The organism is Priestia megaterium (genome assembly GCF_046599315.1).
GTDB lineage: Bacteria > Bacillota > Bacilli > Bacillales > Bacillaceae_H > Priestia > Priestia megaterium_F.
The window spans coordinates 5,001-62,671 of the sequence record NZ_JBKIKC010000003.1 but is presented as its reverse complement, the minus strand read 5'-3'; the positions used below and the strand labels follow the sequence as shown (position 1 = coordinate 62,671).

Genomic DNA, 57,671 nt, shown 5'->3' with positions numbered 1-57,671 from the left:
CGGTAAAAATTCACGGGCCGCCCGCTGATGAATAATCAGCTTTTCAGCTGAGTTACACACCGCTGGACGAGATGTCTTTGCATTAATGACAATATCGGTCGCCATATCACAATCATATTCTTCATCAACGTAAATGTGGCAGTTCCCCGTGCCTGTCTCGATAACGGGAACCGTGGCATTTTTCACCACTGCTTCAATTAAACCAGCACCGCCTCGAGGAATTAATACATCGATATATTCATTTAGTTTCATTAACTCCAGTGCTGTTTCTCTTGATGTATCTTCAATAAGCTGTACGCTGTGCTCAGGCAACCCTGCACTTGCCGCAGCTTGAGACAACACGGAAACGATCGCTTGATTTGAATAAAAAGCCTCGCTGCCTCCGCGCAAAATAACCGCATTTCCTGCTTTTAAGCATAAACCGGCTGCATCACATGTAACGTTTGGACGCGCTTCGTAAATAATTCCTATAACACCAATAGGTACACGCTGCTGCCCAATTTGTAAGCCATTTGGTCGTTTGTTCATAGACAAGACTTCTCCTACTGGATCAGCAAGTGCAGCTACTTGGCGCAGTCCGTCTGCCATTCCATGAATCCGGTCTTCATTTAAAGATAGACGATCTAACATCGCTTTTGATGTACCTTTTTGAACCGCTTTTTCTACGTCTAATTCATTTGCTTTTAAAATCGCTTCTTGTTGATCCAATAAAGCAGCCGCCATTTTATAAAGCGCTTGCCGCTTTTGTTCGCTCGTTACATTTCCTAAGAAATAAGAGGCTTCTTTTGCGTACTTTCCTTTAAGCTGTAATTCACTCATTTCAATACTCCTTCAGCTTGTTTTAAGAATAACGTTCCAATTTCTTGGCCTTCAATAATATCGCGCAAAATACTTGGCTCTTTACCATTTGCTAGAATTAAGCTCACGCCTGCATTCGTAGCCGTTTTAGCAGCGGTAAGCTTTGTGACCATTCCGCCTGTTCCAACGTCAGTTCCGCTATCTCCAGCAAAATTCTCAAGTTCCGGTGTAATGCCATCTATTACTTTCATTAATTTAGAGTTAGGGTTTTTTGTGGGATCTGAATCAAAGAAACCGTCAATATCAGATAAAATAACGAGTAAATCCGCATGAATCAAAACTGAAACAATAGCAGATAAATTATCATTATCGCCAAAACGCACGATGTTTTCAATCTCATCGATGGCCACTGTATCATTTTCATTCACAATAGGAATGACTCTATCTTCAATTAATTTTTCAAACGTGTTCACAACGTTATTGCGTACATGTTCATCCTCAATTACATCTTTCGTTAAAAGAACTTGACCAACAATGTGGCTGTACTCACCAAAAAATTTACTATAAATATGCATAAGCTCACATTGGCCGACAGAGGCTGCCGCTTGTTTTTCACGAATAGAAGTTGGCTTTTCTTTTAACTTTAGTTTTTTCACTCCCACTTGAACAGCACCTGATGTAACAAGTACAACTTCTTTTCCTGCGTTCATTAAATCTGATAACACACGCGCTAGTTTTTCAATGCGTGCTAAGTTAATATCTCCATTATCATAGGTCAAAGTAGATGTCCCTACTTTGACTACAATACGCTTACTATTTTGTAACTCTTGACGATAGTTCACTCTTTTCATCTCCCTAACTAAAAACACCTAAATGCGTACTAATTTTTTTTAAAATTATAGCAGAGATTATGTGAAAAGTCTTATAGTTTTTCAAGGAGAATTTGAACTTTCTAATTTTTTAAATAATTAAGGGAAAAATTGGTGATAAAAGCGCTTTCTTCTTTTATAATGAAAGTTGTAAGGGGAACACACAATTACATAACGTTGTGTAGTAGTACAAACATCAGACAACTAAGGGATAGGGGGATTTGTAATGAATGCGGTTACGATTGTTATTGGATCTATCTGTATTTTAATGATTGCGTATCGGCTATATGGAACATTCATGGCTGTTAAAGTCTTGAAACTAAACGATGCGCAAAAAACGCCAGCACATGAGCTTGAAGATGGAAAAGATTATGTGCCAACCAACCGATGGGTAACATTTGGTCATCATTTTGCAGCTATTGCAGCTGCGGGTCCGCTTGTTGGGCCTATTTTAGCAGCTCAGTTCGGCTATTTGCCCGGACTACTCTGGCTTTTAATAGGAGCTGTAATCGGAGGAGCCGTTCACGATGCAGTTGTGTTATTTGCATCTATGCGCCAGAAAGGCCAGTCGCTTTCAGAAGTGGCTAAAAAAGAGCTGGGTCCTATCGCTGGTTTTTGTACAGGCTTAGCCATGCTCTTTATCATTACCATCACCATGGCTGGTCTATCTATGGTCGTGTTACACGCACTTGAGAAAAACCCTTGGGGCACATTCGCTGTTGGAATTACGATTCCGATTGCGATGGGGGTAGGTATTTACCACAAAAAAACCGGTAATTTAAAAGCGGCTTCTACCGTCGGCTTCATTTTAATTTTAATTGCCGTATTTAGCGGTCCTTATATTCAAGGAACTGCTCTAGGGGATTTTTTAACACTAGATATTAAAACACTTTCAATTATTCTTCCCGTTTATGCATTTTTTGCAGCGGCCTTGCCCGTTTGGCTTCTTTTAGCACCTCGAGATTACTTAAGCAGCTTTATGAAAATTGGTGTCTTTATCGCGCTGATTGTAGGCGTGTTTTTCGTAAACCCAGCAATTCCATTTCCTGCAGTTACTGAATTTATTCACGGAGGCGGCCCTATTTTGGCGGGACCTGTATGGCCGTTCATTTCCATTACGATCGCCTGCGGGGCTATTTCCGGATTCCATGCATTTGTTGGTTCAGGAACTACACCTAAGATGCTCGACCGTTGGAGTGATATTAAAGTTGTAGGCTTCGGCGCTATGTTAGTCGAATGTTTAGTAGGAATTATGGCATTAATTGCCGCAACAGCTTTACATCCTGGAGACTATTTTGCAATCAACTCTACACCTGAAGTGTTCAAAACACTCGGCATGAACGTGACAGCTCTTCCTCAGCTTAGTCAAGAGATAGGCCTAAACTTAGAAGGCCGTACAGGCGGCGCTGTTACACTGGCTGTAGGAATGACGTATATCTTCACGGAAATTCCTTGGTTCAGCCACCTATCTTCCTATTTTTTTCAATTTGTCATTATGTTTGAAGCAGTGTTTATTTTAACTGCTATCGACGCTGGTACACGTGTTTCCCGCTATTTAATTCAAGACTTTTTCGGTGAATTTTATAAGCCGTTGAAGCGAGTTGACTGGCTTCCCGGGTCAATTTTTGCAAGTGCCCTGGCCTGTTTTATGTGGGGGTACTTATTGTTCTCGGGGGACATTGGCTCTGTTTGGGCGCTGTTCGGCGTATCGAATCAGTTAATGGCATCCATTGGTTTAATTATTGGAGCAACCGTTATTCTTAAAATTGCAGATAAACGCTCCTATATGCTTACTTGCCTTATTCCACTAGCCTACCTTTACGTAACGGTTAACTATGCGGGTTATTGGATGGTTAAGAATGTGTATTTAAATGAAGCTGCGGCAGGTTACAGCATATTAAATGCAACTCTTTCTATCATCATGCTTATACTCGGTCTCATTATTATGATTGCTGCGATTCAAAAATGGACACAGCTTTGGCGCACGCCTCAGGCTGAGCTAGCAGCGAAAGCAAACTTATCACAAAATATATAAAACCAACACGCTTGCTTATATAAGCAAGCGTGTTTTTGATGTAGTAATAGCCGGTTAAAATAATTGTACATCAGGCATTTTTATTATTAAACTAAATATACTATACAGAAAATTTCAAAAATAGTTCGTACACTTCACATGTATATCCACCGTTGACTACATCTCAAAATTAACGAGTTAAATTATAATAATTATAAAATAGTATTGATTTTTTATTTGAAAATGTTATTATTATTTCTAACATAATAAAATTTAAATAAGAGGTGGTTCTAAGATGACAACAAACAAGAATAACCTAACAACTAGTTGGGGAGCTCCGGTTGGAGATAATCAAAATTCGATGACCGCTGGTTCACGCGGCCCTACTTTAATTCAAGATGTTCACCTTTTAGAAAAATTAGCCCATTTTAACCGAGAGCGTGTTCCTGAACGTGTAGTACACGCAAAAGGCGCCGGTGCCCACGGTTATTTCGAAGTCACAAACAATGTTTCTGCCTATACAAAAGCAGCTTTCCTTTCTGAAGTAGGAAAACGTACACCTCTATTTGTTCGCTTTTCAACAGTAGCTGGTGAAAACGGCTCAGCAGATACTGTTCGCGACCCTCGTGGATTTGCTGTTAAATTTTATACAGAAGAAGGAAACTACGACTTAGTCGGAAATAATACACCTGTATTTTTCATCCGAGATGCGATTAAATTTCCTGACTTTATTCATACCCAAAAACGCGATCCACGCACGCATTTAAAAAATCCGACGGCCGTTTGGGATTTCTGGTCCCTGTCTCCTGAATCTTTGCATCAAGTTTCTATTTTGATGTCTGACCGCGGTATCCCAGCAACTTTGCGCCATATGCATGGATTTGGCAGCCACACATTTAAGTGGGTTAATGCTGAAGGAGATGGCGTTTGGGTGAAGTATCACTTTAAAACAGAGCAAGGCGTGAAAAACCTCTCTCCAGACGTAGCCGCAAAGCTAGCTGGTGAAAATCCAGATTATCATACTGAAGATTTATTTAATGCTATTGAAAAAGGCGATTTCCCTTCATGGAAGCTGTACGTTCAGATTATGCCATTAGAAGATGCTGATACGTATCGCTTTGATCCGTTTGATGTCACAAAGGTTTGGTCACAAAAAGATTATCCGCTAATTGAAGTGGGTCGCATGGTCTTGGATCGCAATCCAGAAAATTATTTTGCAGAAGTGGAGCAAGCTACATTCTCACCTGGAACGCTTGTACCGGGAATTGACGTATCACCCGATAAAATGCTACAAGGTCGACTATTCGCATACAGCGATGCACATCGCTATCGCGTTGGCGCTAATCATCAAGCGCTACCGATTAATCGCCCGCGTAGCGAAGTAAATAACTATCAGCGTGACGGTCAAATGCGCTTTGATGATAACGGCGGCCGCTCTGTTTACTATGAGCCAAACAGCTTTGGCGGCCCGACAGAATCTCATAAAAACAAACAAGCGGCATACCCTGTTTCAGGCGTTGCTGATAGTGTCGCATATGATCGTAACGATCATTACACGCAAGCAGGTGATTTATACCGCCTTCTAAGCGAAGACGAGCGTACACGCCTAGTTGCAAACATCGTTGAAGCTATGAAGCCTGTAGAAAAAGAAGAAATTAAACTGCGTCAGATTCAACACTTCTACAAAGCCGATCCAGAGTATGGAAAACGCATTGCCGATGGCTTAGGATTATCTGTTCCGCAGCAAGTAAAATAAATTTATTTGTTTTTCAAATGAAAATACAGAGTTATTTTTCTCATTATATATTCTCGTTTATTCTCAATTAGTTTAACATTTTATCAACAAATAAGTATCCATATTTTATGGATACTTATTTAAATTCTTGTAAAAAGAGGAAGGGATGAAGAAATGACTGGACAAGAAATAAGATGCACTCAGTGCCATAGAGAAATAAAAATACTAAAACATAGTATGCTTTGCGGTTGCGGAATAAAATTAAGAACACTAAAAAAAGAGAAGCAACCAGCATAATGAGATTGCTTCTCTTTTTTAGTAGGTATCCGCATTTATATTCCCTTAAATTAGAGCGTAATCGTTACTTTAAATAAATCTCCGTCAATTTTAATATTTAATTCTCCTCCATGTAAATCAATAATAGACTTAGCAATAGCTAACCCAAGTCCGGAGCCTTCAGTTTGTCTTGAGGTGTCCCCTCTTTTAAAACGTTCAAACAGCTCATCTGCCTGCTCGTTTAATTCATATTTACTTACATTTTTGAACGTTAATTTCACTTGGTCATTTATTTCTTGAACAGAAATATAGACGCGCGTTTGCTCAAGTGAATATTTCAATATATTCCCTATCAAGTTGTCAAATACTCTCCATAATTTTTGACCGTCTACCGTAGCAAATATAGGATTTTCGAAAGATTGAATACGAAATTGCAAAGTCGAATCTTTAATGGCTTCATCATATTCCGCCAAAGCCTGGTGAAGAAGCTGGTTAATATCAATTTTGTCTTTATGCAATTCTACATTTCCACTCGCCATTTTTGAGACTTCAAATAAATCATCAATAAGTGTCTGCAAACGTTTGGATTTCCGGTCAATAATTTCAACGTAAGCGTTTTGTTCGTCGGAAGTAAGATCTTGCGACTTCAGCAATGCTGTATATGTCATAATAGACGTCAATGGTGTTCTCAAATCATGACTAACGTTTGTAATTAACTCTGTCTTTAAGCGTTCACTTTTAACTTGAACATGCTGAGATTTTTGAATTTGCTGCTGAATATGATTTACATTTATGGCTGCTTGAGTCAAAGCTGATTTTCCTTTGATAGGTAACGGCTCTTTCCACTCAGCTGTGGCAATTTGATCAATTGAAATAATAATTTTATTCAAATAATCAATTCGTATCATAAGTAGTATCAAGGTAATCACTCCTACAACACCGCCAACAACTAAGTACAATGAGGCCAATTCTGGTATAAAGCTTGAGGAACTGATCAATAGAGCCGCAACAGCAAACACCGCAAAAACTAACAGCAGTACTACAATCACTATATGCATGCCTATATGCCTAATAATAAAAATAGATTGAAGAAAATAAATTACTTGATAAACACATGTTCTTTTATACTCTTCTTCTATATAATCTATTGTGCACATACGCTGAAGCAGCAGAAATACTTGAAATGCCCATAGGCAAATAGCTATAGATATTGCTATCATGAAAAAGAAGAACGTAGCAACATGCTTATATGATTCTAATAAAGAAGCTGGATAGCTGTTCAGAACTAGACTTAATGTAAAAAATGAGTACAAAAGAAAAACAATTATACAAATATCTAAAGGTACTTTTTTATAAATCCTCTGTACTGCAGTTTGTCTTGTTATTTCTTTTAAACATTCGGTTATTGTTTTTTTATAAATAAAGTAAACTATTAACAGAGCTATTATCCCTGACGATGCATACACGAGAAATGCTACATTTTGATAATGATAATAGTTATACTCATCAAACAAAGGACTAATGAAGGCTTCTTTTTCAGGAACAGCAATTATACCCGTAAACTCCTGCTTTAAATACCGGGTTGGAATCTCTAAGTCTGTCTCACTGCTTAATGATAAATTTTCGTATTCGTCTTGTTGAAATACAAGAGGTGATTGAGCGGAATAGTCATGTTTATATAATATATTTTTCTTTTTTACTAATTGATTAACATCTTCTTTACTTGCATTTTGGATGTTGGTATATACTTTGTTTGTGTCTGTATTTTTTAGGTAATAGATGATATCTTTTTTATATTGAGATAATGTTTTTTGCCCATCGAAAGCTTCATCATAAACTTTTTTTATTTGGTTTTCTTTGTTTTTTGCTATTTCCTCTCGAACAAATTGATCATCTTGAAACTTTTTTTGAATGTTTTTAATTTCTATATCCTGCTGCTTTACATAGGCATCTTCAACCTTCTTGCTCTTTGCTTGCTTAGCGTCTTCTATTTTTTCTTTATATTTATCATGTACATTTTGTACTTGTTCTGTTAAGGTTCCTTCTGCATATCGATACGACTCGATTTCTTCTTCTGTTATCGTATTTGCATTAACGGTATTCTTATTTTTGGATGTCAATTCTAAAAGGTAAAGATCATTTGTAAAACGATCTATTTCTTTTTGAAAGTCTCCTGATTTTACATAGGTGCTCTTTTGTAAATAATTCACTTTCAATAAATTATTTACGTTACTAATAGAAGAAATGGTTGCTCCTAAACCAAATAAAAACAAGATAATCCCTATAGCTGAAATAATGTTATTTTTCCATTTTATATCCAATTCCCCACACAACCTTCAAATATCTCGGATTTTTTGGTTCAAACTCAATTTTTTCTCTTATTTTTCTAATGTGCACCGCTACTGTATTTTCTGCGTTGTAGCCTGGTTCATTCCATACGCGTTCATAAATATCATGTATGGAAAAAACTCTGCCTGCATTTTTCATTAATAACTCTACAATTTTATACTCAATGGGAGTCAGCTTAATGAACTCCCCATCAAGAGTAACGGACTTAGCCTCAATATCAAGTACAAGACCTCGGATATCAATCGTTTTTGTTTCTTCATATGTACCTAATGTCACATATCTTCTTAACTGTGATTTAACCCTTGCTATCAGTTCTAATGGATTAAAAGGTTTTATCACATAATCATCTGCTCCTACTTGCAGACCGAGCACTTTATCGGCATCTTCGCTTTTCGCACTCAGCATAATAATCGGGATATTTTTTTGTTCGCGGATTTTAAACGTCGTTGAAATGCCATCTTGCCTTGGCATCATAATATCAAGAATAATTAAGTGAACTTTTTCTTTATTTAGTATCTCTATGGCTTCGATTCCATCTTTGGCCGTAAAGACTTTAATACCTTCATTTTTTAAATAAATAGCAATACCATTACGGATTTCTTGCTCATCGTCTACAACTAAAACCATATATTCGTTCATTGATTTCTCACGCTCCTTTCAAAAGTATATCATGGGTCATTTCGTCTATGGGTTTTATTGTAAACTGTATTTCTTAAGAAAAAAGAAGAGAAAATCTTAAGATTTTCTTAAGCTTCATATGTTGAAAAAGGTTTAAAGAATAGGGATAACAGGAACGTTAAAAGAAAAAATATAATCAAATTCTCATTTGATTCTAAAGAACTATCTGTGAGCGATTATATCTTTTTATTTAAAAGGAGGATGATTTAACTTGGAACGGAATCATACAATTATGCAATTTTTCGAATGGCATGTGCCAGCTGATGGCGAGCATTGGAAACGCCTCAAAGAGCTCGCTCCTCAACTAAAAGAACAAGGAATTGATTCCGTATGGATTCCCCCGGTTACAAAAGGTGTTTCATCAGAGGATAATGGCTATGGCGTTTACGACTTATATGATCTTGGAGAGTTTAATCAAAAGGGAACTGTTCGTACAAAGTATGGAACCAAGCAAGAGCTTCATGAAGCCATTGAGGCCTGTCATAATCATGGGATTAATGTCTATGTGGATATTGTGATGAATCATAAAGCAGCAGCGGATGAAAAAGAAACGTTCCACGTCATTGAAGTAGACCCTATGAACCGGACAGAAGAGATTTCTGAACCTTTTGAAATTGAAGGATGGACAAAGTTTACGTTTGAAGGGCGCGGCGATCAATATTCTTCTTTTAAATGGAACTTTAATCATTTTAATGGCACTGATTATGATGATAAAAACGGAAAAGAAGGTGTTTTTCGTATTGTCGGAGAAAACAAAAGCTGGAACGAAAATGTCGATCAAGAGTTTGGCAACTACGATTATTTAATGTTTGCGAATATTGACTATGATCACCCTGAAGTTCGGGAAGAAATGATTAAATGGGGAAAATGGTTAGCGGATACCCTGCAGTGCGACGGTTACCGATTAGACGCCATTAAACATATTAACCATGATTTTATTAAAGAGTTTGCTCACGAATTGTCCTCTTCTCAAGAAAAGCCATTTTATTTTGTGGGAGAGTTTTGGAATCCAGAGTTAACAGCCTGCCAGGAATTCCTAGACGTGATTGATTATCAAATTGATTTATTTGACGTATCACTGCATTATAAATTGCATGAAGCCTCTCAGCAAGGAAGAGAGTTTGATTTAACCACAATTTTTGATGATACCTTAGTCAAGACACACCCTTTGAATGTTGTCACATTTGTAGATAATCATGACTCTCAGCCAAATGAATCTTTAGAATCGTGGGTAGAAGATTGGTTCAAACAAAGTGCGTACGCTTTAATTTTACTTCGTGAAGACGGCTATCCTTGTGTGTTTTACGGAGACTATTTCGGGATAGGAGGAGAGCATCCCATTGAGGGAAAAGAAGAAGATATTTCTTCTCTCTTATATGTACGCTATGACAAAGCATACGGGCAGCAAGACGATTATTTTGATCACCCCAATACCATTGGATGGGTAAGGCATGGTGTAGAAGAATTTGAGAAGTCTGGATGCGCTGTGGTGATTTCAAACGGCGAAGATGGTGAAAAGAGAATGTTCGTCGGCGAACACCGACGTGGACAAACTTGGATTGACTTCACAAATAATAGAGAAGATCAAGTTGTGATTGAAGAAGACGGCTACGGCCAGTTTCCTGTAAATGGCGGCTCCGTATCCGTTTGGGCTGAAGCATAAAAAAAACAGTGGCCTGCGCCACTGTTTTTTTACCATAGACCTAGCAGTTTCCACCACAATCCGCCAATTCCAATCCAAATAATAATATGAATAATTGAAATTAAAAAGCCGAGCGACCACCACTTTTGCTGTGTTACATATCCACTACCGAAGAACACCGGTGCCGGTCCACTGCCGTAGTGGGTTAAACAGCCAAATAAATTGCTAAAGAACGCTAAAATTAATGCTGACAGTAACGGAGGCGCACCAGCAGCCACGATAACAGATAAAAATGCTGCGTACATAGCGCTGACATGAGCCGTGTTACTTGCAAAAAAGTAGTGAGAATAAAAATACGCAACAGCTAGTACAATCAATGCCGTTATCCAAGACATATGACTAACAGTTCCTTTCATCAAATCACTGAACCAAGGGATCATGCCTAAATCATTTAAGAAGGTTGCCATCATAACCAAAACGGCAAACCAGACTAATGTATCCCACGCTCCCTGTTCTTTTTTGATGTCCGACCAGCTTAATACTTGCGTTAAAAGTAGCGTACATAGACCAATAAAAGCAGTTGTTGTTGCATTAATATTTAAATTAGCCCCAAAAATCCACAGCACAAGAAGAAGTAAAAATACACCAATCATGTACCATTCTTCTTTCTTTAATGGACCCATCTCATTTAATTTTTTAACTGCAATTTCAGATGCTTCCGGTGTTTCTTTTAGTTCCGGCGGATACAGCCTATAAATAACAAGCGGAATAACAATTAAACTAATAATCCCAGGTACAATTGCAGCCGCTGCCCAGCCAACCCATGAAATAGTTTTTCCTGTAATTTGTTCTGTCATTTTAACAGCAAGAGGATTGGCCGCCATCGCCGTTACGAACATAGCTGATGTAATCATATCACCTTGAAACGATACTTTTGTTAAGAAAGCACCGACTCTGCGCTCCGTACCGTCTCCAGTTCTTGACCCATATGTTTCAGATAAAGAGCGGATGATTGGAAGAATAATCCCTCCAGCTCGTGCTGTATTAGACGGCATTGCAGGTGATAAAAGCAAATCACTTACGATAAGAGAATACGATAGCCCCAACGTCTTTTTACCGAACAAGCGCACAAAGATATAGGCAACCCTTGTCCCTAGCCCAGTCTTAATAAAACCTCTAGAAATAAAGAACGCAATAACGATTAACCAAATCGTCGTATTTTGAAAACCGCTGAGCGATTGTTCAAGTGTTAATGTATTAGTTAATACAATAATGGTTAAAGATAAAATAGCCACACTGCCTAATGGCAATGGTTTAATGATAAGCCCTACGATAGTAGCCACAAAAATAGCAAATAAGTGCCAAGCCTTCACATCAAGTCCGGACGGAGGTGTAATAAACCATAAAATAAGTCCGATTGCCAGACAAATTAATAAAGGAATAAATTTCACTTCGCCAGCAGGCTTTTTTGTTGTTTCAGCCATAATCTTTCTCCTTTCATGTTTTTAAATAATGATAGTAGTATGCTCTTTCCAATCTGTACACAATACGTGTCCCATTTAAAATAAAATGATTGTAAAAATACGTTTCATAAGGATGATATTGTAAAAATGTGAAGTGTTGAGCATATTCCTTTATTATTTTATCATACATATTGATAATATTTATCTCTTACCCTCATTTTATTCCCTTCAAAATAGCTTGTAAGCATTATTTTAATATAATAAATAGGCTGCATGAGTTCATCATGCAGCCTTGCATTTAGCGATTTACCTTTTGAATAAACACGACTTTAAGATAATTACCTGACTTAAATTCTTTTATTGTTTTAAAATCAGCTGGAAGAGAAAACTGCTCCATCATTTTGTAACGTTCCCCTTTTTCGCTAAAAGCTTTTTCGATAAATGAATGGAACTTTTTCATATCAAAATTACTCGCGTTCGTAGATGCCACAATGACACCATTTGGCTTTGTAAGAGCAATGGCTTCTTTTAATAAATCCTTGTAGTCTTTTGCTGCGCTAAACGTATGCTTTTTCGACTTAGCAAAGCTTGGCGGATCTAGCACCACAAGATCGAACGTCATGTTCTTCTTGACCGCATATTTAAAATACTTGAAAACATCTTCTACAATAATGTCTTGTGCCTCATGATCAATTCCATTTACACTAAATTGCTCAATTGTTTTTGCCAAGCTGCGATTGGCTAAATCGACACTTGTTGTTTTAGTCGCTCCTCCAAGAGCGGCCGCCACTGAAAATGCGCCCGTATACGAAAACATATTTAAGACGGTCTTTCCTTTTGCATATTTGCCTCGAATGGTTTTACGAACGTCTCGCTGATCTAGGAAGATCCCAACCATCGCTCCATCATTTAAGTAAATGGCAAAACGAATACCATTTTCTTTTACAATTAAAGGAAATTCCCCTTTATCTCCTGTTACAAAATCATCTTCTTCAATGTACTGCCCTTTTACATTAAACCGTTTCTTTTGGTACAGACCCTTAAAGTTAGGCGCAGATTTTAAGGCTTCAATGACATATTCTTTGAATTGATAAATTCCTTCACTATACCAACTCATGACATAATACCCGTCATAATAATCAATAATTAAGCCACCGATTCCGTCACCTTCACTATTAAATACGCGAAAAGCAGTTGTGTCTTCAGACGTATAAAAATCATGGCGAGATGCAATAGCCTGCTGAATTTTTCGTGCAAAAAACACCGCATCAATTTTCTCACTTTTTTTCTTCGTCAGAATCCATCCGTAGCCTTTATTTTGTTTTCCATAATATCCTTTGGCTAAAAATTGATTCTTCGGAGTTACTAAGTCAATAATAACGCCTTCTTCTTGTAGTTTATGACCATCAACAAGCGCATCTTTTTCAATGAGCGGATAACCTTTGTTCACTTTTTTAATAAAAGCTTCTTTGGCTATAACTTGTACTTCTTTTCTCATGTGTACACCCTATCTATTTAATTTAGTTCATTCTAGTTCTATCCATTTCACAAGAATAATCTACATTTATCTTAACATAGATACCCGGCAACATTTCTAGTTGCAAATAGAAAAGCAGAGGGTGCCTTGAAGCATCCTCTGCTTGAGATGAATGAAAAATAAAATGTATGAAAGTTATGAGCACTCTTGTCCCGTATAAGCATCGAACTTAAGCGTCTGCTGCTTGCTTCCGCTCACTAAGGTTACTACATATACAGTAATTGAGTTTTCTGTTGTAAGTTCAACGTGCTCTACTTTTCCTTCTTGATGTTTTAAAGCAAGAACTTTTACAGCCTTTTCAGTTAATGGCTGAAGTTTATCTTGTTTTACATGTGTGATTTTACCTGAAACCGCATCGATTGTGACTGTATACTCTGTATTATCTTTGATTACTTTTACTGTAAAAATCGCTGCGATTCGGTCGTATTCTACCATTCTCACGTTACCTGCATATGTAGCCAATGCAAGATCTTTTGCATCTTGTCTCGTTAATAGCTTCACTGCTTGCTGAGAAGTATTAACTATTTTTCCTGTAAAAGCATCTAACGTTACTGTATATCGAGTGCTGTCTTTAAGAATCACTGCAACATACTGATTAGCGGCTTCTTTAAACTCAAGACTATATACATAACCATCGTATTGTTTAACAGCTGCTTCTTTTATTTTTTGCTCTGACATTGGTTGCAACTCTTTTTTATTCTCATGAATGACTTTCCCCGTTAGACCATCCACTGTTAGCGTATATTCTACTTTTCCATCTACTAAAACAACCGTATATTCACGTGTTTCTTTGTTAAATGTAATAGATTGAATAGCACCTTTATACTGCTTAGAAACAGATTCTTTCACTTGATCTTGTATCCATAACTTCACTTCTTGTTTCTTCACTACTTTTCCAATGCTTGCACTTACTTCTACGATTCTTTGCTCAAGGTTGTTCGTTACAATTGTAATTACATAGACACTCGATTCCTGCTTAAATTCCGTAGATGTAACTGTCCCTTTGCAATCTTGCAGAGCAATACCTTTTGCCTGCGCTTGAGAGATACTCACATGTTCAATTGTTTCTGCTTTTGTTGTCTTCATTTCTGCAGCGTGACTCGTTGTAATGGAGCTAAATGCAATTGCAGTTCCTAAAGCAGATGTAGACAATACTTTTGCCCATTTAATCATCCTCAAATTTCCTCCTCTTTCACCATTAGACTTTCCATCTAATTTATGGTGTTTTATCTAGTACGTCGTTCATTATGCAAAAGATTTCTGAGAATAAGACGAATAGAAGCTTAAAGTTAGCTGAAGATATAAGAATAGCTACTATTTTTCAGCTTGCTTTCAGCTATTATTCAGTGCTGTTTCAGGTAAAGAAGCATAATAGAAAGTAGAGGAGCAAAGGAGTTTTCACCATGATGGAACAACTAAAAGGAATTAAAGTTTTACTTATAGATGACGAACCAACCATTTTACAGTTTTTATCTTTAGGTTTAACAAATGAAGGATTTGATATTAAGGCTGCACAAGACGGGATTGAAGGAATTAATATAGCCAAAGAATTTAAACCTCATATCGCTATTGTAGATATTATGCTTCCAGGAATGGATGGATTTGAAGTATGTCGTTTGTTAAAAAAAATGGGAAATATAGCCGTCATCATGCTAACAGCAAAAGATCAAGTAGACGATCGAGTAAAGGGGCTGACTATTGGAGCGGATGATTATATGGTCAAACCCTTCAGTTTTGAAGAACTTCTTGCACGCATTCAAGCTAGAATCCGCAATCAATTTCCCAACTTATTAGACGAGGTGGCAATTGGTCCATTTAAAATTGATGACCGCCGAAAAGAAATTAAATACCTTAATCACGTACTTGATTTATCTCCTACTGAATATGCATTGTTAAAATTCTTGGTTATTAATCATGGACTTGTATTAAGTAAATCCACCATTTTAGATCGGGTGTGGGGATATGATTTTGGAGGGGAAGAAAATATTGTAGAAGTATACATTCGATCACTGAGAGAAAAATTACAGGACCACAGCCGAACCGTTATTCGAACGCTTCGCGGTGTAGGTTATCGGATTGATATTTCATGAAGCACAAACGTTTCTTTCGGTTGAACTCACTTCGTCTTCAGCTTTTATTCAGAAGTTTGCTCATTATTTTGAGCTTACTGATGCTAATAGGCGTTTTTCAATACGTGTTCATGAAGCAATTTATCTACACAAACAAAATTAGAAGCATTGAGGATCAAATCCATTTAATTCCTGATGATGTCTGGAAACATGATATTGAAACAAGCCAGGATGTAAAACAATCAAGACCTATGGTTTATTTCCCGGGTGTTAATATTACCTTTATTAATCAAAAGATAGCATTTTTACGGCTGGCTAAGGATCCACATCATTCTTACTTTCCTAAGCTTTCGGCATCTACATACAAGCAAGTAATGAAAAATATCAAACAGCCGGACAACACCATGAGCATCATAAAAAAAATCGATGGTCATCAAGAGCAAGTCATTGTTTTAAAACCCATTGTCTTTGACGGAGAAATACAGGGAGTTATTCAAATTAATACTCCTACAGAATCACTAAGAGACTTGTTAATCAGACAAATGGTAATCTTTTTAATGCTTTCACTTACTGCAATGACCATTGCTTTTTTTGTTTTTTCTTCTGTTTTAAAGCAGACGTTAATTCCTTTGTTTACTATTACTAAAAAAGTGGAGCATATTAATGCTGGAAGCTTACATGACCGCTTGCCCATTAATCAAGGACAAATCGAAATGGACCGCCTTTCTCTTTCTATTAACGAAATGCTTGAGCGTCTTGAAGAAGCATTTAAGGCAGAAACAGAAGCCAAAGAACAAATGCGGCGTTTTGTTGCGGATGCTTCGCATGAACTGCGAACGCCACTTACATCTATTCACGGCTTTTTAGAAGTTTTATTAAGAGGAGCCAGCAGTAATCCTGAGCAGTTATATAATGCGTTAAAAAGCATGTATGGAGAATCCAAAAGACTGCGCAAACTTATTCAGGATCTTCTGCTTCTTGCCCAGCTTGATCAACTTCCGCCGTTTCAAAAAGAAAGCTGTTTTCTAGATGAATTAATTTTAGATATGAAACCTCAACTAGTGCTATTAGCGGGAAACAGAAAAGTTTTATTCGACTTCCCAAGCCGTTTACCCTCGGAAGTTAACAAAGACCAATTTAAACAAGTCATTTTAAACTTGTTCTCTAATGCGGTGCAGCATACAAATTCAAATACAGGAGTTATTCAAGTGATAGGAAAAATCAATGAGAAAGAACTTTCGTTAATAATACAAGATAACGGTCACGGAATTCCTCAAGAGCATATTCCTCATTTATTTGAACGATTTTACAAAGCTGATGCTTCACGCTCTCGAGCATATGGAGGAGCAGGTTTAGGCTTGGCCATCAGTTTGTCTATTATAGAGCTGCATGGAGGAAAAATACGTGTAGAAAGCAAATTGAATGTAGGAACCGCTTTTGAAATCGTATTGCCCATAATTTAAAAAAGACGATTGCTTCACAGCAATCGTCTTTTTTATGAAATCAGCATACTTTTCCTGTTTGAGGGCTGATTTTTACAGTACGTTTTACATTGTCTGTTCCTTTGATAACAAACGTGTATGCTTGTTCACTGAATGAAACTGATTGAATCATTCCTTTGTGCTGTTGAAGAGCAACTTTTTTAGCTTGTTCTTGCGTAAACTTTACCGCTTCGACTTTGATTACTTTTCCTGTTTTAGCATTTACTTTCACATGGTGATCTTTGTTATCTTTTCCGTGAATTAAAAATGTGTATACATCATTTGCATATGAACTAGATTGAATCGTTCCGCTACAATTTTTTAATGCGATCGTTTGGACTTGTGCTTTTGTAAATGCAGCCCTTTGAATTTGAATCACTTTTCCACTTTGTGCGTTTACTTTCACGTGATGATCGCGGCTATCTTTTCCATGAATTAAGAACGTATACACTCCATCATTGAAGCCTACTGACTTAACTGTTCCTCCACATTTTTTCAACGCTACTGCTTGTGCCTTACTTCGAGAAAAAGATAGTTTTTCAACCTTTACCACTTTTCCGCTGTGGGCATTTACTTTTACATGATGATCTTGATTATCTTGTCCGTGAATTAAAAACGTATAGGCGTTATTTTCAAAAGAAACAGATTGAACCGTTCCTCCACAGTTCTTTAATGCAATTGCTTTTGCCTGAGCCTGTGTATATGTTGCCGCTTCGGTATGAGCCGACGCTTTTGTTGAAGTAATGTGCTGGCCGTCTGAAGCAAATGCACTTGTCATTGAACCAAGAGCGATAGCTGTTCCAATTGTGGCACCTCCCACGGCTTTTGCTACTACTGCTTTTCCCGCTAATACTTTTCCAATCATGATTATACCTCCGCGTAATTTCTAATGTATTTACAGCATGAGCTAAAGGTTTTAGCAGCGGTCATTATCAAAATAGCGCTATTGGAGTAACGTTTTTTTTCTGCTAAAATACCTTTCACTTTTGCTGTACAAGCCTAAGCGCATCTTGCCGCCTTTAGCTATGTGTTTATTGTATGAGCGGAACATGAATTCACTATGAAGCCCAGCTGAATGCTACCTGAATACACTCTGAAAGGTAGCTGAATAACTTCATATAGACTTATAATATAAAAATAAAAAAACTACCGCGCACCCCTTCGGTTCCGGCGGGAGCAGAAGCAACAGGACTTCGTGCAGTAGAAAACATTAAAAACTCTCGCTACGTACTAAGTAACTATCAATACCCAGGTGAGGACATCAGTGTCAAAAATATTAAGGCTGTTAATAAAGAGAAACTGACTAACGAAATGAAAGAAAGCATTGGCATTCAAGAAACAGGTGGTGTCGGATATATTTCTGGGCTGTCTTCTAAGGATGGCGCTCCTTATAAAAAACATTAATACTTAATGAAACCACGTCTGTTATGCAGTGACAGACGTGGTTTTTGTATCGTAAAAGTTATTTATAAAACCTTTTATCGTAACCATAATTATGGTGAATACTTTATAATATCCTTAAAGAAAGGGCCTAGCCCCAAACGCGTTAACATATTTATTCGTAGTTATCCGGTAGACCTCTTCAGGCTCGCTTTTAATTGCTTATTCTCCACTAACACTAGATATAGAGTTCGTTTTAATAAGTATTTCCAGCTAAACAAAATGTCTCGTTCCCTTGCACTTTTTGTTCCATACCATTAAAGTATATATTGGTTGAATTTTATACTAGCATTCAACCTGATAAAAGAAATTACACTTTTTAATTTTGGGAATATGTTTTCCCTAAAAGAAAGGGTTTAGATATAAGATGAAAGATAATTTTTGGCATGAGTTGCCGCGTCCGTTTTTTATTTTGGCACCGATGGAAGCTGTGACGGATGTCGTTTTTCGCCATGTTGTGACCGAAGCAGCACGACCTGACGTATTTTTTACAGAGTTTACGAATACAGAAAGCTACTGCCACCCAAAAGGACAAGATAGCGTAAAGGGACGTTTGACGTTTACAGAAGATGAACAGCCAATCGTTGCGCATATTTGGGGAGACAAGCCTGAATACTTCCGTCAAATGAGTATTGGCATGGCCGAAATGGGCTTTGGCGGCATTGATATTAATATGGGCTGTCCTGTACAGAACGTTGCAGGAAACGGAAAAGGTTCTGGTCTGATTCGCCGCCCAGATACCGCCGCAGAAATCATCCAGGCAGCCAAAGCTGGGGGACTTCCAGTAAGCGTAAAGACTCGTCTTGGCTATACGCAAGTTGACGAATGGTACGACTGGCTGAAGCACATTCTAGAACAGGATATCGTGAACCTTTCTATTCACCTTCGTACGAAAAAAGAAATGAGCGATGTTGATGCGCATTGGGAGCTGATTCCAGAGATCAAGAAGCTTCGTGACGAAATTGCGCCTCATACACTTCTAACAATTAACGGTGACATTCCTGACCGCCAGAAAGGTCTTGAGCTTGCTGAAAAGTATGGCGTTGATGGAATCATGATTGGACGCGGAATTTTCCATAATCCTTTTGCGTTTGAAAAAGAAAAGAAAGAGCACACGAGTGAAGAGCTATTAGAACTTCTTCGCCTGCAGCTAGACCTTCATGACAAGTATTCTGAAGAACTAGAACCGCGCCCTTTCAAACCGCTTCGACGCTTTTTCAAAATTTACGTTCGCGGATTCCGCGGTGCAAGTGAATTGAGAAATCTACTTATGAGCACAGAAACGACTGACGAAGTACGTGCGTTGCTTGATGAGTTTAAAGACCGAGCTGGAGTGAAAGAAGACGAAGGTTTTTCTGTTTCTTAAATAAAGTCTGGTTTGCTTAAACCGAATTGTTCTAACATTTTACCGGAGAGGAGAACCTTTTGTTCTTTTCTCTCTTTTTTATAGAGATGTGCTATTTATCCACATATGATAAAAGCTGAGACAGAAGGTTTTGCATTTCCTTCTGTCTCAGCTTTTAATAAAAAATATCCACACACTCTATTTATGATAAGGTTCATTTCGAATAATACGAAAAGCTCGGTAAATCTGCTCTACTAATACTAGGCGCATAAGCTGATGAGGAAACGTCATCTTTGAAAAAGAAAGAGCCGCGTTTGAACGTTTCATTACCTCGTTGCTCAAACCAAGCGATCCACCAATAACAAACGCTACTTTACTTTTTCCATAGGTAGCTAACAAATCGATTTCTTTTGCCAGTTCCTCTGAAGATTTTTGTTTTCCGTTAATAGCTAATGCGATAACGTAAGTATCATCGGAGATTTTGGCTAGGATGCGTTCTCCTTCTTTTTGTTTCACTTGTTCCATTTCAGATTCACTTAAGTTTTCTGGCGCTTTTTCATCTGCAAGCTCAATAATCTCTACTTTTGCATAGCTTGATAAACGCTTTAAATATTCTTCAATACCTTGTTTTAAGTATTTTTCTTTTAACTTCCCAATGGTTATAATAGAGATATTCACAGGCTATTCTCCTCTCCTTCATCTCTTATCCACAGATATTATCCACATATCCACATGTTATATCCACATTTTGGACAAGAATGTTAGTTCCCTACTACATATACAGCCTCATTGTCGCAATATTCACAGCTTTTTTTGTCTGTGGAATTTTCTATTTTTTCAAAAACAGGCGCTAGCTCAATTTCATCTACCATTACATCCAGCGCTAGTTCTGTGTGTTCTAAACAGCAATATATCTTCATGTATTTATCTTCCTTTCTCTATTCTTTTCATTAAAAAACCACAGGAGTTTATCCCCTGTGGATAACTTTTCTTTTACTTCATTTGACGCGTTAGTCTTACTTCTGTGGATTTCTTTTTACCATCACGATAGAACGTTACATTCATTTTATCGCCAATTTCTTTTTCAATATAGAGGTGTTTGCGAAGTGTCGCAATATCCCTCACTTTGCTGTGATCTAACTCAACAATCACATCATACTCCTTCAACCCGGCTTTAGCGGCTGGCGAACCTGGCTCGACTTTTAGAACAGCGACTCCGTTTACTACATCATGCGGTAATTTAAGGGTTTCTTTTAAATGATACCCTGAGATCTCACTTAATGACAGTGTACTAACTCCAAGATACGGACGTCTGACTTCTCCATATCGTTCTAAGTCATTAATAATGGGTCTAGCCATATTAATTGGAATCGCGAGACCGATACCTTCTACTGCTTCCTGAGCAATTTTCATCGAATTAATACCGATTAATTCACCATCAATATTAACAAGAGCACCCCCGCTATTACCAGGATTAATGGCTGCATCTGTTTGAATAACTTCTGACTGCCAATCAGGGTTTCCATCGCCATTCAAATCTTGAGGAATGACACGGTTAACACCTGAGACAACTCCTTGTGTAACCGATCCAGAAAATTGAAGGCCTAGTGGGTTTCCGATGGCAATCACTGGTTCACCGGCTTTAAGCTTATCAGAATTCCCGAAGGTAGCCACTTTTGTCACGTGGCCTGCATCGATTTCAAGAACTGCTAAGTCCATTAAATCATCGCTGCCAAGAATTTTGGCCGACACTCTTGTACCATTGCTGAAGCTCACTTCAATTTCGTTAGCCCCTTTAATGACATGATAGTTTGTCACAATATAAGCTTTATTACCTTGCTTTTTGTAAATAACACCTGATCCCGTCCCGGCATCAGTTCGTTCATCATTCCAAAAACTTTCGGAGTTTTGGATGTTTACAACTCCTACAACTGCTGCATTGGCTTCAGAAACAGCTTTTGTGACGGCCGTAGTGACATCAAGAGACACTGACTTTTGTATGGTAGATCCTGTTTGTTCGTCTCCATTTTCATCTGTCATCCATCCGTCTGGCAAAATCCCGTTTCTCACCAAGGCTGGCATAAAAAGCAGTACAATAAGTGCACCTATAATAGCTCCAATCAGAGCAGAAGCGAAATATCCTCTGCGGCGTTTAGGCGGCCGGCTATTTGGCTCTTGGCCTTCCTCATAATGTTCCACACTATCACCGAACCCTTCATTTATCATCGTGAATGTCTGTCTTCACGTACTAAATGAAGTTATTTTTCGCTTCCTTTCTAGAGACTATACATAAACAATCTCAGTTGGCCTCTTTGGATCTGTATCACATAGGAGAATATTGTCCTCTACATTGATATCCTTTTGTTGTAACACTTGGGCAACCGACATGCGGGCAATTTCCTTCATGTTATTGTCTTGACTTAAATGGGCTAAGTAAATACGTTTGGTTTGATCTCCAATCACATCTGCCATAGCAAGCGCCGCATCTTCATTTGATACATGTCCCACGTCGCTTAGAATGCGTCTTTTAATGCTCCAAGGATATCGTCCCATTCTTAGCATTTCAACATCATGATTGCTTTCAAATACGTACATATCGCTATTTTTAATCGTACCTTTCATACGGTCACTTACATATCCGGTATCCGTAATAAGGGTTAATTTTTTAGACCCTTGATGAAAGACATAAAACATAGGCTCTGCAGCATCATGCGACACGCCAAAAGATTCCACTTCCAATTGACCAAACGATTTCGTTTGGCCAATTTCAAAGTGAAACTTCTGTTCCGTATCAATGTTGCCGATCAAGCCATCCATTGCGTTCCACGTTTTTTCATTTGCGAAAATAGGGAGCTTATATTTACGTGCCAGAACACCTAGTCCTTTAATATGGTCACTATGTTCGTGAGTCACCAAAATTCCTGATAAATCCGGGATATTGCGATTTACTTGTTGAAAGAGAGCTTCCATTTGTTTTCCGCTCAGCCCTGCATCAACTAGTAAGGAATGGTCTCCATCACTTACTAAAATCGCATTTCCTGTGCTCCCACTCGCTAGCACGCTGAAATGCAGGCTCATTTATCTCACTCCAAATACTTATTTATTTCCTTTTTTAATAATCTGCCCTTCAAAGGCATTTACAAAATAACTCGTATCTTCATTTACAACAATATGCCAAGTTGGTGCTAAAACTTGAGAATTTAATAGCGGCAGATCAAATGTGTAGTATCCAAACTTTACGTCTGTCACTTTATCATTCTTTTTTAACTCCTCTTTCAAAAACAAATTTTCCAGTGCTTTTAAAGGAGATAAAACGTCCTGCTCATCATCCAACGTTTTCACAGAACCTAGCATCGTTTGTTCATATGAAACAATTTCGCCTTTATCGTTTAAATGAGCAATGATCATGCCGTTTTCATTATCATAGATTTTGTGCTTCTTATATTGCTGAAAGAATGTAACTGTTTTTTTTTCTTTATTAACATCCCATAGCTCATAATCCTCACCAGAGAACACATATCGTTTTAGAAATTGATTTAGCTTTGCTTTTGTATTTTTTTCAGGAACTGAAAAAGGTTTGTCTAATACGCTTCGAATTGTTTTTTCCTCAAGAAGCGTTGCCTTTTGTTCTTTCAGCTTTTTTAAATCTTCATCTTTAAACAGTTTGCTTTTAGCATTTAACGATGAAGCTTCCTTCACATCTGTAGGTAAATGGTCATATTCAATGCCTTCACTCGTTAATTGTTCTTCAACGCTTGACTCCACAAATAGAGAGTACTGATCTTCTTGATGAGTTTTAAAAATTTGATAACCTAAGTAAATATTAAGAATCAAGAAAGTGAAAATAAAAATGGTTTTTGTTCTATTCCAATCCATCGTTATCGCCTCCTTCAGTCTGCGGTGCGATTCGATACCATTTGCTATTATAATAATAGAACCAAGAAGGAACAAGTTTGACAGAATTAGAATTAAACTCAACCGTCTTTTCACCGGTTTTTGGTTGCTGTGACACTTCTTCTAGCTGATAGCCTATTGAAATATCTTTTAACAGATTTGGGTCAAAGTTTTGATGTTTTTCAATTAATTGAATAACTTTTTGAGATGACTGCAGCTTTTCTACACTAGAATCCTGTACTCTTACAAAACGATAAAGAGGGCGACGGTAATTTAAAATCTCCGCATTTCCCCATCTCTGATATATCTCAGTCATTCCTTGATTGCTGTAAACTGGATAGTTATCTTTATAATAACGATAACTAATTTCTTTTGTAACACGATTCCAGCTGTTGAATCGATAATTAGATTCTGTCCAGCCGCCGTGATCATTAACAAAGCTAAAGCTGCGATTTATTAAATTATAATCTTCCATGACCTCGTTTGTGGAATTTACCAGATTCACATATTCCATCACGTCTGTCTTCGTATTGACATTAATCACTTTTGTACCTTCGGTGTAGACATCCCGGTTTGTAGACGTTTCTTTGCGTGCATAGTCTGGATTGTTAAAAAGCGCTTCTTTATATTTTTCAATATCTAAATGCCTCATACTCGTATAGTAGACTTCACTATTCATCGTGATATTGTTTTCTGGAAGAAATATATACCGATTTTTGTTTTCTTTATATACAAGGCTCGGGGCATAAGTACGTTTCATTTTATCTTCTAATTCTTTAATATCATCTTTGGCCAAATTCTTGACAGTAACCGAATAAATCTTTTTCTGTTCATAATTCACAAGGTATACGCTCACGAAAAAGGAAGGTGTACGCTTAATCTTAATGAGTACACGGTCAAATGCTTGATTAGGCAAAGACGTTTGAGAGAACGAAAAAAGCTGTTGAAATGTTTTCAAAGGAAGCGCGTCTGGATATAACACTTCAATAGAGTTACTTCCATGGACATAGTCTAAAAATCCATCAGGCGAAATAGCATCCGAAACGTCCGTCACATTTGAAAATTTCCACTTTTTCATTTCATCTACCCATCTGCTGACATCATCTTCATCGTGAGACATATAGTGATTATCATTTCGATGATAGAGAACTTCTGTTGGCAGAATATGATCTTCTATTCTACTCTTAGAACTCACTTCAACTTCCTGCAAATGTTGATCTTTTGAAATGACTTTATAAGAAGGCTGATACGTCCATATATGGTACGTCATAATTAAACTGGAAGCGACGAGAACAACTAAGATGGCCGTTTTGATATGTTCATATCTCATTCCCATTCGTCATCATTCTCACTTTCAATCGGAAGAGTAAAGTAAATCGTCGTTCCTTTTCCTTCCTGACTATCTGCCCAAATACGTCCCTCATGTGCTTCAATAATTTCCTTGGCAATAGCAAGCCCTAATCCTGTTCCACCTAATTTACGTGTCCGTGCTTTATCTACACGATAGAAGCGTTCAAAAATTTTAGCTAAATTTGATTTTGGAATTCCCATACCTTGGTCTTTAATGCTCACAACAATTTCATGCGTATGCTGAGCAATTGAAAATGTAATAGTTCCGCCTTCAGGTGAATATTTGATTGCATTGGAAATAATGTTATCTAATACTTGTGTAATTTTATCTTGATCGATAGCTACATAGATTGCTTCATTTGGCAAGTCGCGCACAAACGAAATACCTTGTTCAATTGTCATTTCAAAGCGATCAATGATGTAATGATAGAACTTCACAAAATTGATTGGGTCACGGCTAAATTGATAGTCTTGGCTATCTAGCTTAGATAATTGAAGCAAGTCGTTAACGAGACGAATCATTCGTTCTGTTTCGGTTTGCGTTACGTTTAAAAATGTTGGAGCTAAGTCCTTATCTTCCCAAGCTCCGTCTGCAAGCGCATCTAAATAACTGCGCATCGTTGTTAACGGTGTACGCAATTCATGTGAAACATTTGCTACAAATTCTCGACGGTCTTGATCAATTTTCTCCTGCTCTGTAATATCATGCAGGACAATGATAATCCCGTTAATAAAGCCGGTCTCTTTTTGAATAGCAGAAATGGTAGCTCGTAAAATAAAGGGATTCGATTTTGTACTGAAATCCAAAATTAACGACTCTTGATTGGCGAGCAAGCTTTCAAACGTATGCGTTTCTTCAAGATCTAACAGGGAAACGACTGGATCAGACAAAACCGTTTCACGTGAAACATTTAGCATAGCTGCGGCTGGATCGTTAATTAAAATTACTCTTCCCTTTCGATCTGTTGCAATAACGCCATCCGTCATATGGGCTAATACCGAACTAAGCTTACGGCGCTCCCCTTCTGTAGTTGCCTGTGCTTCTTGAAGCTTTCTCGTTAAATTGTTGAATGTAAGAGCTAGCTGACCAATTTCATCATACCCATATACCTTAGCTTTTCTCGTGAAATTCCCTTTAGCCATCTCAAGTGCTTGTTTTCTCATTTCAGACATTGGACGGGTAATCGTTTGAGCTAAAAACACGCCTAAAATAGCTGTAATAAAAAGAGCAATTACCGTACCGGCTTTAAAAATTTGATTGATATTACTCATTTGATCATAAACAGGCTCCATGGAAGCTGTTAAGTAAATAGCACCTAAGATTTCTTCGCTGGACTGAACTTTTCCATTTTTATTAGTTGAATTTGATTGACTCGCACCTACTTTATCCTGTAAACGAATAGGCTGTATCATGACTCTGATTCGCTGTCCGCTTTTATCAACAAATACATTATCCGAGTTTGTTCCCGCTAACAATGCATTTGTAATTGCTAAATCATTTGTCTTTTTACCTATGATCTGTTGAGGATTTGAGTTCGATGTAGCAATAATTCTTCTATTTTGATCAATGACTCTTACTTCAGAGATGTCATTCATGTCATTTGAAGCTAGATTGGGTCTTGAAGCAAAATCTCGTAAAATAGTCTTTAAGTCTTCTTCAAGAGTGGGTGAGTCATCATCACGATTTTTCACCATTTCTTGTCCAATATTATACGTCAACAAGTCTGTCCGCTCTTGAAGAGACGTTCGAAAGTTGTTAACTAATTCTTTTTCTAATTGTCTTGCAAAATAGACCCCAATAATTTGCATCGCAATTAAAATGAGCAACACATAAATCAGTACAAACTTTAAATGAATAGATTGCAGGAGCCTTACTTTCTTCATCTAAAATTACTCCTGCTCTGGGCTGCGTAAATAATAGCCTACTCCACGTCTTGTTACAATCCACATTGGATGGCTTGGATTATCTTCAATTTTTTCACGTAATCGTCGAACTGTTACATCTACTGTACGCACATCACCGAAATAGTCATAACCCCATACAGTTTGCAGCAAGTGTTCACGCGTCATAACTTGTCCAATGTGCTTCGCTAAATAATGCAGCAGTTCAAATTCACGATGAGTCAGTTCAATTGTTTCTCCGCGCTTAGACACGATATAAGCATCTGGGTGAATAACAAGCGCTCCAATTGTAATTTCATTCGTTTCGCTTTCTTCTGTTGGAACAGCTACCTGCTGATGTCTGCGCAAATTAGCTTTTACACGTGCTAACAGTTCGCGCGTACTGAAAGGCTTAGTTACATAATCATCTGCACCTAATTCTAGACCTAAAACTTTGTCAATTTCAGAGTCTTTTGCTGTTAACATGATAATCGGCATATCATATTTTTTACGGACTTCTCGGCAAACTTCCATTCCATCTTTCTGAGGAAGCATAATATCTAATAAAATCATTTCAGGCTGTACTTCTTCCACTTTTTCAAGTGCTTCTACGCCATCATAAGCACAAAATACTTCGTAACCTTCTTTTTGCAAATTAAACTTTAAAATATCTGCAATCGGCTTTTCGTCATCTACGACTAAAATACGTTTATCCATGATCATCGTTCTCCTTTATTAGTTGCAGCAAAATATAAAAGATAGTATTCATACTGTTTGAATACCGTAGTTTTATTATACTTGATAACCCTTGAAACGTCACAAGTTCATCCTCTACTATACATGAAGATATATGATTTTCAACCACCCCTAAATACGAAAGTAATATATTACCACAAAAGAGAGACAGAACAAATAACGTTTTCTTTTAAACGTAAATAAAAGAAAAAAGCATGACTTTAAATAAAGTCATGCTTTTTGATGGCTCGGGACGGAATCGAACCGCCGACACAAGGATTTTCAGTCCTTTGCTCTACCAACTGAGCTACCGAGCCAAAATGGCGGTCCCGACGGGAATCGAACCCGCGATCTCCTGCGTGACAGGCAGGCATGTTAACCGCTACACCACGGGACCTCAGTCTATGTGCTATGTATTTTAAAAATGACCCGTACGGGATTCGAACCCGTGTTACCGCCGTGAAAGGGCGGTGTCTTAACCGCTTGACCAACGGGCCACATTGTAACAAAAGTGAGCCATGAAGGACTCGAACCTTCGACCCTCTGATTAAAAGTCAGATGCTCTACCAACTGAGCTAATGGCTCATGTTATATCTCTTAGCGACGTCTATTATAATAACATGATATTTTATATAAATGCAATAGTTTTTTTAAAACTTTCTTTTTATTATTGAGCTTTTTTTAAAGATCTTGTTAAAAAGCGCAAATCATAAATAAAAAAGGTTAGCTCACAAAGAGCTAACCTTTTTTTATTTAGCTATATACACCACGTAATACATTTGTTTGTGTACGATCTGGACCTACAGAGAAAATAGATAGAGGAATACCTGTTAATTGAGACACGCGCTCTAAGTAATGGCGAGCGTTATCAGGTAATTCATCCAATGTTTTTACACCCGTAATATCTTCTGTCCAACCTGGAAGCTCTTCATATACAGGTTCGCATTCTGCAAGTGTTTTTAAGCTAGCAGGGAATTCTTCCATAACTTCCCCTTTGTAACGGTAAGCTACACAAATCTTTAACGTCTCAATTCCTGTTAATACATCAATTGAGTTTAAAGATAAATCTGTGATTCCGCTAACGCGACGAGCATGACGTACAACTACACTGTCAAACCAACCTACACGGCGAGGACGACCAGTTGTTGTACCATATTCACGTCCTACTTCACGGATTTGATCACCAATTTCATTTGTTAATTCCGTTGGGAAAGGACCGTCACCAACACGAGTTGTATACGCTTTTGATACACCTACAACGTGTTTGATTTTAGATGGACCTACACCAGAACCAATTGTTACTCCACCCGCTACTGGGTTTGAAGATGTAACAAATGGATATGTTCCTTGATCGATATCTAACATAACACCTTGTGCGCCTTCAAATAGTACACGACGTCCTTCATCTAACGCGTCATTTAATACTACTGATGTATCAACAACATATTTTGCAACTTGTTGACCATACTCATAGTACTCATCTAAAATTTCTTCTAATGTAAAGCCTTCTACTTCATACATTTTTTCAAGAAGGCGATTCTTTTCAGCTAAGTTTTGTGTTAATTTTGCTTCAAATACTTCACGGTCTAGTAAATCGGCAATTCGAATACCAACACGTGCTGCTTTATCCATATAAGCTGGTCCAATACCTTTTTTCGTTGTACCAATCTTATTTTCACCTTTACGTTCTTCTTCAACTTCATCTAATTTCAAATGATATGGAAGAATCACATGAGCTCGGTTACTAATACGTAAGTTATCTGTTGTTACACCGCGATCATGTAAGTATTTTAATTCTTGAACAAGTGCTTTTGGATCAACAACCATACCGTTTCCAATTACACACGTTTTGTCATTATAAAAAATACCTGAAGGAATTAAATGTAACTTATAAGTTTCACCATTAAACTTAATTGTGTGACCTGCATTGTTCCCACCTTGGTAACGTGCAATCACTTCTGCATTTTCTGATAGGAAGTCTGTAATCTTCCCTTTTCCTTCATCTCCCCATTGTGTTCCTACTACAACGACTGAAGACATATCTTAAGCACCTCCGCTTAGTAAGCAACAGCTCACTACGACATAATTTAACCATGGTTAAGTGTATCAATTTATTATGCTAAAGTCAATTAAATCCGAACGATTTAACAAAAGTTATTACAAATATATCGTATTTTGCGGAACGAATACGATAACAATAAAATAAAACCTCTCATATTGAGAGGTTTTATGCACCAGGCGGCACTCCTGCGTCATCAAAGCGCCGCTCGAGATTAACGAATTTATTGTATTCTTTTACAAAGGCAAGCTGTACGGTTCCAACTGGACCGTTACGCTGCTTCGCTATAATAATCTCAATAATATTTTGATTTTCTGTATCTTTTTCATAGTAGTCTTCACGATATAAGAAAGCTACAATATCGGCATCCTGCTCAATACTTCCTGATTCACGGATATCAGACATCATTGGTCGCTTATCTTGTCTCTGCTCTACTCCACGGGAAAGCTGTGATAAGGCGATAACAGGAACTTCTAATTCACGAGCTAAAGCTTTTAACGCACGAGAAATTTCAGATACTTCCTGCTGTCGGTTTTCTCCGCTTCGTCCATTCCCTTGAATAAGCTGTAAGTAGTCAATTAAAATCATTCCAAGTCCGCCTTCTTGCTTCAAGCGACGACACTTAGAACGAATTTCACCTACTCGAATACCAGGTGTATCATCAATATAAATCCCTGCATTGGACAAAGACCCCATTGCCATAGTAAGCTTTCCCCAGTCATCAGCTGTAAGCGAGCCTGTACGAAGCCTTTGCGCATCGATATTTCCTTCAGCACACAGCATCCTCATAACAAGCTGCTGAGCGCCCATCTCTAAACTAAAAATTGCTACGTTCTCATCCGTTTTCGTTGCAACATTTTGCGCAATATTTAAGGCAAAGGCCGTTTTACCTACCGATGGACGGGCCGCTACAATGATTAAATCATTTCGCTGAAATCCCGCTGTCATTCTATCTAAATCACTGAACCCTGTTGGGATACCCGTAATGTCACCTTTTCGATTGTGAAGAACTTCGATGTCATCGTACGTTTGTACAAGGACATCTTTGATATTTTGAAACACACCGCTGTTTTTACGCTGTGCTACTTCTAAAATGTTTTTTTCCGCTTCATTTAATAAAACTTCTACTTCGTCTTCCCTTGCATATCCTTCTGAAGCAATATGCGTTGCAGTACGAATTAAACGACGTAAAATCGATTTTTCTTCTACGATTTTACCGTAGTACTCTACGTTTGCAGCCGTTGGAACAGAGTTAGCTAAATCACTTAAATACGATACGCCGCCAACTTCTTCTAGGATTTTTTGGTCAGCTAATTCAGACGTTACCGTCACCAAATCAACCGGCTCACCTTGATCAGAAAGTTTCAGCATACATGTAAAGATTTTCTGGTGCGATGCCCGATAAAAATCTTCAGGTATTAGCAGTTCAGATGCTAAGGTTAAAGAAGAAGGCTCTAAGAAAATGGCCCCTAATAGCGCTTGCTCTGCTTCTATATTCTGAGGCGGAAGACGATCAGCAAAAAGATCACTCATATTTCTATGCCCCTCTTATATTCTTTCGTATTTTCTTTCATCATAAATGTTGGCGCGAACAAATACAAGTCCGCGCCAACTCTTTATATTATTTACTTATTTTTAATCGTACGTTTATTTTTGTTCAGTCACGTGTACTTTTACAGTAGCAGTTACTTCCGGATGTAATTTAACCGGTACATTTGTATAGCCCAATGCGCGAATTGCATCATTTAATTCAATTTTACGCTTATCTACTTTAATGTTGTGCTTTTTCTTTAACTCTTCAGCAATTTGTTTACTTGTAATAGAACCAAATAAACGGCCACCTTCACCAGATTTTGCTTTTAATTCAACTGTTAGTTCTTCAAGAGTAGCTTTTAACTCTTTGTTTGCTTGAAGTTCTGCAGCTGCATCTTTTTGCTCTCTATTTTTTTGTGCTTCTAATACTTTTACATTACCGCCTGTAGCTTCAACAGCATAACCATTTTTTAACAAGAAGTTATGTGCATAGCCGTCTGAAACATTTTTCACTTCACCTTTTTTGCCTTTTCCCTTTACGTCTTTTAAGAAAATTACTTTCATGATTTCTTACCTCCATCTAAGTACTCATCAATTGCTTGTTTAAGCCGCTCTTCAGCTTCATCCAAACTAATGTCTTGAAGCTGAGTAGCAGCATTCGTTAAGTGGCCTCCGCCTTGGAGACTCTCCATAATAACTTGTACATTGATATCTCCAAGCGACCTGGCACTAATGCCAATTAAGTTATCCCGTCGCTTAGAAATAACAAATGAAGCAACTACTCCACTGATTGAAAGCAGCGTATCTGCAGCTTGCGCAATTAATACTTGATCATACATTTTGTTTGGTTCAGCTCGTGAAATGGCAATACCTGCTGTATAAATCTCTGCGTGTTCAATAAAGCGTGCTCGCTGTACATATTGCGTGATATCTTCTTTTAGAAACTTTTGAACAAGAACCGTATCTGCGCCTTGAGAGCGTAAAAAGGACGCTGCATCAAACGTACGAGATCCTGTGCGTAATGTAAAGCTTTTTGTATCAACAATAATACCGGCTAAAAGTGCCGTTGCTTCTAGCATATCAATTTTAAATCGTTTTGGCTGGTATTCAAGAAGCTCAGTAACGAGTTCTGCTGTCGAGGAAGCATATGGCTCCATATAGACAAGAAGAGGATCTTCGATAAAGTCTTCTCCTCTTCTATGGTGATCAATGACCACGACATTTTCAATACGATTTAATAATCTTTCTTCAATAACGAGCGACGGCTTATGCGTATCGACTACTACTAAAAGAGTATCATCACTCACAAGATTTAAGGCTTCCTCAGGCGTAATAAATCGTTCCCATAGACCTTCTTTCTTTTTAATCTCTTCTAGCATTCTCTGAACACCTGTATCGATATGGTCAGGATCTAATACGATAAAACCGTCTTTCTGATTTACTTGGGCTACTTTTAGTATCCCAATAGCAGCTCCTACAGCATCCATATCCGGATACTTATGACCCATGATAATAACTTTTCCACTCTCTGTAATGAGCTCTTTTAACGCATGTGAAATAACCCTTGCACGCACGCGCGTCCGTTTTTCCATAGGGTTTGTCTTACCCCCAAAGAATTTCACTTTTCCATTTGGCTGTTTAATCGCTACTTGATCTCCACCCCGACCTAGGGCCAAATCTAAGCTAGATTGAGCCAAAGCACCTAGTTCAGGTAAATCAGCAGCTCCAGCACCAATACCAATGCTCAATGTAAGCGGTATATTTTGTTTAGACGTCTCTTCTCGAACTTGGTCTAAAATAGAAAATTTACTTCGTTCTAAATGAATTAAGATTTGCTCATTCATAATAGCAATAAATTTCTCAGAAGACGTACGTTTAATAAAAATACCGTATTCTTGAGCCCAATTATTTAACATAGAGGTTACTTGGCTATTCAAGTTACTTTTAACTTGATCATCCATTCCTTGCGTTAGTTCATCATAATTATCTAAAAAGATAATTCCTAAACTTGTTTTTTCTTCTTCATACAACTTTTCGATTTCCATTTGCTCTGTAATATCAAAGAAGTACAGTAAGCGCTCGTCTCGTTTAATCACCACTTTAAATTTTCGATCATGTAACGTGACAACTTCTGTTTCCACTTCTTGTTTGATCAGTGGAATAATACTTTCGGCTACATCGTATAATGATCTTCCCACTAGTGTATCTTCACCCAGACAAGATGCTAGAAAAGGATTTGTCCATTCAATTTGATATTCATCATTAAACAGCATAATCCCAATAGGCATTTCCATTAATGCCTCTTCGCCTACTTTTTTCAGCCGATGAGACAGCATTGAAATATAGGTTTCAAACTCATCGGACAGCATTCGCTCCATTCTCATGTATAGAAAAAGACAGGCTAATAGTAATATAAAGCCTATCATTCCTATGATCCAATTATGATAGGTCACGATGCCTACTAAAATCAGAGCTATACTATACAATGAGTAAAATGGATAGCGAATGACGTTCTTTTTTGTAAAGACAGGCATCCATTTCAGCTCCTACTTTTTTAAGTTCCACAATATCTACTTTTTTGTGTCTAATTGTTTTCTTAAATTAAATCCTAAATCAATTATACCTAAGATACGCACAATTTGAAGGATAATTGGAATAATTAATGCTAAAATTGTTACAACAATTGGAATTGCTTTGGCATAGCCTTTTTGATACGAGAAATAGAAAATAAAAGAGATCCCTTGTAACACGACTAGCATTTGCAGTCCCATCACGATATTGATAATAGCTACATACATAAATGTACCTTGTTCAATATTAAAAGATGGAAAAGACAAAATTAACGCAATCAAATAATACCATAGAATACTTTTAGGAAGTTTTAATTCACGAAAAGGCGGAAATGCTTGCACCTCATAGCCTGTTCTTTTAAGAATAGGCGTAGCAATAAGCTGAGAGAAAAAGGCGAGAATAACTCCACCGATAACAATTAACAGAGGCAGTAAATTTTTAAACATATCAAATGCATCTCTCATTTGGGTAATTTGAGATTCCTTAACGTCCTGTCCTAAACTTTTCATCATTTCAATACTTTGATTAATGGATTGATCTAAAGCATTATTTATTTGCTCCATTAAATTAACATTAAAAATTACATTTGCTCCTACGAACAATAAAAGTAACCCTAAACTAAATGCAACCGTACCACCTAGTAAAATGGCATACCTTTTCTGTTTTTGTCGGTAAAGCATCCCTATTGCTAATCCACCAATACCAAATACAAATGTAAAAGGAAGAGTCAACACATTTCCAAATAATAAAGTCAACAACAACCCTACTACTAAAAACAATACTGCTTTTTTCCATCCATGACGAACGGTATACACAATAAACGGAACAGCTAGGGCTAGTTGAAAAATGGCTCCCACAACAGGTATGTATAGTGAAAAAAGCAACAGCGCCACAAACAGCGCTAAAAGAGCTGCTCCTTCTGTAATATATCGAATTCCTTTCACAACTTCACCTCGTTGATATAGACTATTATTTATTTTATCGATTCAATTCATAAGAAGCAACTCTTTGGCAAAAGAGCCTCTATGTAATGTAAAAAGAGGCAGTAAGGATTCCCTTACTGCCTCTTTTTATACCGTTCATTATTCACCAGAAACATATGGTAATAATGCCATTTGACGAGCGCGTTTGATAGCGATCGTTAATTTACGTTGGTATTTAGCGCTTGTTCCAGTTACACGACGAGGTAAAATTTTACCACGCTCTGAAACGAATTTTTTAAGCATATCTACATCTTTGTAATCGATGTGAGTGATGCCGTTTGCTGTGAAGAAACAAACTTTACGACGTCTGTTGCGTCCACCTTTACGTCCACCTGCCATTTTGATACGCCTCCTTCCGCTTAAAAGTTTCTATAAAATTTTATACTCCGGATAATCTACTGCGAATTAAAACGGTAAATCGTCATCTGAAATGTCAATTGTCTCGCCATTATTTGCAAATGGATCATCATCAACGCGAGTATAACCTTGATTACCTGAGTTACGGTTCTGATTATCTCCAAATGGAGAGCCTTGTCCAGATCCTCCAGTGTTAGCAAAGTTACTGCGTTGCGTATCCCCACCGCCACTTTTCGGCTCTAAAAATTGCACACTTTCCGCTACAACTTCCGTTACGTATACACGACGACCGTCTTGTCCTTCGTAACTGCGAGATTGTAGTCGACCATCAACACCAGCTAAACTTCCTTTTTTAAGGAAATTCGCTGCATTTTCAGCCTGACGACGCCATACAACACAATTGATGAAGTCAGCTTCACGTTCACCTTGCTGATTTGTAAATGTGCGGTTTACCGCTAAAGTGAATGTTGCAACCGCTGCTCCACTCGGGGTATAACGTAATTCAGGATCTTTGGTTAAGCGTCCTACTAGAATTACGCGATTCATCATCAGAACCACTCCTTAAGGAAATAAAACCCATTTATTTAAACGTTTAATTATGCTTCTTGTTTAACAACGATATGACGGATAATGTCTTCGTTGATTTTCGCAAGACGATCAAATTCAGAAACTGCTTCTGAAGTAGCCGCCACGTCAAGAATCATGTAGTAACCGTCACGGAAATCATTGATTTCGTATGCTAAACGACGTTTACCCCATTCTTTAACATTTGCGATTTCGGCACCATTATCAGTTAATACGCCGTTGAAGCGCTCAACTAATGCTTTCTTTGCTTCGTCATCAATGCTTGGACGGATGATGTACATTACTTCATACTTTCTCATCACTGTCACCTCCTTTTGGTCTAACGGCCCTAAACGGGCAAGGAGCAATAAAATATTACTCACGAATTAAAATTATAGCACACTACCATAGGCAAAGCAATACGAATTGCGGGCTGTTTCGTAAATATACGCTGATATTTTCACCAGCGACAAAAACCGAAAGAAAATATTTCCTTCCGGCTTTTAATTTTATACGTTAAAGCGGAAATGCATAACGTCTCCATCTTTTACGATATATTCTTTTCCTTCTAAACGTACTTTTCCAGCTTCACGAGCTGCTCCCATTGTTCCCGCAGCTAATAAGTCCTCGTATGATACCGTTTCTGCACGAATGAATCCACGTTCAAAATCTGTATGAATAATACCTGCACACTCAGGAGCTTTCATGCCCTGTGTAAACGTCCACGCGCGTACTTCTTGCTCACCAGCTGTAAAGTACGTAGCTAGTCCAAGTAAATCGTACGCTGCACGTACAAGCTGATCTAGACCTGACTGTTCAATGCCTAGTTCTTCAAGGAACATTGCTTTTTCTTCTCCTTCAAGTTCAGCAATTTCAGATTCAATGCGTGCGCAAACCACAATTACTTCCGCACCTTCACTTGCCGCATACTCACGTACTTTTGCTACATATTCATTAGCAGATGCATCGGCTACTTCATCTTCAGAAACGTTTGCTACATAAAGAATAGGTTTGATCGTTAGCAAATGAAGTTGTTTTACTAATTTCATTTGTTCTTCTGTAAATGATACAGCACGAGCTGGCTGATCACTTTCAAACGCATTTTTTAGTTTCTCTAGAATTTCATATTCATACATAGCTTCTTTATCTTTTTGTTTAGCCATTTTTTGAACACGGCCAATACGCTTATCTACTGTTTCTAAATCCGCTAAGATTAATTCTAAATTGATTGTTTCAATATCTGAAATTGGGTCTACTTTTCCTGAAACGTGAGTGATGTTTTCATCTTCAAAACAGCGCACAACATGACAAATTGCATCTACTTCTCGAATATGAGATAAGAATTTATTTCCCAGTCCTTCACCTTTACTAGCACCCTTTACGATTCCAGCGATATCTGTGAATTCAAATGCTGTTGGAATTGTTTTTTTAGGTTTTACAAGCTCTGTAAGTTTTTGAAGACGATGATCAGGCACTTCTACAATACCCACGTTAGGATCAATCGTACAGAAAGGATAGTTCGCAGATTCTGCGCCCGCTTGTGTAATTGCATTAAATAATGTTGATTTTCCAACGTTCGGAAGACCAACAATTCCAGCTGTTAAAGCCATATATTTATTCACTCCTCTTTATATATCCGAAACAAGTTAACCTGTCACAATTATAGTGAGTCAACTTTTAAAATACAAGTTTAATAAAGAACCTTTAGTCGCATCGTGCTAAGATACTTCATTTTGTCCCACCTTACAGTATAAGGCATAAACATAGAAAATGCATGAGGTTATTCCTCATGCTTTACAAGAATTTTTTTCATTTTACGTGCAAAATCACGTCTTGGAATCATGACACTATGGCCGCAACCTTCACATTTAATACGGATATCCATTCCCATTCGAATGATTTTCCATTCATTTGTACCGCAAGGATGAGGTTTTTTCATTTCCACAATGTCATTTAAACCAAATTCTTTTTCCGTCATCAGCTCACTCCTCCTTATTTCCCTTTCAACGTCGACGAATGCTGTGCTTCTTCTGTACGATTATACATAACCATACGAGGAAATGGAACTTCAATGCCATGTTCATTCAGCCTTGTACGCACTTCTTTACGAATCATACGAGAAATATGGAAATGTCTCATTGGTTTTACTTCGCTTGTAATCCTCATTGTGACTTCAGTTGCATGGATATTTTGAACCCCCAGCAATTCAGGTGTTTTAACCATATCTTCATAGCGACTTGGCAATTCTTCTAGCAGTTCTAAAATCACTTTTTCTGCTTTTTGTATATTTTCTTCATAAGAAATGCTTACATCAACGAAAGCTACGCTGTTATGTAAAGAAAAATTAGTGACCTCGACAATGCTGCCGTTGGGCAAGATATTAATTTCGCCTGTCCAACTTTTAATCTTTGTTGTTCGCAGACCAATTTCTTCCACGGTTCCCTCAAATGTTCCTACTCGAACATAATCACCAACGGAAAACTGATCTTCAAAAATAATGAAAAACCCGGTGATGATGTCTTTCACTAAGTTTTGAGCACCAAACCCTACCGCAAGCCCTACAATTCCAGCCCCTGCTAGCAATCCACGGACATCTACCGATAATGTTTCTAAAATCATAACTCCCGCAACGAAATAAATGGCATAAGAAAAAATATTCTGAAGTAGACGGACCATTGTAGCTTCTCGTCGCTCAGAAATGCGCAGAGGGCTATTGGTGCGAACCTCTACAAATTTATTTAACGCTTTCTTTCCAATTCGAATTAAAAACATGGAAATAAGCAGAATTAACAAGATTTTTATGAATCCTTCTCCAATATGTGCCCATGTTTCTTCTTGGAAAAACGGCTCAAACACATTCTTAAAAACTGACCTCAACGAATTCATACTACATGTAGCTCCTATCGTAACATAATCTACATACGAGAAAGTTTTAATCTATTGTAGCAAGTTTTTATGAACTTTTGTAGCGATTTCGAAATGGATATAATAAAACGGCTGTTACTAAAAATAAATTGACGATTCCATACATTGGATATAGAACGGCAATCAACGTAGAAAAACCTACCTTTGTAAAAGGAATCATTAAAAGTAGCCAGCAGGCTGCAAGTTTCCAAAGAGATTGCACTTTTTTAGTATGAAAACGCGCGGTCAGTCCTAAGATTCCTGACACGGCTGTCGTATAAATTGCAATGAGCAACACAATGCTCATTAAAAACAGCATCGTATATGGAAAGTCTTTAAGAATGGCGAATAATGGAATTTCGTAAGAAGAAAGAAGGCCTGAAACTTGAATAAGTGATTCATTATAAATAAAAGAGAGCCCCCTAATAAAAAACCACTGCCAACACTTGCAATATAAATCTCTTGTTTACTTTTAATTTCTTTTCCAATTGTAGATAATACCGCAACAAGAGGAAGAATATTCAATGCAGTGAAGGTGAAGGCAGCAGGCCAATTATGCTGAAGATGCCAATCAGTTACTCCAGGATGACGCATAACGAACGTAAGAAGTACGCCAGCTAGTCCTATCATTAAAATTGGTATAACGATGGAATTGATAGAAAGAAGCCCATCTAACCCTCTTGAAAAAACAAAGACGATAAACGTACTAAGAGCACCAATACCCCACCAATAGGGAACATGCCACATTTCTAATGTCGCCCCACCGCCGGCGATCATAATCACCGTTGTCGTAAACAAATAAAAAACGATTAAAATATCGTAAGCTGCAGCCCATTTCTTTCCTATTAATTCAATTAGCACTGGGTAAAATTGATTAGTTCGATAGCGATAGCTGATTTGCATAATCACATTGCAAGAAATCGCAAAAATAATAGAGAATAGAAAAATAGCAAGTCCGCTTTCTTCACCAAAAAACTGCCATAGTTCCCTTCCTGAAGCATATCCAGCGCCTATCATAGTTCCCATAATTAAGAATATCCATTTACATCCTGCTCTCCACATCGATTTTCCCCCAATCTTCGAAATATATGTATAGAATCTTCGAAATCTTCGTATACTGTTACTATTATGTATAAGGAGTGGACCCTATGAATTTAAAATCTCCCTTCTTTGAGAAGACACAACACTCAACCCGTGTATTTCATGATGAAGAATCTGCTACAAAGAAGCTGAGTACACAGTTACTATCTTTACTTCCAGCACAGAAAGACAGACCAATTGTTTTTGTATGTATTGGAACGGACCGTTCAACTGGGGACTCATTGGGTCCATTAGTCGGAACAAAACTGAATGAAAAAAAGGTTTCATCTTTTCATATTTTTGGAACATTAGAAGAGCCTGTTCATGCTGTTAATTTGAAAGAAACGTTAAAACATATTCAAAAGCTTTTCCCGAATCCTTTTATTATTGGGATTGATGCTTGTTTGGGTCGTATGAAAAGTGTTGGTTCTGCATCACTTGGAATTGGACCCGTTAAGCCAGGGGCAGGAGTTAATAAAGAATTGCCACCGGTCGGAGATATTCATATAACAGGAGTTGTCAATGTGAGCGGATTTATGGAGTTTTTCGTCTTGCAAAATACGAGGCTTCACCTTGTTATGTGCATTGCCGATTTAATTGCCAAAAGCATTGAGACTGCGCACAACGAGCGAGAGAAAGAGTTTAATACTTCTTCGGTTTATCAATCTGTAAGACACTATAAACAATAAAAAGGTTGTCCTAAAATTAGGACAACCTTTTTTATACAGAAGATTTATTAGTCTGAGAAAGATCGTTAAATAATTCAAGAAGACGGTTTAAATCTTCTTTAGAGAAAAATTCAATTTCAATTTTTCCTTTTTTCTTACTTTGTGTAATGTGAACAGAGGTACCAAAACGCTCACGGAGCTGTGTTTCACTTTGTTTTATAAATAAATCTTTATCTTTTTTAGTTTTTGATGTTTCACGTGGAACGGCTTTATTTAAGTGGGCAATATAAGCCTCTAGCTGCCTGACATTCAATTGTTCCTTGCGAATTTTTTCGACTACTTTAGGTAAAAGCGCTTTGTTTTTTAACCCGACTAACGTACGTCCGTGTCCCATAGACAATTCATTAGTAGAAATGAGGTTTTGAATTTCCTCAGGCAGTTGCAAGAGACGAACATAGTTAGCAATATGAGGGCGACTTTTCCCCAGTCTTGTAGCAAGTTGCTCCTGCGTCATATCGAGCTTATCCATAAGCAATTGATAGGCAGTTGCTTCTTCAATTGGCGTCAAATCTTCACGCTGTAAATTCTCCAACAAAGCTAGTTCCATCATTTGCTTTTCTGAAAAGTCTTTTATAATGACAGGAACAGTAGCAAGGTCAGCTTCTTTAGCAGCTCTAAATCGTCTTTCACCCGCTAAGATTTCATACCCTTTAATGCTTTTGCGAGCCACAATAGGCTGTAAGATGCCATGATGTAAAATAGATTGCTTTAACTCATTAATTGCTTCTTTATTAAACATTTTACGTGGTTGATAGGGGTTGGGTCTAAGTTCGTGAATAGCAACTTCCTGAATTGAATCATCAGCCTGTGCATCTAAGCCTGAAAATAAGGCATTAATTCCTTTCCCTAATCCTTTCGCCATTATAAATCACTTCCTTTGCAAGTTCCGTATAAACTGCGGCCCCTCTAGATCTTGCATCATATAAGATAATTGGTTCACCGTGACTAGGTGCTTCGCTCAAACGAACGTTTCGAGGAATAATCGTTTGATAAACACGATCCTGAAAGTACTTCTTCACTTCTGCTGTTACCTGCAGTCCTAAATTGGTACGTGCGTCGAGCATAGTCAGCAATACACCTTCGATACGCAGTTGATTATTCAAATGTTTTTGGACTAACCTAACGGTATTTAGCAATTGACTTAATCCTTCAAGCGCATAATATTCACACTGTACAGGTATTAAAACAGAATCAGCTGCAGTTAACGCATTTAATGTAAGTAAACCAAGAGAAGGGGGACAATCAATAATAACATAATCAAAGTGATCTTTCACCGTTTCTAAAGCTCTCTTAAGTCGAACTTCACGTGAAATAGTGGAAACTAATTCAATCTCTGCACCAGCTAATTGGATGGTTGCGGGAATAATTGATAAATTTTCAACGGCCGTTGAACGCACAACGTTTTTGGCCTCCATATCTTCCACTACTACATTATAAATACATTCATCTACATCTGCTTTATCTATGCCAACTCCACTCGTAGCGTTACCTTGCGGATCTCCGTCTACAAGTAGAACCTTTTTTCCTTGTTTAGCTAAACAAGCTCCTAAATTAACAGCGGTTGTTGTTTTTCCAACTCCGCCTTTTTGATTCGCAACTGCCACAATTTTCCCCATGTTGTCACCTACTTTCATTTCCATCCCATTTGTCCAGACAGTTTGATTGTTCATTGAATTTTCTGACGAAAAACTTTGATAAAAAAGCCTCATCAAAAAAAGATGAGGGCTATTTCTTTATTTTTTCGGAATCTTAATAGTAAACTGAAAATATTCATCAAACTCTTCTTCTTCCGTGTTTAATGAAATACCGCTGTCACTAACCATTGTCAACGATTGACGAATTGTATTCATTGCAATACGAGTATCTTTACTAAACGCTTTTCTTTGTGCTTTTGGTTTTTTAACCTGCGTCTCTAACAATTTAACTACTCGATCTTCCGTTTGTTTTACATTTAATTGTTTTTCAATAATCTCAGCTAATACTTGAAGTTGTTTTTCTTGATTTTTGAGGGGAATGAGCGCTCTTGCATGTCGCTCTGTAATCAATTTTTGTTTGATTGCTTCTTGTATTTCAACAGGAAGCTTTAACAAACGAAGCTTGTTTGCAATTGTGGATTGGCCTTTTCCTAAACGTTGAGCTAATGCCTCTTGGGTAAGATTATGTAACTCAATTAACTTTGCGTAGGCTAGTGCTTCTTCGACAGCCGTTAGCTCTTCACGTTGTAAGTTTTCTATTAAAGCCACAGAGGCCGTTTCTGTATCGTTAAAATGTTTCACAATTGCAGGAACCGTATCCCATCCTAAGCTTTGGACAGCTCTCCATCGGCGTTCTCCAGCGATCAATTCATATTCTTCACCCTCAGTCGGTCGAACCACAATAGGTTGAATAATACCGTGCGTATGAATCGTAAGAGCTAACTCTTCAATTTTTGATTCATTAAACACAGTACGCGGCTGATAACGATTCGGAATAATACTTGAAACCCTAATTTGTTTTACTTCATCTCTTAAAACTTTTTCGACATTTTCATCTTGGACAGTTTCAATCTCTACATGAACATCCTCATCTTTTTCTTTTAAATTAAAAAAACGTGAAAAAGCAGATTTCATAGTCCCACACCACCTTCAGGAAAATCCCGCCTTAAACTAATTCGATGTTTCTTAATCATATCCTGCTTTCTAAACAGAAAATATAGAGAAGAAAATGTTCCATATGAAACATTTTCTTCTCTATCTATTTACTGCCTACTCTAATGGAAGCTTAACTGGAGTACCAGGTTTTCTAGGATATTTTTTAGGCGTTTTCTTTATTTTATCTATTAAAATAATGTAACGTTCACTTTGCTCCAAAGGTAATTGGAAATGTTCAATTGCCTTCACTTTTCCACCTAATACTTGGAATGATTTTTCTCCATTTTTTAATTCCTCAGGAGCAGAAGCGCCTTTCATTGCCAAAAAGCGTCCTTGTTCTTTAACAAGCGGTAAGCAGAATTCATTAAGAACCGAGATACGTGCCACAGCTCTTGCCGTTACAAGATCGAATGACTCACGAATGGTTTCTTTTTTACCAAATGTTTCAGCTCGATCATGACATAGTGTAACATTGTCTAGTTCAAGCTCATTTACAAGATGCGTTAAAAACGTAATACGCTTTTGTAATGAATCAACGATGGTTACATGCAAATGCGGGAAGCAAATTTTGATCGGAATACTTGGAAATCCTGCTCCTGCACCTACGTCGCACATGGATTCAATTTCTGTAAAGTCTTGAAAAAAAGCAGCTGAAATAGAATCGTAAAAATGCTTTTCATACACTTCACCGTGATCGGTGATAGCAGTTAAATTCATTTTTTCGTTCCATTCCACTAAAACTTGATAGTATTTTTCAAATTGATTCAGCTGTTTAGAAGAAAGAGAAATCCCCTTTTCTTCTAATAGCTGTTGAAACTGTTGAATATTCATTGAGTTTCCCTTTCTTCGCGCCTAAGAGTTTTAATCATTCGATACTTTAGCGATGCGTCCTTGTTCAATATAAACAAGTAAGATTGAAATATCAGCTGGATTGACTCCGGAAATACGTGAAGCTTGTGCCACCGTTAGTGGACGCACTTGGTTTAATTTTTGACGTGCTTCTGTAGCTAAACCATTGATTGCATCGTAATCGATATAATCAGGAATTTTTTTGTTTTCTAACTTCTTCAAGCGTTCAACTTGTTGAAGTGATTTCTGAATATATCCTTCGTATTTCACTTGAATTTCTACTTGTTCAGCTACTTCAGGATCTACCGCCTCATCAGCCGGTGCTAATTGATGAATATGAGCATATGTCATCTCAGGACGACGAAGTAAATCTGTCGCACGAATGCCGTCTTTTAATTCGCTGCCGCCGGCTTCTTTAATCAGTTGTTGAACAGCTTCATTCGGCTTAATAATAAATGAGAAAAGTCGTTTCTTCTCTTGCTCGATTTCCGCTTTCTTTTGTTCAAACTTAGCATAGCGCTCATCGCTGATTAATCCTAATTCTCGACCAATTTCAGTGAGGCGTAAATCAGCGTTATCGTGACGAAGCAACAAACGGTATTCTGCACGAGATGTTAGCAGACGATACGGCTCATTTGTTCCTTTTGTTACTAAGTCATCAACCAATACACCGATGTAGGCATCAGAACGTCCTAAGATGACTTCTTCCTGTTCCAGCGCTCTTCTTCCCGCGTTAATTCCAGCAAGAAGACCTTGGCCTGCAGCTTCTTCATAACCAGATGTTCCGTTAATTTGTCCAGCCGTATAAAGATTTTTAATTTTCTTCGTTTCAAGCGTTGGCCATAACTGTGTCGGAACAATCGCATCATATTCAATAGCATAGCCCGCACGCATCATTTGGACTTTTTCAAGACCAGGAATTGTCGCGAGCATTTGACGCTGCACGTGCTCAGGAAGACTTGTTGATAGCCCTTGAACATATACTTCCTGCGTATTTCGTCCTTCTGGCTCTAAGAAAATTTGGTGACGAGGTTTATCATTAAAACGCACAACTTTATCTTCAATAGATGGACAGTAGCGCGGTCCAGTACCTTTGATCATTCCAGAATACATAGGAGATAAATGAAGGTTTTCATCAATAATTTGATGAGTTTGTTCACTTGTATATGTTAACCAGCAAGGCAATTGATCTGTAATATACTGTGTTGTTTCATATGAGAAAGCACGAGGCACGTCATCCCCAGGCTGAATCTCTGTTTTACTGTAATCAATCGTTGAGCTATTAACACGCGGTGGCGTTCCTGTTTTGAAACGAACCATCTCTAGTCCTAACTCCTCTAAGTGTTCAGAAAGCTTAATAGCCGGTTGTTGGTTATTAGGACCGCTTGAATATTTCAGTTCACCTAAAATAATTTCTCCGCGTAAAAACGTTCCTGTCGTAATAACAACTGCTTTAGCTTTATACACAGCCCCCGTTTGAGTGACTACGCCCGTACATACACCGTCTTCTACGATTAACTGTTCTACCATGCCTTGCATAAGCGTTAGATTTTCTTCATTTTCTAACGTTTTTTTCATTTCATGCTGATAAGCAAATTTATCCGCTTGAGCTCTAAGTGCTCGAACAGCTGGACCTTTTCCTGTGTTTAACATTCTCATTTGAATATGAGTTTTATCAATATTTCTACCCATTTCTCCGCCAAGAGCGTCAATTTCACGTACGACAATACCTTTTGCAGGACCGCCTACAGAAGGATTACAGGGCATAAACGCAACCATGTCTAAGTTGATAGTCAACGTTAACGTTTTAGCACCCATACGTGCGGAAGCAAGTGCCGCTTCACAGCCTGCATGGCCTGCTCCAATGACAATAACATCATATTGTCCACCTTCATATTGCATAATAGTAGCCTCCTTTAATAGTCTATTTTCCTAAACAGAATTGAGAGAACAACTGATCAATTAAGCTTTCGTGAACAGCATCACCAATAATTTCACCTAATAGTTCCCACGTTCTTGTTAAATCAATTTGGACGATATCGATTGGAACACCACTCTCAATGCCGGTAATGGCTTCATCGATAGCTCCTCTTGCTTGCGTTAAAAGCGCAATATGTCTCGTATTAGATAAATACGTTAAATCTTGAGATTCAATTGTTCCTTCAAAGAAAAGAGCCGCGATTGCTTCTTCAAGCTGATCTACTCCTTGTTCTTGAAGAAGCGAAGTCGTCACTACTGGGTGGTCCCCAGCAAATTGCTGCACTTCATCTAGATTAATTTTTTGCTCAAGATCTGTTTTATTCACAATTACGATAACATCCATGCCTTTTACAGCTTCAAATAGCTTTTTATCTTCATCCGTTAGTTCTTCATGGAAATTCAATACAAGCAAAATTAAATCTGCTTCTTTCAAATACTGACGGGAGCGTTCCACACCAATTCGTTCTACAATATCTTCTGTTTCACGAATTCCAGCTGTATCAACTAACCGTAGAGGAACTCCTCGTACATTGACGTACTCTTCAATCACATCTCGCGTCGTTCCAGGAATGTCTGTAACAATGGCCTTTGCATCTTGCACTAAACTATTTAAAAGAGAAGATTTCCCTACATTAGGACGTCCAATAATAACCGTAGCTAATCCTTCTCTTAAAATCTTCCCTTGATGAGAGGTTTGAAGAAGCTTATCAATTTCTTGGCGTACATTTGAAGCTTTTTCAATTAATACTTGGTGAGTCATCTCTTCTACATCGTCATACTCTGGATAGTCAATATTCACTTCTACATGGGCAAGTGTTTCGAGAATTTCTTGACGTAAGTGACGTACCAGCTTGGACAAACGCCCTTCCATTTGGCCAATCGCCATATTCATCGCTTTATCTGTTTTGGCACGAATTAAATCCATTACAGCTTCTGCTTGTGACAAGTCTACTCGACCATTTAAAAATGCTCGCTTTGTAAACTCACCCGGCTCAGCTAAACGGGCACCATTAGCAATAACTAACTGCAATACACGATTAACGGATACGATTCCTCCGTGGCAGTTAATTTCAATAATGTCTTCTCTGGTAAATGTTTTGGGACCTTTCATAATGGAAAGCATCACTTCTTCAACGACTTGCTCCGTCTTGGGATCTACGATATGCCCGTAGTGAATAGTATGAGAAGCTACTTCTGTTAATCGTTTATTCGAAACGCTTTTAAAGATACGATCTGCAATCGAAATTGCTTCTTCACCACTCAGGCGGACAATGGCAATAGCCCCTTCTCCCATTGGTGTAGAAATGGCCGCAATTGTATCAAAATCTAGCACCAACTTCACCTCATTTCATTTTATAAACCTTTTATTTTAAACGATGTTATATACTATCATCGTTAACAATTTTACAAGAACAAAAACATCTATTTTAAAGCCCATGATTTGTATGAACCAAATAAATAGAATACCACAATTCAACGATTTGGAACATCTCTAACGTTCTTACGTTATGCACAGTAAGAAAAACAGGCAGTATGTACTATTTTAACTTATCCACATGTGAATAACAACGTATGCATCTTGATTTTTTTAAACGGTGGATTGACAAAAGTAAGCACATAAAAAAGCACTAGCTCATTTTGCTAGTGCTTTTTGCCAACAGGCTGAACCATAATACTTCTTTTTGGTTCTTTTCCAACAGAGTGTGTCTCAACTAAAGAATTTTTAGCTAACACTTGATGAATCATTTTTCTTTCATGCGAAGGCATTGGTTCCAGCTGAACAGATCGATTTGTTTTAATCGCCTGATTAGCTATTTTTAATGCCAGTTTTTCGACCATTTCTTTTCGTTTTTCCCGGTAGCCTTCTGGGTCTAATATAACATTTAAAAATTGCTGACTGTATCGATTAGCTACCAATTGTGTGAGAAGCTGGAGCGCATTTAGGGTTTGTCCATGTTTTCCAATCAACATTCCCGCTGAATTACTATTAATCTCAATTGTACAGTTTCTCGAGGTTTTTTTGACTTTCGTATGAATCGAAATCCCCATTTCACGGCTAACATTTGTAATAAAATGAACCGCTTCCTCTACAGGGTCAATTATTTTTGTAACTTTTACAACTGCGGGTTTGCCCTTAAAGATTCCTAGAAATCCTTTTTTGCCTGGTTCAATTATTTCTACATTTGTTTGATTTCGCTCTACTTCTAAAGCATCCAATGCTTCTTGAACAGCAGCTTCAATCGTCTGGGCCGTAATTGTGATTTCATTCATTTTTTAACCCCTTCAACATTTGCTTGTTTTAAGTCTGGTCCTTTAATGAAGTAGGTTTGAATAATCATAAATAGATTTCCCACTACCCAGTAAAGAGATAAGGCGGCTGGAAAATTGATTGCGAAAACCACAATCATGATTGGCATAACCCAAAGCATCATCGCCATTTGAGGATTTTGATTTGCATTTCCAGCCATCATCATCTTTTGCTGAATAAACGTTGTAATACCTGCGACAATTGGCAAGATGAATAGTGGATCACGCGCACCTAAATCAAACCATAAAAAGCTGTTGTTTGCGATTTCTGACGTTCGTGTAATCGCGTGGAAAATCCCAATAAGAATAGGCATTTGAATTAGAATCGGGAAGCACCCAGCTAAAGGATTTACTCCGTAAGTTTGAAATAATGCCATCGTTTCTTTCTGCAATTGCTGCTGTGTTTGGGCATCTTTTGAACTGTACTTTTCCTTTAACTTCTGCATTTCTGGCTGAAGCATCTGCATTGCTTTTGTGTTTCTCATCTGTTTAATCATAAGTGGTAAAATAAGTAAACGGATTAGGATTGTGACAACGATGATCGCAACTCCATAGCTTTTAAATACCTCCGCCAGATACGTAATGACTAATGACAGCGGATACACAACATACTCATTCCAAACACCTTTACTATCATCTGTAATAGGTTGGTTAATTTCCGTACAACCCGCTAAAACAGTTAATAGAAAGATAAGCGTTATCCCTAAAAATAACTTCTTCTTCACCTGTTTTTCCTCCTTCTACATGTTCACCTTTCAACTCTGAAAGTGCGTCAAAGTCCATTATATAAGGATGCGGTAGAAAAACAACAGCTATTAAAGGCTTTTCTTCTATTGTTTATTAATCATTTTGTCTATGTGTAAGTAATTTGCCTCGCTTAAAAACATGCTGCAAGCTGCTTTTAATTTCTTCATAGCTCATTGTTGCAGCAGGCTGCCTTGCAATTACAATATAATCTTTGTCTTGCTTTAAATACGGTGTGAATTCAAACATAATTTGTTTAGCAAGGCGCTTAACTCGATTACGAGTGACAGCATTTCCAATCTTTTTGCCAACAGAGAACCCTACGCGGAAATGTTCTTGATCGGGTTTGTCTAGAATATACAAGACAAATTGGCGATTAGCGACGGATTTGCCCTTTTTAAAAACTGTTTGAAATTCATCATTCTTTTTTATACGATATCTTTTTTTCATTTTTAACAACTCCTGCCCTTTTTCAGGTCATGCTTTTATGTAGTCCCTACAGGAACAGAGGTGATTTTAGTCTTATAAAGCGAAAAAAGACCACTGGCGTCAGTGGTCTATTATGCTGATAATACTTTTCTTCCTTTACGACGACGACGAGCTAAAACTTTACGTCCATTCGCTGAGCTCATACGAGCGCGGAAACCGTGTACTTTACTGTGCTTACGTTTGTTTGGTTGGTAAGTTCTTTTCATCTATAAACACCTCCTCGAGGAATAACTGAAAAAGACAGTCCTTGCAATTATAATGAAAAGACTAAGAAGATGTCAATGTTATTTAAAAAATAAAATTTTCAATCTCTTGGTTTCATTATCTGTTTTACTCAATCTTCTTCATTCTAATATCTTTATAACCCAATTGTCTATACCTAATCAATAAAATTCATTAATTTATTAAAGAAAAAATTTTTCCTTTTCTTCTCTTTTCCTTCTCTACCAGCTGCGATCGCACAGTCACTGAACAAAACTGCAACAATAAATATTATAAAAAGCCTCTTTTTTATTCAAATTCTTCTCTTAAACCTTTGTGGATAAGTTTTTTCGACATTTTTCTACTTTCCCATTCCTTATCGACAACTAATGCACACTATCTTGTGTTGTGGAAAACTTTTCTCCACAAGGTGTAGTGATTGTGGATAAGTTTCGAAAATTCATTGCATCATGCCTAATTCTTTGATATTATATTTTTGTTTTCACTCTTAATTACTTTTCCACAGTTGGTTTTTATCCACAAACTGTGGACAACTTGTGGACATCATTTCCACTGTCACTGTATAAAGTTATCCACACCATGTGGAATCTGTCGAATAGTCGGCTTTCTTCTATAATATATATTTACCCACATAATAGCAATTGTATAAATATAAATTTTTTATGCATAAGGTTTTGTGCAGGTTGTACAAGGGTTGTACAAGTAGCAGAAAAGCTAGAAAAAGGAGGGATTGCTCGTTGGAAAACATTCATGATTTATGGAATAGAGCTTTAGACCAAATTGAAAAAAAATTAAGCAAACCTAGTTTTGAAACCTGGCTCAAATCGACAAAAGCTCATGCTTTGCAAGGAGACACGCTTATTATTACTGCTCCTAATGATTTTGCACGGGACTGGTTAGAATCTAGGTACTCTAATTTAATTGCCGAAACACTTTATGATCTTACAGGGGAAGAGTTAGATGTGAAGTTTATTATTCCTCCCAACCAAGCCGAGGAAGAATTTGATATTCAAACTCCTAAAAAGAAAGTCAATAAAGACGAAGGTGCGGAATTTCCTCAAAGCATGTTAAATTCGAAGTATACCTTTGATACATTTGTTATCGGATCGGGAAATCGGTTTGCGCATGCAGCTTCTTTAGCAGTAGCAGAAGCGCCGGCTAAAGCGTATAATCCGCTTTTTATTTACGGGGGAGTAGGATTAGGTAAAACGCATTTAATGCACGCAATAGGCCATTATGTATTAGATCATAATCCTGCTGCTAAAGTCGTGTACTTGTCATCTGAAAAATTTACAAATGAGTTCATTAACTCTATTCGTGATAATAAAGCTGTAGAATTCCGCAACAAATACCGCAATGTAGATGTTTTACTGATTGATGATATTCAATTCTTAGCAGGTAAGGAGCAGACACAAGAGGAATTTTTCCATACGTTTAATACGCTTCACGAAGAAAGCAAGCAGATTGTCATCTCAAGTGATCGACCGCCGAAAGAAATTCCTACACTTGAAGATCGACTTCGTTCTCGCTTTGAATGGGGCCTTATTACAGACATCACACCACCAGACTTGGAAACACGAATTGCTATTTTGCGTAAAAAAGCAAAAGCGGACGGCTTAGTTATTCCAAATGAAGTTATGCTTTACATCGCTAATCAGATTGATTCAAATATCAGAGAATTAGAAGGAGCACTTATCCGTGTAGTAGCTTATTCTTCACTAATTAATAAAGATATAAACGCTGATTTAGCAGCAGAAGCATTAAAAGATATCATTCCTAGTTCAAAACCGAGGGTTATTACGATTCAAGACATCCAACAAATTGTTGGGCAAGAATTTAATATAAAATTAGATGATTTCAAAGCGAAGAAACGTACAAAGTCAGTGGCTTTTCCTAGACAAATTGCTATGTACCTTTCTCGCGAACTAACCGATTTTTCACTGCCTAAAATTGGAGAAGAGTTTGGTGGGCGAGACCACACTACAGTCATCCATGCTCATGAAAAAATCTCGAAACTTGTTCAAACAGATACTGACCTACAAAAACAAATTAAAGAAATAAGTGAATCACTAAAAATATAAGCTTTTTTTACTTGTATTTTGTGTATAAGTGAGTTAGGATTGTACACAGTCTGTCCACATGCGGATAGGCTGTGTTCTCACGTTTTTGGGGGTTATCCACATTTCCACAGCCCCTATTACTACTACTATCTTAAAATATAATAAATAATAAGCTTTTAAACCTACTTTTAAGGAGGATTAATTATTATGAAATTTATCATACAGAAAGACTATCTAGTTCAAAGCGTTCAAGACGTTATGAAAGCCGTATCTTCTAGAACGACGATTCCAATTCTAACAGGGATTAAAATTGTAGCTACTGAAGAAGGTGTTACCTTAACCGGAAGTGATTCAGATATCTCTATTGAGTCTTTTATTCCAAACGAAGAAGAAGGAAAAGAGATTGTTGACATACAAAAACCAGGAAGCGTTGTTCTCCCAGCTCGTTTCTTTAGTGAAATCGTCAAAAAGCTGCCTAAAGACAGTGTAGAATTAGACGTCCAAAGTCACTTTTTAACAATCATTCGTTCAGGAAAAGCTGAATTTAACTTGAATGGCTTAGATGCAGAAGAGTATCCTCATTTGCCACAGATTGAGGAAAACAACATGTTTAGATTACCGACAGACTTATTAAAAAACATGATTCGACAAACTGTCTTTGCTGTGTCCACCTCAGAAACACGACCTATCTTGACAGGTGTAAACTGGAAAGTGGATGGCAAAGAATTAACGTGTATTGCTACTGATAGTCATCGTCTAGCTTTGCGAAAAGCGACCATTGAAACTGGAAATGAAGCAACGTATAATGTGGTTATTCCAGGTAAAAGTTTAAGTGAATTCAGTAAGATCCTCGATGATTCTCATGAATTGGTAGACATCGTTATCACGGAAAATCAAGTATTATTTAAAACAAAACATTTACTATTTTTCTCACGATTATTAGACGGAAATTATCCTGACACATCAAGATTGATCCCAGCTGATAGTAAAACGGATGTTATATTAAATGTAAAAGAATTCTTACAATCGATTGACCGTGCTTCTTTATTAGCTCGAGAAGGAAGAAACAACGTAGTAAAACTATCTACGCTGGATGAAGGAATTGTTGAAATTTCCTCTAACTCTCCTGAAATCGGAAAAGTAATTGAAGAGGTACAAAGTCAATCTATCTCAGGAGAAGAATTAAAAATTTCTTTTAGCGCAAAATATATGTTAGACGCATTAAAAGCGCTTGAAGGAACAGATATTAAAATTAACTTCACTGGTGCAATGCGTCCATTTGTCATTCGAACGTTAGAGGATGATTCAATGTTGCAGCTGATTTTACCAGTACGAACATATTAAATCTCAGAAAGCTACTAGCATGCCGTACTAGTAGCTTTCTTTTCTCAAGGAGAATTATTTAGTAAAATAGAGATACATCATTAGAAAGTGAGAGAGTCGCATGAAAATAGAGGTTAAAATTTCAACTGAATATATTACGCTTGGCCAGTTTTTAAAACTAGCAGACGTCATTCAAACAGGTGGAATGGTAAAATGGTTTTTAAGTGAGCACGAAGTATATGTGAACGGGGAGCTAGAAGAGCGCCGCGGACGTAAATTATATGCAAATGATGAAGTGGATATACCGGCTGCAGGATCATTTGTTGTTATTACTTAAAGTTGGTGAAACGTTTGTACATTAAAGAAATTACTTTAACAAATTACCGAAACTATACGAAGACAACGATTCCCTTTGAAAATAAAGTAAACGTCATTTTAGGTGAAAACGCACAGGGTAAAACAAACGTGATGGAATCGATCTTCGTATTATCTATGGCTAAATCTCATCGTACATCCAACGATAAAGAATTAATTAAATGGGATTGTGAGTATGCAAAGCTATCAGGCATTGTAGAAAAGAATAGAGGTCCTGTTACACTTGATTTAGTCATCTCAACAAAAGGGAAAAAAGCAAAATATAATCACATTGAGCAGAAAAAGCTCAGTCAATATATAGGATCAATTAATACTGTCATGTTTGCTCCAGAGGATTTAAACCTAGTTAAAGGGAGTCCGCAAGTAAGGCGCAAATTTATCGATATGGAGATTGGTCAAGTTTCGCCTGTTTACATGCATGATTTAAGCAGATATCAAAAGATTTTGCAGCAAAGAAATCAGTATTTGAAGCAGCTGCAGACAAAAAAACAAACGGATCTTTCACTTTTAGACGTACTTACGTTACAGTTAAGTGAAATGGCGGCGAAAATCTTAAAAAAACGTTTTGAGTTTTTACAGTTACTTCAACAGTGGGCAGAGCCTATTCATAAAGGGATCAGTCGAGACTTAGAAACATTAAAAATTGAGTATAAGAATTCAGTTGATGTATCAGAAGATGCAGATTTGTCGAAAATATTAGAAGCATATCATCAAAAGTTTGATAAAATAAAAAGTAGAGAAATTGATAGAGGTGTCACCTTAGCAGGACCACACCGTGATGATCTTCTTTTCTACGTTAATGAAAAAGACGTTCAAACATTTGGTTCACAAGGGCAACAGCGGACGACTGCTTTATCGTTAAAGCTTGCCGAAATTGAATTAATTCACCAAGAAGTAGGTGAATATCCAATCTTGCTTTTAGATGACGTATTGTCTGAATTAGATGATTTTCGTCAATCGCACCTACTAAATACCATTCAAGGAAAAGTTCAGACGTTTGTAACGACAACGAGCATTGAAGGAATTCATCATGAGACCTTAGAAAAAGCCGCTACATATCATGTAGAGGCTGGCCAAATTCAAAAGTTCAAATAGCAATTAATCTGTTTAAAAACTTTTCTCAAGGCAATCTAACTGAAATATGATATCATTATAGTTTTAAGTCTATATATTTCAACTCGTACCCTCGTTTATGAAAATTTTGTGCATAAGTAAACAAATTGCAAATACATTAAAGGCTCCGTATTATTTCCACATAATATTCGAAAAACATAATACAAAATGATAAATACAGCAGTTTGCTGTTAAAAAAAAGTGTAGGTGATACATTTGACGATGGAACAAAAAGAAGTACAAGCATATGAAGCTGATCAGATACAAGTATTAGAAGGATTAGAAGCTGTTCGTAAACGTCCAGGGATGTATATTGGATCGACGAGCGCAAAAGGTTTACACCATCTTGTATGGGAAATTGTAGATAATAGTATTGATGAAGCGCTGGCCGGCTATTGCGATGAAATTAATGTTATTATCGAAAAGGATAATAGTATTACAGTAAAAGATAACGGTCGTGGAATTCCAGTTGGTATTCAAGAAAAAATGGGCAGACCTGCCGTTGAAGTTATCTTAACCGTTCTTCACGCCGGCGGTAAATTTGGCGGCGGCGGCTATAAAGTATCTGGTGGTTTACACGGTGTAGGTGCCTCAGTTGTTAATGCACTTTCTACCTCTTTGGAAGTGCACGTACATCGTGACGGTAAAGTTCATTATCAAAAGTATGAACGAGGTGTACCGGTTGCTGACTTAAAAGTAGTTGGAGAAACAGATAAAACAGGTACTGTTATTCAATTCCACCCAGACGGTGAAATTTTTACAGAAACGCTTGAATACGATTTTGATACGTTAGCTAATCGTCTGCGTGAGTTAGCTTTCTTAAATCGCGGAATTAAAATTACGATTGAAGACAAGCGTGAAGAAGATAAAAAACGTGAATATCACTATGAAGGCGGAATTAAGTCTTACGTTGAACACTTAAATCGTTCGAAAGAAGTGATTCATGAAGAGCCGATCTATATTGAAGGTAATCGAGACAGCATTTCTGTAGAAATTGCTATTCAATATAACGATAGCTACACAAGCAATTTATATTCTTTTGCAAACAACATTCACACTTATGAGGGTGGGACGCACGAAGCAGGCTTTAAAACAGCATTAACACGTGTAATTAACGACTATGCACGTAAAAATAGCGTGTTCAAAGACAGTGATGCTAATCTAACGGGTGAAGATGTTCGTGAAGGAATTACAGCTATCATCTCTATTAAGCACCCAGATCCGCAATTCGAAGGACAAACGAAAACGAAGCTGGGAAATAGCGAAGCAAGAACAATTACTGACTCTGTGTTTGCAGAACACTTAGAAACTTACTTGCTAGAGAACCCTATTGTAGCGAAAAAGGTAATTGAAAAAGGCTTAATGGCTGCAAGAGCAAGAATGGCAGCTAAAAAAGCTCGTGAGCTTACAAGACGTAAAAGCGCGCTTGAAATTTCAAACTTACCGGGTAAATTAGCAGATTGTTCATCAAAAGATCCTTCTATTAGTGAACTCTATGTGGTAGAGGGTGACTCTGCCGGAGGTTCAGCTAAGCAGGGGAGAAGCCGTCATTTCCAAGCTATTTTGCCTTTGCGTGGTAAAATTATTAACGTAGAGAAAGCGCGTTTAGATAAAATTTTATCTAATAACGAAATTCGTACTATCATCACCGCTCTAGGAACGGGGATTGGCGACGATTTTGATATTTCGAAAGCTCGCTACCATAAAATTGTGATTATGACAGATGCAGACGTAGATGGTGCGCATATTCGTACGCTTCTTCTAACGTTCTTCTATCGCTATATGAGACAGATTATTGAGCATGGATATGTGTACATTGCCCAGCCGCCTCTTTACAAAGTCTCACAAGGTAAAAAAGTTGAGTACGCGTACAATGATCGTCAATTAGAAGAGGTATTAGCTTCTTTCCCTGAAGGCGCAAAACCAAACCTTCAACGTTACAAAGGTTTAGGAGAGATGAATCCTGAACAATTATGGGAAACAACAATGGATCCAGAATTCCGTACACTTCTTCAGGTAAACTTGCAAGATGCAATTGAAGCTGATGAGACCTTTGAAATTTTAATGGGCGATAAAGTAGAGCCGCGCCGTAATTTCATTGAAGAAAATGCTCAGTACGTGAAAAATCTCGATATTTAAATGAACGGTAGTACCCTTTATATTTTTTATAAAGGGTATATAAACGTCAGGATGGAGATAGTTTCTATCCTGCGTTTACATATATATGAATTACTATACTGAACTTCGCGAAGGAGGTTCTTATCGATGTCAGATAAACCAAACTCTCAAATAAGAGAAGTAAATATTAGTCAAGAAATGCGCGCTTCTTTTTTAGATTATGCAATGAGCGTAATTGTATCGCGTGCTTTACCAGATGTAAGAGACGGACTTAAGCCTGTACATCGTCGTATTTTATATGCGATGAATGATTTAGGTATGGGATCGGATAAGCCATACAAAAAATCAGCTCGTATCGTAGGGGAAGTAATTGGTAAGTATCACCCACACGGTGACTCAGCTGTATATGAAACAATGGTTCGTATGGCGCAAGATTTTAGCTATCGCTATATGCTAATTGACGGTCATGGAAACTTTGGATCTGTTGATGGAGATGCAGCAGCAGCTATGCGTTATACAGAAGCAAGAATGTCAAAAGTTTCGATGGAACTGTTACGTGACATCAATAAAGATACAATTGATTACCAAGACAACTATGATGGTTCTGAACGTGAACCAATTGTATTGCCTGCTAGATTTCCAAATTTGCTTGTAAACGGTTCAGCCGGAATTGCGGTAGGTATGGCGACAAATATCCCTCCGCATCAGTTAGGCGAAGTTATTGATGGCGTTTTAGCTGTAAGTCAGGACCCTGACATTACAATTGCAGAGTTAATGGAGATTATTCCGGGACCGGATTTCCCAACTGCAGGACAAATTCTTGGCCGCAGCGGAATTCGAAAAGCTTATGAAACTGGAAAAGGTTCTATTATTGTTCGCGCAAAAGTAGAAATTGAAGAACAAAGCAATGGTAAACAAACCATTATTGTTCATGAACTTCCATATCAAGTAAATAAAGCAAAGCTGATTGAAAAAATTGCCGAGCTAGCTCGTGATAAGAAGATTGATGGAATTACGGACTTACGAGATGAGTCTGACCGTTCGGGTATGCGTATTGTTATTGAAGTAAGACGTGATGCTAATGCAAATGTTCTATTAAACAACTTATATAAGCAGACCTCTCTTC

50 protein-coding genes, 4 tRNA genes and 1 pseudogene (2 of these 55 cut by a window edge) are annotated in these 57,671 nt (G+C 37.5%); 13 read left to right on the top strand and 42 right to left on the bottom strand.

What is annotated here, in order from left to right:
• Together ACLHDF_RS11375 and proB are read right to left on the bottom strand one after the other, a co-directional pair.
• Positions 1–819, bottom strand: the 5' portion of a protein-coding gene (locus ACLHDF_RS11375) for a glutamate-5-semialdehyde dehydrogenase (protein ID WP_413918958.1). It extends 426 nt beyond the left edge of the window; the window shows 819 of its 1,245 coding nt (coding positions 1–819); the start codon lies at positions 817–819; its stop codon lies off the left edge, out of view.
• The gene (gene proB, locus ACLHDF_RS11370) at positions 816–1,649 is read right to left on the bottom strand and encodes a glutamate 5-kinase (protein WP_413918957.1); all 834 of its coding nucleotides are present in this window, start codon (positions 1,647–1,649) and stop codon (positions 816–818) included. Before proB ends, ACLHDF_RS11375 begins: the two co-directional genes overlap by 4 nt.
• A 244-nt stretch (positions 1,650–1,893) precedes the next feature.
• Between proB and cstA the strand changes: the two genes are divergently transcribed.
• A complete protein-coding gene (gene cstA / locus ACLHDF_RS11365; RefSeq protein WP_413918956.1) occupies positions 1,894–3,702 on the top strand; it encodes a carbon starvation protein CstA in 1,809 nt (602 codons plus the stop codon).
• A 274-nt stretch (positions 3,703–3,976) separates the two neighbouring features.
• The gene (gene katA, locus ACLHDF_RS11360; protein WP_413918955.1) at positions 3,977–5,437 is read left to right on the top strand and encodes a catalase KatA; all 1,461 of its coding nucleotides are present in this window, start codon (positions 3,977–3,979) and stop codon (positions 5,435–5,437) included.
• Positions 5,438–5,763: 326 nt separating this feature from the next.
• On the opposite strand, the gene ACLHDF_RS11355 is transcribed toward katA, so the two are convergent.
• Together ACLHDF_RS11355 and ACLHDF_RS11350 are read right to left on the bottom strand one after the other, a co-directional pair.
• Positions 5,764–8,013 (bottom strand): histidine kinase dimerization/phospho-acceptor domain-containing protein, encoded by a 2,250-nt coding sequence (locus tag ACLHDF_RS11355; protein WP_413918954.1) that lies wholly within the window; start codon positions 8,011–8,013, stop codon positions 5,764–5,766.
• A complete protein-coding gene (locus tag ACLHDF_RS11350) occupies positions 7,991–8,680 on the bottom strand; it encodes a response regulator transcription factor (RefSeq protein ID WP_413918953.1) in 690 nt (229 codons plus the stop codon). The genes ACLHDF_RS11355 and ACLHDF_RS11350 overlap by 23 nt, the downstream gene beginning before the upstream one ends.
• A gap of 250 nt (positions 8,681–8,930) precedes the next feature.
• Between ACLHDF_RS11350 and ACLHDF_RS11345 the strand changes: the two genes are divergently transcribed.
• Positions 8,931–10,382 (top strand): alpha-amylase, encoded by a 1,452-nt coding sequence (locus ACLHDF_RS11345; protein ID WP_413918952.1) that lies wholly within the window; start codon positions 8,931–8,933, stop codon positions 10,380–10,382.
• Positions 10,383–10,411: 29 nt separating this feature from the next.
• Here the strand turns inward: ACLHDF_RS11345 and ACLHDF_RS11340 are convergent, their stop codons facing one another.
• From ACLHDF_RS11340 to ACLHDF_RS11330, 3 genes are all read right to left on the bottom strand, one after another.
• Positions 10,412–11,845: an anion permease gene (locus ACLHDF_RS11340; protein ID WP_413918951.1), complete on the bottom strand. Its 1,434-nt coding sequence runs from the start codon at positions 11,843–11,845 to the stop codon at positions 10,412–10,414.
• 277 nt (positions 11,846–12,122) lie between these two features.
• Positions 12,123–13,322 carry a class I SAM-dependent rRNA methyltransferase gene (locus ACLHDF_RS11335; protein WP_413918950.1) on the bottom strand — a complete coding sequence of 400 codons (1,200 nt, stop codon included), beginning with the start codon at positions 13,320–13,322 and terminating at the stop codon, positions 12,123–12,125.
• 174 nt (positions 13,323–13,496) lie between these two features.
• Positions 13,497–14,534 carry a PepSY domain-containing protein gene (locus tag ACLHDF_RS11330; RefSeq protein WP_413918949.1) on the bottom strand — a complete coding sequence of 346 codons (1,038 nt, stop codon included), beginning with the start codon at positions 14,532–14,534 and terminating at the stop codon, positions 13,497–13,499.
• Between the two features lie 233 nt (positions 14,535–14,767).
• Here ACLHDF_RS11330 and ACLHDF_RS11325 point away from each other — a divergent pair, with 233 nt between their 5' ends.
• Together ACLHDF_RS11325 and ACLHDF_RS11320 are read left to right on the top strand one after the other, a co-directional pair.
• The gene (locus ACLHDF_RS11325; RefSeq protein WP_413919417.1) at positions 14,768–15,451 is read left to right on the top strand and encodes a response regulator transcription factor; all 684 of its coding nucleotides are present in this window, start codon (positions 14,768–14,770) and stop codon (positions 15,449–15,451) included.
• Positions 15,448–16,893, top strand: coding sequence for a sensor histidine kinase (locus ACLHDF_RS11320; RefSeq protein ID WP_413918948.1), 1,446 nt, complete (start codon positions 15,448–15,450; stop codon positions 16,891–16,893). Before ACLHDF_RS11325 ends, ACLHDF_RS11320 begins: the two co-directional genes overlap by 4 nt.
• Positions 16,894–16,933: 40 nt before the next feature.
• Here ACLHDF_RS11320 and ACLHDF_RS11315 read toward each other — a convergent pair whose 3' ends face one another.
• Positions 16,934–17,776, bottom strand: coding sequence for a PepSY domain-containing protein (locus ACLHDF_RS11315; RefSeq protein WP_413918947.1), 843 nt, complete (start codon positions 17,774–17,776; stop codon positions 16,934–16,936).
• 942 nt (positions 17,777–18,718) lie between these two features.
• Here ACLHDF_RS11315 and ACLHDF_RS11310 point away from each other — a divergent pair.
• The gene (locus ACLHDF_RS11310) at positions 18,719–19,717 is read left to right on the top strand and encodes a tRNA dihydrouridine synthase (RefSeq protein ID WP_413918946.1); all 999 of its coding nucleotides are present in this window, start codon (positions 18,719–18,721) and stop codon (positions 19,715–19,717) included.
• A gap of 177 nt (positions 19,718–19,894) precedes the next feature.
• Here the strand turns inward: ACLHDF_RS11310 and rlmH are convergent, their stop codons facing one another.
• The 24 genes and pseudogenes from rlmH to ACLHDF_RS11190 all read right to left on the bottom strand — a co-directional run bounded on the left by rlmH (position 19,895) and on the right by ACLHDF_RS11190 (position 39,589).
• Complete coding sequence (gene rlmH, locus ACLHDF_RS11305; RefSeq protein ID WP_413918945.1) at positions 19,895–20,374, bottom strand: 23S rRNA (pseudouridine(1915)-N(3))-methyltransferase RlmH; 480 nt, start codon at positions 20,372–20,374, stop codon at positions 19,895–19,897.
• 83 nt (positions 20,375–20,457) lie between these two features.
• A complete protein-coding gene (locus tag ACLHDF_RS11300) occupies positions 20,458–20,616 on the bottom strand; it encodes a CxxH/CxxC protein (protein ID WP_013059901.1) in 159 nt (52 codons plus the stop codon).
• A gap of 73 nt (positions 20,617–20,689) precedes the next feature.
• On the bottom strand, positions 20,690–21,922 hold the full coding sequence (locus ACLHDF_RS11295) for a S1C family serine protease (RefSeq protein WP_413918944.1): 1,233 nt from the start codon (positions 21,920–21,922) through the stop codon (positions 20,690–20,692).
• Positions 21,923–21,979: 57 nt separating this feature from the next.
• The gene (locus ACLHDF_RS11290) at positions 21,980–22,774 is read right to left on the bottom strand and encodes an MBL fold metallo-hydrolase (protein ID WP_413918943.1); all 795 of its coding nucleotides are present in this window, start codon (positions 22,772–22,774) and stop codon (positions 21,980–21,982) included.
• Between the two features lie 18 nt (positions 22,775–22,792).
• Positions 22,793–23,572, bottom strand: coding sequence for a two-component system regulatory protein YycI (yycI, locus tag ACLHDF_RS11285; RefSeq protein WP_413918942.1), 780 nt, complete (start codon positions 23,570–23,572; stop codon positions 22,793–22,795).
• On the bottom strand, positions 23,559–24,926 hold the full coding sequence (locus tag ACLHDF_RS11280) for a YycH family regulatory protein (RefSeq protein WP_413918941.1): 1,368 nt from the start codon (positions 24,924–24,926) through the stop codon (positions 23,559–23,561). The genes yycI and ACLHDF_RS11280 overlap by 14 nt, the downstream gene beginning before the upstream one ends.
• Positions 24,917–26,824, bottom strand: a complete 1,908-nt coding sequence (walK, locus tag ACLHDF_RS11275; RefSeq protein ID WP_413918940.1) for a cell wall metabolism sensor histidine kinase WalK — start codon at positions 26,822–26,824, stop codon at positions 24,917–24,919. Before walK ends, ACLHDF_RS11280 begins: the two co-directional genes overlap by 10 nt.
• Positions 26,825–26,830: 6 nt before the next feature.
• Positions 26,831–27,538 carry a response regulator YycF gene (yycF, locus tag ACLHDF_RS11270; RefSeq protein WP_013085552.1) on the bottom strand — a complete coding sequence of 236 codons (708 nt, stop codon included), beginning with the start codon at positions 27,536–27,538 and terminating at the stop codon, positions 26,831–26,833.
• A gap of 262 nt (positions 27,539–27,800) precedes the next feature.
• A tRNA-Phe gene (locus tag ACLHDF_RS11265) sits at positions 27,801–27,873 on the bottom strand.
• Positions 27,874–27,877: 4 nt separating this feature from the next.
• Positions 27,878–27,953: transfer RNA gene (locus ACLHDF_RS11260), tRNA-Asp, on the bottom strand.
• Between the two features lie 28 nt (positions 27,954–27,981).
• Positions 27,982–28,053: transfer RNA gene (locus tag ACLHDF_RS11255), tRNA-Glu, on the bottom strand.
• Between the two features lie 15 nt (positions 28,054–28,068).
• Positions 28,069–28,141 (bottom strand) — tRNA-Lys (locus tag ACLHDF_RS11250).
• 168 nt (positions 28,142–28,309) lie between these two features.
• Positions 28,310–29,596 (bottom strand): adenylosuccinate synthase, encoded by a 1,287-nt coding sequence (locus tag ACLHDF_RS11245; RefSeq protein WP_413918939.1) that lies wholly within the window; start codon positions 29,594–29,596, stop codon positions 28,310–28,312.
• A gap of 187 nt (positions 29,597–29,783) precedes the next feature.
• Positions 29,784–31,148, bottom strand: coding sequence for a replicative DNA helicase (dnaB, locus tag ACLHDF_RS11240; RefSeq protein WP_013059909.1), 1,365 nt, complete (start codon positions 31,146–31,148; stop codon positions 29,784–29,786).
• A gap of 114 nt (positions 31,149–31,262) precedes the next feature.
• A complete protein-coding gene (gene rplI, locus ACLHDF_RS11235) occupies positions 31,263–31,712 on the bottom strand; it encodes a 50S ribosomal protein L9 (protein WP_013085555.1) in 450 nt (149 codons plus the stop codon).
• Complete coding sequence (locus ACLHDF_RS11230; protein WP_413918938.1) at positions 31,709–33,682, bottom strand: DHH family phosphoesterase; 1,974 nt, start codon at positions 33,680–33,682, stop codon at positions 31,709–31,711. Before ACLHDF_RS11230 ends, rplI begins: the two co-directional genes overlap by 4 nt.
• A 36-nt stretch (positions 33,683–33,718) precedes the next feature.
• On the bottom strand, positions 33,719–34,663 hold the full coding sequence (locus ACLHDF_RS11225) for a YybS family protein (protein WP_413918937.1): 945 nt from the start codon (positions 34,661–34,663) through the stop codon (positions 33,719–33,721).
• Between the two features lie 138 nt (positions 34,664–34,801).
• Complete coding sequence (gene rpsR, locus ACLHDF_RS11220; protein ID WP_013059913.1) at positions 34,802–35,041, bottom strand: 30S ribosomal protein S18; 240 nt, start codon at positions 35,039–35,041, stop codon at positions 34,802–34,804.
• A 66-nt stretch (positions 35,042–35,107) separates the two neighbouring features.
• Positions 35,108–35,608, bottom strand: coding sequence for a single-stranded DNA-binding protein (gene ssb / locus ACLHDF_RS11215; RefSeq protein ID WP_013059914.1), 501 nt, complete (start codon positions 35,606–35,608; stop codon positions 35,108–35,110).
• Positions 35,609–35,655: 47 nt separating this feature from the next.
• The gene (rpsF, locus tag ACLHDF_RS11210; RefSeq protein ID WP_013059915.1) at positions 35,656–35,943 is read right to left on the bottom strand and encodes a 30S ribosomal protein S6; all 288 of its coding nucleotides are present in this window, start codon (positions 35,941–35,943) and stop codon (positions 35,656–35,658) included.
• A 189-nt stretch (positions 35,944–36,132) separates the two neighbouring features.
• Entirely contained in the window at positions 36,133–37,233 is a 1,101-nt protein-coding gene (gene ychF / locus ACLHDF_RS11205; RefSeq protein ID WP_413918936.1) for a redox-regulated ATPase YchF, read from the bottom strand.
• A gap of 170 nt (positions 37,234–37,403) precedes the next feature.
• Positions 37,404–37,601, bottom strand: a complete 198-nt coding sequence (locus ACLHDF_RS11200) for a DUF951 domain-containing protein (protein ID WP_413918935.1) — start codon at positions 37,599–37,601, stop codon at positions 37,404–37,406.
• A 14-nt stretch (positions 37,602–37,615) separates the two neighbouring features.
• Positions 37,616–38,509 carry a mechanosensitive ion channel family protein gene (locus ACLHDF_RS11195; RefSeq protein WP_413918934.1) on the bottom strand — a complete coding sequence of 298 codons (894 nt, stop codon included), beginning with the start codon at positions 38,507–38,509 and terminating at the stop codon, positions 37,616–37,618.
• 67 nt (positions 38,510–38,576) lie between these two features.
• Positions 38,577–39,589, bottom strand: a pseudogene (locus ACLHDF_RS11190) (hypothetical protein).
• An 86-nt stretch (positions 39,590–39,675) separates the two neighbouring features.
• On the opposite strand from ACLHDF_RS11190, the gene yyaC reads away from it, so the two are divergent.
• On the top strand, positions 39,676–40,296 hold the full coding sequence (gene yyaC / locus ACLHDF_RS11185) for a spore protease YyaC (RefSeq protein WP_413918933.1): 621 nt from the start codon (positions 39,676–39,678) through the stop codon (positions 40,294–40,296).
• Positions 40,297–40,327: 31 nt separating this feature from the next.
• Here the strand turns inward: yyaC and ACLHDF_RS11180 are convergent, their stop codons facing one another.
• The 10 genes from ACLHDF_RS11180 to rpmH form a co-directional block, all read right to left on the bottom strand.
• The gene (locus tag ACLHDF_RS11180) at positions 40,328–41,197 is read right to left on the bottom strand and encodes a ParB/RepB/Spo0J family partition protein (RefSeq protein ID WP_413918932.1); all 870 of its coding nucleotides are present in this window, start codon (positions 41,195–41,197) and stop codon (positions 40,328–40,330) included.
• The gene (locus ACLHDF_RS11175; RefSeq protein ID WP_413919416.1) at positions 41,169–41,951 is read right to left on the bottom strand and encodes a ParA family protein; all 783 of its coding nucleotides are present in this window, start codon (positions 41,949–41,951) and stop codon (positions 41,169–41,171) included. Before ACLHDF_RS11175 ends, ACLHDF_RS11180 begins: the two co-directional genes overlap by 29 nt.
• 117 nt (positions 41,952–42,068) lie before the next feature.
• A complete protein-coding gene (gene noc, locus ACLHDF_RS11170) occupies positions 42,069–42,944 on the bottom strand; it encodes a nucleoid occlusion protein (RefSeq protein ID WP_413918931.1) in 876 nt (291 codons plus the stop codon).
• Positions 42,945–43,079: 135 nt separating this feature from the next.
• The gene (gene rsmG, locus ACLHDF_RS11165; RefSeq protein ID WP_413918930.1) at positions 43,080–43,796 is read right to left on the bottom strand and encodes a 16S rRNA (guanine(527)-N(7))-methyltransferase RsmG; all 717 of its coding nucleotides are present in this window, start codon (positions 43,794–43,796) and stop codon (positions 43,080–43,082) included.
• A gap of 30 nt (positions 43,797–43,826) precedes the next feature.
• A complete protein-coding gene (mnmG, locus tag ACLHDF_RS11160) occupies positions 43,827–45,716 on the bottom strand; it encodes a tRNA uridine-5-carboxymethylaminomethyl(34) synthesis enzyme MnmG (RefSeq protein WP_413918929.1) in 1,890 nt (629 codons plus the stop codon).
• A 22-nt stretch (positions 45,717–45,738) separates the two neighbouring features.
• Positions 45,739–47,127, bottom strand: a complete 1,389-nt coding sequence (mnmE, locus tag ACLHDF_RS11155) for a tRNA uridine-5-carboxymethylaminomethyl(34) synthesis GTPase MnmE (protein ID WP_413918928.1) — start codon at positions 47,125–47,127, stop codon at positions 45,739–45,741.
• Between the two features lie 308 nt (positions 47,128–47,435).
• Entirely contained in the window at positions 47,436–48,065 is a 630-nt protein-coding gene (gene jag / locus ACLHDF_RS11150; RefSeq protein WP_413918927.1) for an RNA-binding cell elongation regulator Jag/EloR, read from the bottom strand.
• A complete protein-coding gene (gene spoIIIJ / locus ACLHDF_RS11145; protein ID WP_413918926.1) occupies positions 48,062–48,826 on the bottom strand; it encodes a YidC family membrane integrase SpoIIIJ in 765 nt (254 codons plus the stop codon). The genes jag and spoIIIJ overlap by 4 nt, the downstream gene beginning before the upstream one ends.
• 115 nt (positions 48,827–48,941) lie before the next feature.
• Entirely contained in the window at positions 48,942–49,295 is a 354-nt protein-coding gene (gene rnpA / locus ACLHDF_RS11140; protein WP_328263596.1) for a ribonuclease P protein component, read from the bottom strand.
• A gap of 110 nt (positions 49,296–49,405) precedes the next feature.
• Positions 49,406–49,540 (bottom strand): 50S ribosomal protein L34, encoded by a 135-nt coding sequence (gene rpmH / locus ACLHDF_RS11135; RefSeq protein ID WP_013059930.1) that lies wholly within the window; start codon positions 49,538–49,540, stop codon positions 49,406–49,408.
• 753 nt (positions 49,541–50,293) lie between these two features.
• Here rpmH and dnaA point away from each other — a divergent pair.
• From dnaA to gyrA, 6 genes are all read left to right on the top strand, one after another.
• On the top strand, positions 50,294–51,637 hold the full coding sequence (gene dnaA, locus ACLHDF_RS11130; RefSeq protein WP_028411911.1) for a chromosomal replication initiator protein DnaA: 1,344 nt from the start codon (positions 50,294–50,296) through the stop codon (positions 51,635–51,637).
• Between the two features lie 186 nt (positions 51,638–51,823).
• Positions 51,824–52,960 carry a DNA polymerase III subunit beta gene (gene dnaN / locus ACLHDF_RS11125; RefSeq protein ID WP_413918925.1) on the top strand — a complete coding sequence of 379 codons (1,137 nt, stop codon included), beginning with the start codon at positions 51,824–51,826 and terminating at the stop codon, positions 52,958–52,960.
• Between the two features lie 100 nt (positions 52,961–53,060).
• Positions 53,061–53,276, top strand: a complete 216-nt coding sequence (gene yaaA / locus ACLHDF_RS11120; protein ID WP_413918924.1) for a S4 domain-containing protein YaaA — start codon at positions 53,061–53,063, stop codon at positions 53,274–53,276.
• A 14-nt stretch (positions 53,277–53,290) separates the two neighbouring features.
• A complete protein-coding gene (gene recF / locus ACLHDF_RS11115) occupies positions 53,291–54,409 on the top strand; it encodes a DNA replication/repair protein RecF (protein ID WP_413918923.1) in 1,119 nt (372 codons plus the stop codon).
• 240 nt (positions 54,410–54,649) lie between these two features.
• The gene (gene gyrB, locus ACLHDF_RS11110; RefSeq protein WP_413918922.1) at positions 54,650–56,566 is read left to right on the top strand and encodes a DNA topoisomerase (ATP-hydrolyzing) subunit B; all 1,917 of its coding nucleotides are present in this window, start codon (positions 54,650–54,652) and stop codon (positions 56,564–56,566) included.
• Between the two features lie 126 nt (positions 56,567–56,692).
• Positions 56,693–57,671: the 5' end (the start) of a DNA gyrase subunit A gene (gene gyrA, locus ACLHDF_RS11105; RefSeq protein ID WP_413918921.1), read on the top strand. Its footprint extends 1,520 nt past the window's final position; only the first 979 of its 2,499 coding nucleotides appear in the window; the start codon lies at positions 56,693–56,695; its stop codon lies beyond the right edge, outside the window.

Bases quoted from the DNA above. Each gene is read 5' to 3' on its own strand.
- walK (WP_413918940.1), bottom strand. From the start codon at position 26,824: ATGAAGAAAGTAAGGCTCCTGCAATCTATTCATTTAAAGTTTGTACTG.
- gyrB (WP_413918922.1), top strand. From the start codon at position 54,650: ATGGAACAAAAAGAAGTACAAGCATATGAAGCTGATCAGATACAAGTA.
- ACLHDF_RS11350 (WP_413918953.1), bottom strand. From the start codon at position 8,680: ATGAACGAATATATGGTTTTAGTTGTAGACGATGAGCAAGAAATCCGT.
- mnmG (WP_413918929.1), bottom strand. From the start codon at position 45,716: ATGCAATATGAAGGTGGACAATATGATGTTATTGTCATTGGAGCAGGC.
- ACLHDF_RS11320 (WP_413918948.1), top strand. From the start codon at position 15,448: ATGAAGCACAAACGTTTCTTTCGGTTGAACTCACTTCGTCTTCAGCTT.
- rpsR (WP_013059913.1), bottom strand. From the start codon at position 35,041: ATGGCAGGTGGACGTAAAGGTGGACGCAACAGACGTCGTAAAGTTTGT.
- rpsF (WP_013059915.1), bottom strand. From the start codon at position 35,943: ATGAGAAAGTATGAAGTAATGTACATCATCCGTCCAAGCATTGATGAC.
- ACLHDF_RS11340 (WP_413918951.1), bottom strand. From the start codon at position 11,845: ATGGCTGAAACAACAAAAAAGCCTGCTGGCGAAGTGAAATTTATTCCT.
- rnpA (WP_328263596.1), bottom strand. From the start codon at position 49,295: ATGAAAAAAAGATATCGTATAAAAAAGAATGATGAATTTCAAACAGTT.
- ACLHDF_RS11325 (WP_413919417.1), top strand. From the start codon at position 14,768: ATGGAACAACTAAAAGGAATTAAAGTTTTACTTATAGATGACGAACCA.
- ACLHDF_RS11315 (WP_413918947.1), bottom strand. From the start codon at position 17,776: ATGATTGGAAAAGTATTAGCGGGAAAAGCAGTAGTAGCAAAAGCCGTG.
- rsmG (WP_413918930.1), bottom strand. From the start codon at position 43,796: ATGAATATTCAACAGTTTCAACAGCTATTAGAAGAAAAGGGGATTTCT.
- ACLHDF_RS11300 (WP_013059901.1), bottom strand. From the start codon at position 20,616: ATGAAGATATATTGCTGTTTAGAACACACAGAACTAGCGCTGGATGTA.
- rpmH (WP_013059930.1), bottom strand. From the start codon at position 49,540: ATGAAAAGAACTTACCAACCAAACAAACGTAAGCACAGTAAAGTACAC.
- yycI (WP_413918942.1), bottom strand. From the start codon at position 23,572: ATGGATTGGAATAGAACAAAAACCATTTTTATTTTCACTTTCTTGATT.
- dnaB (WP_013059909.1), bottom strand. From the start codon at position 31,148: ATGAGTGATCTTTTTGCTGATCGTCTTCCGCCTCAGAATATAGAAGCA.
- noc (WP_413918931.1), bottom strand. From the start codon at position 42,944: ATGAAATCTGCTTTTTCACGTTTTTTTAATTTAAAAGAAAAAGATGAG.
- rplI (WP_013085555.1), bottom strand. From the start codon at position 31,712: ATGAAAGTAATTTTCTTAAAAGACGTAAAGGGAAAAGGCAAAAAAGGT.
- yycF (WP_013085552.1), bottom strand. From the start codon at position 27,538: ATGGATAAACGTATTTTAGTCGTAGATGACGAAAAGCCGATTGCAGAT.
- jag (WP_413918927.1), bottom strand. From the start codon at position 48,065: ATGAATGAAATCACAATTACGGCCCAGACGATTGAAGCTGCTGTTCAA.
- ACLHDF_RS11180 (WP_413918932.1), bottom strand. From the start codon at position 41,197: ATGGCGAAAGGATTAGGGAAAGGAATTAATGCCTTATTTTCAGGCTTA.
- ACLHDF_RS11310 (WP_413918946.1), top strand. From the start codon at position 18,719: ATGAAAGATAATTTTTGGCATGAGTTGCCGCGTCCGTTTTTTATTTTG.
- proB (WP_413918957.1), bottom strand. From the start codon at position 1,649: ATGAAAAGAGTGAACTATCGTCAAGAGTTACAAAATAGTAAGCGTATT.
- ACLHDF_RS11290 (WP_413918943.1), bottom strand. From the start codon at position 22,774: ATGAGCCTGCATTTCAGCGTGCTAGCGAGTGGGAGCACAGGAAATGCG.
- yaaA (WP_413918924.1), top strand. From the start codon at position 53,061: ATGAAAATAGAGGTTAAAATTTCAACTGAATATATTACGCTTGGCCAG.
- ACLHDF_RS11175 (WP_413919416.1), bottom strand. From the start codon at position 41,951: ATGGGGAAAATTGTGGCAGTTGCGAATCAAAAAGGCGGAGTTGGAAAA.
- katA (WP_413918955.1), top strand. From the start codon at position 3,977: ATGACAACAAACAAGAATAACCTAACAACTAGTTGGGGAGCTCCGGTT.
- ACLHDF_RS11295 (WP_413918944.1), bottom strand. From the start codon at position 21,922: ATGATAAATGAAGGGTTCGGTGATAGTGTGGAACATTATGAGGAAGGC.
- ACLHDF_RS11195 (WP_413918934.1), bottom strand. From the start codon at position 38,509: ATGAATTCGTTGAGGTCAGTTTTTAAGAATGTGTTTGAGCCGTTTTTC.
- ACLHDF_RS11330 (WP_413918949.1), bottom strand. From the start codon at position 14,534: ATGATTAAATGGGCAAAAGTATTGTCTACATCTGCTTTAGGAACTGCA.
- ychF (WP_413918936.1), bottom strand. From the start codon at position 37,233: ATGGCTTTAACAGCTGGAATTGTTGGTCTTCCGAACGTTGGAAAATCA.
- ACLHDF_RS11335 (WP_413918950.1), bottom strand. From the start codon at position 13,322: ATGAGAAAAGAAGTACAAGTTATAGCCAAAGAAGCTTTTATTAAAAAA.
- cstA (WP_413918956.1), top strand. From the start codon at position 1,894: ATGAATGCGGTTACGATTGTTATTGGATCTATCTGTATTTTAATGATT.
- ACLHDF_RS11245 (WP_413918939.1), bottom strand. From the start codon at position 29,596: ATGTCTTCAGTCGTTGTAGTAGGAACACAATGGGGAGATGAAGGAAAA.
- ACLHDF_RS11230 (WP_413918938.1), bottom strand. From the start codon at position 33,682: ATGCCTGTCTTTACAAAAAAGAACGTCATTCGCTATCCATTTTACTCA.
- ACLHDF_RS11200 (WP_413918935.1), bottom strand. From the start codon at position 37,601: ATGACGGAAAAAGAATTTGGTTTAAATGACATTGTGGAAATGAAAAAA.
- ssb (WP_013059914.1), bottom strand. From the start codon at position 35,608: ATGATGAATCGCGTAATTCTAGTAGGACGCTTAACCAAAGATCCTGAA.
- dnaN (WP_413918925.1), top strand. From the start codon at position 51,824: ATGAAATTTATCATACAGAAAGACTATCTAGTTCAAAGCGTTCAAGAC.
- ACLHDF_RS11280 (WP_413918941.1), bottom strand. From the start codon at position 24,926: ATGGGAATGAGATATGAACATATCAAAACGGCCATCTTAGTTGTTCTC.
- yyaC (WP_413918933.1), top strand. From the start codon at position 39,676: ATGAATTTAAAATCTCCCTTCTTTGAGAAGACACAACACTCAACCCGT.